The following is a 57,041-nucleotide window of genomic DNA, read 5'->3' on the forward strand; positions in this document are numbered from 1 at the left end:
CCCGTCGAAGGCCACGGCCATCGTGCGGTCGTCCGTCTTCGACTTCTCCTACGGGGGAGGATTGCTGACCATCGTCACCGATGCCGGACAGACGTCGGTGGCTCTGCGCGCGGCGGGAGGTGATGCGTGATGGCCGGAGGATCCGAGAGTCGTCGCTCCATGGCGTCCGCTTCTGTGGCCGCCCATAGGGCCGAGGCGAATGTCGCCGACGCGCGCCTGGCCCGTTACAACGACCGCATCGGACGCGTACGCAAGGAGCGGGCCGTGTGGCCCGGCGCCGCCTTCATCGTGGAGGCGCTGCTTCTGCTCGTGTTTCTGACGGGCTCGCTGGCGGTGCTCATGAACCTGAACGCCGAGGCCGACCGCATAGGTCGCGAGAGCGCCGATCTGATGGACGGGCTCGTGCTGGCCTCGAATGTGGCCGAGGAGTTCGCCGCCGATCCGATTGCCTTCAAGGAAGCCTACGAGGCCGACCCCATGGCCGATCGCTGGTTGTCGCAGCCGGCGCACGAGGTAGAGAACGGCTCCGACCTCTTGTCTGCCGAGTGCACGTTTCGCACCGAGGACACCGAAGCCGGGACGATGCACTACCTGACGCTTGAGGTGTGGAAGGTGCGGGTTCTTAATGACTCGGCCAAGGCAGCCGAGGAAGGCATTGGATTTGCCCCTGGCGGTCTTTGCTTCGAGAAGTGGGAAGAGAGCCCCGTGTACGCGCTGGAGACGTCGCGCTATGTGCCCGCCGACGGTGCCCGTACCGCCCGTTCGGCTACCGGTGCGGCCGACGATGCGACGCGGTCGGTCGTGCTGGATGATCCTGCGGCGCCGCCCGTGGTGGGCGCGACCGGCGGTCCGGCCGCCGATGGCGCGGACGCGGCTCCAACCGAAGGGGAGGTGTCCCATGGCTAAGCCCCACGGTTCGGTGCGCATCGGTCCTATCAGCCTGTTCACCCTCATCATCGTGCTGTGCCTGGCCGTGCTCACGGTGCTTTCCGTCACGACATCGCTGGCGGAGCTTTCCACCACCGAGCGCCAAGCGGCCACGACCACAGAGACCTATCAGCTAGAATCCGTCGGCCAGCAGTTCGTCGCCGACGTGGACGCCGCGTTGGCTGAAGGCACATTGGAGGACGTTCTGCAGCGCTACAGCGATTCGACTGTCCGCGACGGCGAGCTCATCTCGGCTACGTTCTCGATGGAAAGCGGTCGCACGCTGGCCATCGTGCTGCGGATTCAAAACAATACCTACACCATTGAGCAATGGAAAGTCACAACGGAATGGATCGACGACGGCACAGGCGAGAACCTGTGGCTCGGCTAGAAAGATAAGGAGAGCTTCTATGGAACTGAAGGCACTGCTGCAGGAAATGATCGACAAGAAGGCCTCGGATGTCTTCATCGTCGCGGGCCTGCCGCTGACCTACACCGCCGATGGCCGTCAGGTGCGCATGGACATGGCGCCGCTCATGCCCGCCGATACTAAGGAGCTGGTGGACGCCATCTACGAGCTGTCCGGCCGCGACGAGCAGATCTTCACGGACGGCCACAACCATGACGACGACTTCTCCTTCGCCGTGCCGGGCATGGGGCGCTTCCGTGTGAACGTGTTCCGCCAGCGCGGGTCTTTGGGCGCCGTCATTCGCGTCATCCCCTTCACGCTGCCCAACCCCGCCGACTACCACATCCCCGACGACGTCATGGCCTGCGCCGACTTCCAGAAGGGCCTCGTGCTGGTCACCGGTCCTGCAGGCGCCGGCAAGTCCACGACGCTTGCCTGCATCATCGACAAGCTGAACAAGGCGCGCACGGGGCACATCATCACCATGGAAGACCCCATCGAGTACGTGCATCGTCACGAGGGCTGCATCGTCACCCAGCGCGAGATTCCCTCCGATGTCGCCACCTACGCCGAGGCGCTGCGTAGCGCGATGCGCGAGGCGCCGGATGTCATCCTGCTCGGCGAGATGCGCGATCAGGAGACCATCGGTACGGCCATGACCGCCGCCGAGATGGCCCAGCTTCTGTTCTCCACGCTGCACACCACCGGGGCCTCTTCCACGGTGGATCGCATCATCGACGCCTTCCCGGCCAACCAGCAGCGTCAGATTCGCATGCAGCTGTCGCTCGTGCTGCAGGCCGTGGTGAGCCAGCAGCTCGTGCCCACAGTGGATGGCGGTATCGTGCCGGTCTTCGAGATCATGACCGCCACGCCGGCTATCCGCAACCTCATTCGCGAGGAGAAGACCCACCAGATCGACTCGGTTATCGCCTCGTCGTCCGGCGCCGGCATGCGCACCATGGACCAGAGCCTGCATCGCCTGGTGAAGGAGGGCACGATCTCCAAGGAAGTGGCGTTGCAGCACGCCATCCACCAGGAAGCCCTGAAGAAGCGCTTCGAAACCGAGGGAATGTAGCACAAAAGAGACAGGCGAACGTTCCAAAGGGGCAAGGGGCGCCGTGTAAGGCGCCTCTTTCGCTATCATATATTGGCTGAAGGGAAGGAGGCGCCTGTGTTGCGTATCGCCGTGGTGGACGACGAGGCAGAGCAGCGCGAGCTCATCGAAAGCTTCCTTGCGCGCTTTGCCTGCGAGCAGAGACGAGAGATTATCGTCGATACGTACTGCAATGGTTTCGATTTCCTGTCGGTATTTGACCAGCGCTACGATGCGGTGTTTCTCGACATCCAAATGCCCGATGCAAACGGCATTCAGGTGGCGGAAGAGATTCGAGCCATTGACCAGCGGGTGAAGATCATCTTTATTACGAACCTCGGTCAATATGCGGTGCAGGGCTATGCGGTACGGGCCATGGATTTCATCGTGAAGCCGCTCGAGTGGGAAAGCTTCAGCGAGAAGATGCGACTCTTTTGCCGCGATTACGATGACGAGCAACCGCGATTTATAACGATTCACAACGCCGATGGACTGGTGCGGCTGCGTACCGATCGTATTCTTTTCGCCGAGCTGATAAACAGGAAACTTCACGTCCATACCCTTGATGGCGATTACTCGGTCTATGAGTCACTGACGGATTTCGAGAACAAGCTCAACGACGATAGGCGCTTCTTTCGCTGCCATGCCTCGGCGGTCGTGAGCCTCATGTACGTTGAGCGCGTGACGGGCAACAGCGCCATTGTACCCGGCGGTGAGGTGCCCATAAGCAAGCAGAAGAGGACAGCCTTCATGCAGGCGCTTGCCGGTCAGCTTGCGGGCGGAAAACTTCGATGATCGTCCTGTACGATTACCTGCTGTTCGCCCTCGAGCTCGCGGGCATTCTCTACTTTATGCGGGGTCTTCCGTTGCGGGAGATGGGAGAATCGGAGGCGGTGCAGCGGCTTTTTCGCAGTGCTCTTTTGACGGTTATGCCGCTGCTGCTTGCTTTAAGAAGCGGTCTTGATGGCCTACAAGCCGATCAGTATGGGCCATTTCGGCTGACGGAGCTGTTTGGGCTGCTCTATGTCTTTGTCCGGCTTCGATATTGCATCAGCTCTCGAGAGACGCTCTACTACACTTTCATCCTCTTTCTGGTAGAAATTGCCGTCGAGAAAGCCGCAGCGGCTTTTGCCTTGTCGCGGGAGGGCATGAACCTGGCCAATCATGCGGTGCTGCTGGAATATCCCGTGGAGGCGACCGTGTATCTTCTGTTGCCTGCGGGGCTCACGTTTGGAGTTTTCTTTCTGCTAAAAAGGTTTTGCATACGGGTTCAACCAAAGCAAATCGGATGGAGGGAGCTCGTGCCCATGGCTCTTTCCATGGTGCCTGTGCTGACGGTGGGATACCTCATTGAGGCTTTGGAATCTGGCCATGGAACCGGAGTACCTGACACGCTCGGACTCTTCCTCTACGAACTTTGCAGTCTCACGAGCGTGCTGGTGATGATTGGCGTGGACAATGTCGCCTTTATGCGCGAAGAGGCTCAGAGCGCGCGCATGCTGGAAGCGGTGATGAGGATGCAGGCCAACCAATACGACCAGCGACGTCGCGCCATGGACGAGATTCAGCGCAAGCACCATGATTTGAAGCATCATCTTCTGTATATAGCCCGTCTTGAATCGGAAGGGGAGCGTATCGCCTATGCCAACGAGGCGCTTGAGACGTCTTTTGGAGAAGAGCAGTTTCTGCAAACGGGCAACGAGGTGCTTGATACCGTGCTGTCGCTGAGCGCCCAGCGTTGCCGCGATTTGGACATACGACTCGTCCTGTTCGTGGATGCGCAGTGCATGGACTTCATGCGCCCCGGCGATATTGTGGCCATCGCCAGCAACGCCCTCGACAATGCCGTGGAAGCTCAGATGCGTCTGCCGGAACAGGTCGCTCGCGAGATCATGGTGCGCATCCATGGGGACGAGCATTGGCTCTACCTCCACTTCGAGAATACGTTTGCGGGAGAAATCAAGTGGCGCGACGGGCTGCCTGCCACTAACAAAGAGAATGCGCAGGGGCACGGTTTGGGATTGAAGAGTATTCGAGCGGCTATCGAACGTTACGAGGGAACGTTGCAGATCGAGGCAAGAGACGGACGCTTTGCCCTCAATATTCTTATTCCGCGCGAGATGGCTGGATCGTCCAATTAGACAGATGACTGCTCCCAAATCGACAGAGGTATTTTCGCGCATTCCGATTCCCTTCTACACTGCCGTCATTGTGAATCCCGCAGAAAAAGGAGGAAGGGAAATGGCACAGATCAGCAGAAGGGATTTTCTCAAAGGCTCAGTGGCCACGGGTATGCTGGGAGCGGTCGCGGCGACGGGTTTGGGATGCGCTCCGGCGCAGCAAACTTCCAGCGAGGCCTTGTCGGAGACGGGGACGGTGGCCGATGCGGCCGAGACGAGTTCGTGGCGCGTAGCGCCGGAATCTGTGGCGGAGGACGCCATCGTTGATGAGACCGTGGCCGACATCGTTGTTATTGGTGCGGGCCATGCCGGTACGGCAACGGCCCGTAGCGCCGCCGAGAAGAGCGGCAAAAGCGTTGTTTTGCTGGAGGCGCTCGAGGAGCAGTATTACACCATCATCGGCAACGACATCGGGCACCTGAATTCCCAGTATCTGAAGGATCACGGTGTGCCCGAGGTTGATCCCGTGGAGTTCTTCAACGACTGGATGATGCGCAGCCAGAATGCCGCCAACCCCTCGCTTATCATGCAGTACGCGACGCGGAGCGGCGAGGCCGTGGACTGGTTCCTCGAGAAGGTGCCTGCGGAGCTTCTGGAGACCATGACCATCTCTTACTGGCCACGTCACGAGAACATGCTCGATGAGATTGCCGGTCAGAAGTTCTGGACGGGCACGGTGCAGTGGGGCATGGGCAACGAGCACAATATGACCGAGGTTTACCAGGCGATTTTTGCCTCGCTCGCTGAGCTGCCCAATCTGCAGCTCATCTTCGATCGGAAGGGTGTTTATCTGGAGAAGGACGGCGATGCCGTGACGGGTGTGGTGTGCGTAGATGCCGCCGGAACCTACCATCGCTATCGCGCCAACGAGGCCGTTGTGCTTGCGGCGGGCGATTTCAGCGCCGACAAGGAAATGATGACCGACCTTTGCGTGACCGCCAACGACTGTCTGCAGGAAGGCATTACGGAGTGGCATGACGCCATGGGCGGCAAGGACGGCTCGGGCATCAAGATGGGCGTTTGGGCTGGCGGTCGCCTAGAGCCTCGTCCTCTTGGGTCGATGAACGGCGATTTCGCCATTCCCTCCATGAATCCTGGCGTGGGCATTTACCTGGACGAGAAGGGCAACCGCTATTGCAACGAGTTCTTCGGCGATCCCACGTGGACGGGCAAGCCTGCCGCCCGCATCAAGCAGAATGTCTATTACACGCTCTTCGATTCCAAGCTTAAGGAAACGTGCACCTACTCGGTGTCTGGCCACACGTGCTTCGATCCCCAAGAGCAAAACATTGCCAACATTGCCGCTCAGTTCGACCAGGGTCTTGCCAATGGGGCCGAAGGCGATGGCCGAGGCACCTACGTGGCGGAGGACTGGGATACGTTGGCGCAGTACATGGGCATTGAAGGCGAGGCCAAGGAGAATATGATGGCCTCCATTGAGCGATATAACGAGCTGGCGAAAGCGGGCGTGGACGAGGATTTTGGAAAGGATTCGCGGGTGCTGTTCACGCTGGACACGCCGCCCTTTATGGGCGTCGTGGCGGGACCTGACCATGTGGGTGGTGTTATGGTCACGGTCGGTGGCCTCATGACCGACAAGTACTGCAATGTGCTCGGTGAGTCTCTCGATCCCATTCCCGGTCTGTACGCGGCCGGCAACTGTTTAGGTCAACGATTCGGTGCAGCCTACTTCTCCCCGATTCCGGGGGTGAGCATCGGCAGCGCTATTACTTTGGGCTATACCTTGGGTGAGCACTTGGCCGAATCCTAAGCCCTAAGATACCATCCCTGTAGCCCCTCCCTCGCAAGTGGTCGCTCCTTTTCGGATGCGGCCACTTCGTGCGTTGTCCTTCCTTGTATTGTGCGATTCTATTGCGGTTGGCGCAAGGAATCAATCGGGACATTCTTGCGTCATTTTTGCGGTCGTGCTCGGCTAGCATAGGTTCTCCCAATGAGAGAGGAGCCCGACGATGGACGAGCCAAGAGATTTGCTGTTCCATGAATGGCCTATGTTTAACCAGGTTATGACCAATGAACATGATATTTGCCGTCGCCTTTTAGAGGTGGTGCTGGGAGAACCGGTTGACCGCGTACGCAACGTGGAGGTGGAGCGAACCGTCGAACCGAGACTGGGGGCGAAAGGCGTGCGGCTTGATGCTTTCGCCAGTACCGCGAATGCTGTTTACGATGTGGAAATTCAGGCCTACACGATGAAGGAGCTTGGCCGGCGAATGCGCTATTATCAATCTGCGATGGACTCGTCGGCTCTTCGACGGGGCCAGCCTTACCGGAATCTTGCTGAGAGTTACGTCGTATTCATCTGCACTGAGGATCAGTTCGACGCGGCGCTTCCCGTGTATCATTTCGAAATGGTTTGCTGCGAGGATGAGGCGGTCGATCTTCGTCATGGGTTCCATTGGGTGGTGCTCAATGCTTCGGCTTGGGAGACCTTGGCAGAAGGGCCTCTACGCAGTCTGTTAAAATACGTGGCAGCCGGGGAAGAGGATGGCGATGCGCTTGTGGCTGATATTGCAGCGGCAGTGAGGCGCGCCAATGGCAATGCCGTGTGGAGACAGAAGGGCTTGGACATGCTGACTTATATTGAAGACGCTCGCATTCAGGCGGAGCTGATCGTTGAAGAAGGCCTCGGAAATGCTTACAACAGCGGCATGGAAGAAGGCCTGGCGAAAGGGATGGAGCAGGGCATCGAGCAGGGCGAAGATCGCTTCGGAGCTTTGGTTGCACAATTGCTGGAGGCGTCTCGCATTGACGATGTTGCTGAGGCTTCGTCCAACCCGCACCGCCGCAACGAGCTCTTTCAGGAATTCGGGATTTAGGGGCCGGCGGTATCCGTTGGTGGGGAAGTTGTTCTGAACGGCCTTCTTCGGAGGCATTTCTGCCTATCGATAGCGAGTTTCTACGGTATTATGCCAGTTGAGACAACATGCCTATCGGCGATGCTGGCGAGCTGAAGGAGAGAAGCTTGAGCAACTACGATTGGAAGTGCGGTAAGGAGTACCGCGAGATTCGCTATGAGTTGTGCGATGGGGTGGCGAAGATCTCCATCAATCGGCCCGAGCGGCGCAACGCGTTCACCCCGCTGACGGTGATGGAGATGTACGACGCTTTCTCCGAGGCGCGCGACGATGCGTCCGTAGGTGTCATTCTGCTGACCGGTGTGAACCACGGCGGCCGCCACGAGGACGAGGCGTTCTGCTCCGGCGGCGACCAGAAGAAGCGCGGCAACGGGGGGTACGTGGGCGAGGACAACATCCCGCGCCTGAACGTGCTCGATTTGCAGCGGCTCATCCGCGTCGTGCCCAAGCCCGTCATCGCCATGGTGAACGGCTATGCCATCGGCGGAGGGCATGTGCTCTCTATTCTGTGCGACCTCACCATTGCGGCCGACACGGCGAAGTTTGGCCAGACCGGGCCTAAGGTGGGCTCTTTCGACGCCGGCTATGGCGCGGGGTATCTGGCTGCCATCGTGGGCCAGAAGAAGGCCCGTGAGATCTGGTACCTCTGCCGCCAGTACACGGCCGACGAGGCGTTGGAAATGGGCCTCGTGAACAAGGTCGTGCCCTTCGACGATTTGGAAGACGAGTGCATGGCCTGGGCTGCCGAGATGATGCAGTTTTCCCCCACGGCTCTGCGCTTCATGAAGGCATCGTTCAACGCCGCCACCGACGGGCTTGCGGGCCTGCAGCAGCTGGCCGGCGACGCCACGCTTCTGTACTACACCACCGACGAGGCCAAGGAGGGCCGCGACGCTTTCAAAGAGAAGCGCGCCCCCGACTTCACCCAGTTCCCGAAGTTTCCGTAGGATGCTTCGCCCCCTGCCGCAGCCGGCGGGGGCTTCCTGTGCCCTGTTCAGCTTATCGCGCCCAAGGAGTTCCACGAGCCGTTCATGATCGATATTTTCGAAAGCACCGCGCAGCTGCGTCCGGAAGCCGTGTTCTTCACGGCGGTCGATCGGCGCGGTAACGAGACGGCCTACACCTATCGCCAGGCGAGGCTCATCGCCTCTCAGCTTGCGCGACGGCTGCGGGATAAGGGCGTCTTCCCAGGCGATGTGGTGGCGGTGGATTTGCCCAACGGCCCCATGTACGTGTTCCTTGCCTTGGCGGCGGCCTACGGGGGGTTCGCCCTGGTGGCGCTGAATCATCGGCTGACCGATGCCGAGAAGCTCACGCGCGTGCTGGAACTGGAGCGGGCCGGGCTGCGGGTAGCCTACACGGTGGACGCGGCCGGTGAGCCCAAGCTCTTCGAAGCGGTGTGCAACTCGCTTCTGCGCAACGAGCGGGCGGGACGGGTGGACGACTCCCTCGGCGGCTCAGTCGAGGACGCCATCCACTTCGCCGAACGAGCCGCCCATGTCTTCGATTCCAGCCATCGGGCCCTCATTATGTTCACCTCCGGCACGACGGGCAAGCCCAAGGCGGCCGAGCTCACCTGGGGCAACCTCGTGGAGGCGTCGAAGGCGTCGAACCGGGTGCTTTCCGGGCGCGTCCGGGGACGCGGTCTGTGGCAGGCGGTGCTGCCGTTTTTCCATGTGGGCGGCTTCCAAGTGCTCGTGCGCAGCGTCTGCAGCCGCTGGCCCTTGCGCATCTATGAGCGCTTCGACGCAGCGGCGGTGCTGCGCGATGCCGAGGTGATGCACGCCACCCACATCTCGGTGGTGGACAAGATGCTGCAGGATATGCTGAATGCGCGGCCAAACGCGCTTTCCCAGTACGAGTGCGTGCTGCTCGGAGGCGGCCCGCTGAACGCGAAGACTGTGGCCCGGGCCCTAGAGGCCGAGGCGCGCGTGTATGCCAGCTATGGCATGACCGAGACGTCGAGCCAAGTGGCGAACATGCTGATCACACCCCAGTTCACGGGAGGTATGCGGCTTCTGCCGGGTTATTCGGCCCGCATTGTGGAGCCGGATGCGGAGGGTTTCGGGCGCCTCGCCCTGCGCGGCCCAGGGGTGTTCGGCGGCTACGCCAACGCCCGGGCGGCCTTCACCGTGGACGGCTTCTTCCTCACGGGCGATACGGCGGCGCTTCACGACGGCTGTCTTTACGTGCGCGAGCGCACGGGCGACATGTTCATCTCCGGCGGTGAGAACGTGTACCCAGCGGAAATCGTCGACGCTCTCGTGCGCGTTCCCGGCGTGGCCGACGCCTATGTGTTCGGGCTGCCCGACGCGCGCTGGGGACGGCGGCCCGCAGCGGTAGTGGAGCTGACGCCGGATGCGCCGCTCATCAGCACGCGCGCGCTGCGGGAGGCGCTTTCCCAGCGGCTGTCGAAGCTTTACGTTCCCGAGCAAATATCCATTGTGGACGAGTTGCCGCGGTCAGGCATCGGCAAGATCGACCGCGCTGCTTGCGAGGCGCTGTTCAGCGAGAACATCGACATCCGGCGCGTGGTGCTTCACCACGGGCGCCTGCCGTTTTCCAAGCCTTTCAAAACGCCGAAGGAGACGCTGACCTACCGCGATACGGTCATTGTCGAGGTGATCGACCGCAAGGGCCGCGTAGGGCTAGGGGAGTGCACGGCCTTCGACACCGATTGGTATCTGCCCGAGACCCTCGGTGACGATCTGCACGTGCTGCGCGAGACGCTGGCGCCCCGGGTCATCGCCGGCACCTATCTGCATCCGCGCGAAGTGGCGGCCGACCTGTTCTCGCTGGAAGGCGCGGAGGCGTTCCCCATGGCGGTGAGCGCTTTGGAGATGGCTTGCTGGGACTTGTACGGCAAGGTCACGGAAAAGCCCCTCTGGAAGCTGCTTGGCGAGGAGTTCGACCGCATGACCCGCGTCGCGACAGCTTTCGAGGGGGAGGATGTCGCGGTGGGTTCGGCGTGTCCCGGCGACCGGCGCGGGGCGACGCGCAAGGTGTACAGCGGCGCGGTGGTGGGCCTGGGCACGCCCGCCCAAACGGTGGCCGAAGTGCGCGAGTGCGTGAACGCGGGCTACCAGCGCATTAAGTTGAAGGTGGCTCCCGGTCGGGGGCTTCCGGCGGTACGCGCGGTGCGCCGGGCGTTCCCGCATCTGCTTATCACCCTGGACGCGAACCAGAGCTTCGGCCTGCACAACCTGGCCGAGCTGCGCTCCTACGACGAGCTGGATATCGGCTGGATCGAAGAGCCACTGAACCTGGCCGCCGCCGGGGGCGAGCGGGCGCTGCGCGATCCGTTCACGCGGCTCGCGTCGTTCCAGCATACGCTGGCCATGCCCATCTGCGTGGACGAATCCTTCGTGAACGCCGAAGAGGCCGCCGGCTTGTTCGAGCATCCCGAGTTGCGCTGCGCCATGGTGAAGATCGGGAAGTTCGGCGGCATCGAGCGGTCGCTCGCCTTCGTGCACCGAGCGCTGGCCGAAGGCCGCGAGGTGTGCATGAGCGGTATGTACGATACCGGCGTGTCGCGGTTTGCCCACGCGGCCTTCCAAACGCTGCCCGGAGTGGTCATCCCCGGCGATCTGGGCGCCACGGCGCGCTACTTCGACGCCGACCTCACGGTGCCTGCCTATACCGCCCCCGACGGCATCATCACGCTGAACGCCCCGGGCCACGAGACGGGCATCGGCTGCTCGCTGAATGCCGCAGCGGTGGCCGCCGTTCGGCAGCATCGCTATGTCATCGAGTAGGCGCGGACGCACCTGGCTCATCTGGCAGGCCTTGTCCCTAAAATCGTGGATTTTGAGCCAATTAACCGCAAGGCAACAATCGTTCAGGTGCACCATTTATACTTTGACCTATCGTTGAAACACTAAGACGGAGGATTTCATGGGCGGCTTTTTCGGAGCGGTTTCCAAGCGCGACGTGGTGATGGATGTTTTCTTCGGCGTCGATTACCACTCGCATCTCGGCACGCGTCGAGCGGGTATGATCGTGCTTGACCACGAGGATGGCTACCAGCGTCAGATTCACTCTATCGAGAACACGCCGTTCCGCACGAAATTCGAGGACGACATCGTGCGCTTCCACGGCACGAGCGCCATCGGATGCATCTCGGACGCCGACCCGCAGCCGCTGCTCGTACGCTCGCATTTGGGCACCTTCGCTATCACGACCATCGGTGCCATCAACAATGCCGAGGCCTTGGTGGAAGAGTATTTCGAGGATCACGATGCGCAGTTTATGGCGCTCAGCTCTGGCGCGGTGAACTCAACCGAGCTGGTGGCGGCGCTCATCAACCAGAAGGATGACCTGGTCGCCGGCATCCAGTATGCCCAATCGAAGATTGACGGTTCGCTCACGCTGCTCATTATGACCGAGGACGGCGACATCATTGCGGCCCGCGACTTCATGGGTCGCTTGCCGGTGCTCGTGGGCGCCGACGATGACGGCCACTGCGTTGCCTTCGAGAGCTTTGCCTATCACAAGCTGGGCTATCACGACGAGTACGAGCTGGGCCCGGCGGAGATCGTGCGGCTTACGCCCGATGCCATTGAGGTGCTCTCGCCGGCACGCGACGAGATGAAAATGTGCGCGTTCATGTGGGTGTACTACGGCTACCCGAACTCCAACTACGAGGGTATGAACGTGGAAGTGATGCGCTACCGCAACGGTGCCATCATGGCTCGCGACGAGGCAGCGCGTGGCGCGTGCCCCGAGGTGGACTTTGTGGCCGGCGTGCCCGATTCCGGCATTCCCCATGCCATCGGCTACTCGACCGAGAGCAAGATGCCCTTCGGCCGTCCGTTCATTAAGTACACGCCCACCTGGCCGCGCTCGTTCATGCCGGCGAACCAGGATCTGCGCAACAAGATCGCCAACATGAAGCAGGTGCCGGTGCCCGAGCTTATCCGCGACAAGAAGCTCTTGTTCGTGGATGACTCCATTGTGCGCGGCACCCAGCTGCGCGAGACGGTGAACTTCCTGTACGATTCCGGTGCCGCCGAGGTGCACATGCGCAGCGCGTGCCCGCCCATCATGTACAGCTGCAAGTATCTGAGCTTCTCGTCCAGCAAGTCGGACATGGATCTCATTGCGCGGCGCGTAGTGGATCAGCTGGAAGGTGAGGAGGGCGTGGCCCATCTGGACGAGTACGCCGACGCCCGCACCGAGCGCGGCCAGTGCCTGCTGAAGACCATCTGCGAGGATATGGGCTTCGATTCGCTGAGCTACCAGAGCCTCCAGGGCATGATAGAGGCCATCGGCATCGATCCGGAGAAAATCTGCACCTACTGCTGGGACGGCCGCGAGTAACTAGCGCATGAACGCGTCGGCCTCTTCGAGGTCGGTTGCTTGGGTTTCGGCCCGCTTGCAATCGAGGACGGCCGTTTCGGCGGCCGTTTTTGCCTTCTGGGCCGCGATCTTTTCGGCTCGCAGGGGTAAGTACTCGCTGACGACGATGCCGACGAAGATAAGGGCAAATCCCAGGTAGGTGGAAATCGCCGGCGCCTCGCCCAAAAGCAGGATGGAGAACGTCACGCCGAACACCGATTCGGTGGCAAGGAACAGCGCCGCCTGGGCCGGATCAACGCGGGCCACGGCGGCGTTTTGCAATCCTAGGGCCACACAAGAGGCAAACACGGTGATGTAGATGAGGCTCATCCAAGTGTCGGCGCCCAACTGGCTGAAGTTGGGTACGGGCTCGGTGATAAGCCCGGTGATGAGTCCCAGCAGGCCCGCCACGATGAACTGAATGACCGTGAGCAGCATCATAGAGCGTCCCGGCGCGTACTTCGCCGTGTACAGCACGTGGAAGCTCAGCCAGAGAGCCGAGGCCAGCGTGATGAAGTCGCCGAAGCGCAGCGAGAACTCGCCGATGCCGGCGTAGGCCACGCAGCCCACGCCGGTGACGCACAGGATAGCCGCCGCAATGTTGTAGCGGGTCGGTCGCTTCCGAATGATGATCCATCCGAGGAAGGGGATGATCACGCAGTAGAGCGTGGTGAGAAACGAGCTGTTGGAGGCGGTGGTGTCGGTGAGTCCCGTGGAGTTGAACCAGTAGGAGAGGAATAGAAAGACGCCCAGCACCGCGCCGTCGCGCAGATGTCCGCGCTTGTTGCGGGCGAAGGCGCGGGAGATGCGCGGCGCCGTGGCAATGCCGAGGATGATGCCGGCAAAGGTGAAGCGCACGCCCACGATCCAAGCGGGCGGGAATTCGTCGACGGTGGACTTGATGACCACCGTGCCCATGCCCCAAATGGCGGCCGCCAAAAGCAGCGCCGCCTTGTAGGCCCATGAGGGCAGTCCGTTTTGTCTGATCTGGGAAAGCATAGGCGGCATCATAGCACGGGGCACGGTGATCGTCCGTGTGCGATGCGACAAATCGTGCTGGAGGCTATTGGGACGGCAAACATGTGCAGGAATTGTGCCGAATGAGGTGAAGTGTGATCGAAGACTTGCAATTCGCGCTCAGGAGAGTAGTATATCTCTTTGCCCTTTGAGGCAACCCATTGCGGGGTGGAGCAGTCTGGTCAGCTCGTCGGGCTCATAACCCGAAGGTCGGTGGTTCAAATCCGCCCCCCGCGACCAAGAAACACCAGGTCAGTCGCTTGCAAGCGGCTGACCTTTTTCGTTTCTTCCCGCAGGTGTGCGGGAAGTGTGCGAGCCCACCAGTAGCAACTTACAAGAAATCCTTTAGAGATCAATCTGGGTGGAATGCGGCAAGTCTTTCTGACTTGCCGCATTCCACAGTTTCCTAGCGTCGGCAGCAACCGTGGCGGTGATGGTGGCCGGGCTTGCGGTCGCGGCAGCCCTTGACGGCGATGGTGCGATAGTCGACGCCCATGGCCTTGCAGTTCTCAATCACCTTGCCGGTCAGCTTCAGCAGGCACTCGCGCTCCTTGTCGGTGAGGCCCTCCAGCACCTCGTCGGCCGCGCGATCCTCGGCGGCCAGGCGCTTCTCGACGACCATGGTGCCCTTGTCGGTCAGCGCTACGGACAGCTTGCCCTTCTTGCTGGTGGCAAAGCGCACGTAGCCGTTCTCCTGGGCTTTCTCGGCCACGCGAATGACCTCGTGGCCGTCCCAACCGAGACGCTCCTCCAGCTTCTTCAGCGACAGTTTCCCGTCGCCGAACTTGTAGAGCACCTTCACCATGGCGCCCTGTCCGCTTTTGAAGCTGCGCGGGCCGCACTTGTGCATGGCCAGCTTGCTGTAATTGGTCGCCACTTTCAGTTGATGCAGAACCTGAGTCGATTCAGTCATGATGAGCCTTCTTTCGTCGATGGACGCCCGCAGGCGCAGCCGCGACCTCCATCTTAGAAGCCTCAGGCGTCGCCGCGCCAGAAGCAGCCGTCAACCATTACCAACCCGTTGCTGCTTCACCATGGCGCTATTGCGCGAGAAGGTGTCGCTACTTCACCACGGACAGGTTTACGCTGGCCAGAAGGCTGGGAATGCTGCACACGGCCGAGCGGTTCCACTCCTTGGCGCGGTCGGGAAGCTCCTCCCACGGCACCAGGTAGGGGCTGCGCTTGCGCTCCACGTCCTTAGTGGTGCTGTAGCGCCAGCCGGCCTTCTGTCGTTCGCGCAGCCAGCGGCGGTGCTCCAGAATGGCCAGGCATTCCACCTCGCTTGCGGTAAAGGCGGCCACGCAGCGCTCAGGGTAGCAGCTGCCTGCGGGCAGCACCTCGTAGCCGAGTGTCTCCAGCTTGCTGTGAATGCTGCTGATGTAGGCGATGGAGGAGTCGCGCAAATCGGGCGGCAGGCTCGCGAAGGAAGCGTACTCCTGATCGGTCTGCGACGCGATGCGATCGGTGGTGTAGCGCAGAAACGACGTCTGGGCCAGCTCGGTGATGACGTCGGTCTTTCCGGCGTACCCCTGGCTGGCCAGCAAGTCGGGCGAATCGACCAGCAGCGGCCGCGCGCTCGCCGGGCCGTAAAGGGCGCAGACCCAGATGTTCCAGATGAGCTGCTCTTTGCTGATGAGCCATGTGGGCAGGTTGCTGGTGTACCCGTCGGTTTCGAAGCTGGGCTGGCGCTCCCGCTCTTCGCGGATGACGGCGATCAGCTCTGGAACGGAGAACTCGCTCCAAGGGCACGGCTCGCTGGAAAGGTCGCGGTGGTAGGCGTCTAGCGCCTCGTAGCACGACTCGAGGAAGTACTGGCAGACCGCCACTCCGAAGTCGAGCTCGACGAAACGGGCGTGCAGCGCGTCGATGATGGCGCTCATGACGGCGCAGTCGTCCCACCACGCGCCGCTGACCAGCTCGATGCGATTCTGCAGGCACCAGGCGGGCAGAATATCGAACAGGGCGGTGAGGGAGCTTTCTGTCCCCAGGGTCTCGTAGGCGACAGCTTCCGCCTCCATGGTGTCCAGCAGAACGCGAAGCGCCTCGAGGGAGGAGTCGGGCTCACTGCCGGCCGCGGCAATCTGGCCGATGGCGCGCTTGAAGTCGGGCAGGGGGCCTTTTCCCGCGCGATCCCTATTATGGGATCCCCGTCGCCGGTTCAGGGCGAAGGGCGGGCAGAAGCGTTCGAAGGTGGCCACGGCTTCGTCGGGCGACAGCGTGTTCAGCTTGAGGGTGTGCGCCGTCCAAACCGAAAGGGCCTGCAGGCACAGCTGGGCATTTTCTGGCTGGGTACAGGCGTCGAAAACGCGCGATTCATAGGCGGCGCGCCAATAGTTCGCGTTGAAGAGCAGCCGGTCGACCGCTGCCTGGGTTCCTCGGCGAAGGGCGGCGCTGTCGGTTGACTCGCGGGGCGTCTTGCCTCCCGTCGCGCTCGCGTCGTCCTCGTTGAACGTGAACGCAAGGTAGGCGGACAGGGCCACTTTCAGAAGCTCGATGGGCTTGATGTCCTCACGCTTTTGGTGCTCCCGTTCAAGTGCAAGCTTGACGGCGTCAACGGGAAGGGACGCGCGTTGTCTGACTTTCGTCATCGGTTGGCCAATCCCTCCCTTCTTTCCGCGTGTGCCATGGCGCATTCCACATGATAACGTGCCTATCATACCTGCTGTCGCTTTTAGCATTGGGCAATGAAGGGGTTTTCTAGAGCTAAGGAATTGCAAGTCCCTCATGAATATCGCAATGCGCTGCGGGCGTAGGCGAGTAGTTCTTCGAGGGAGAACTCTTCGATATCGTCTTCTCCATAATAGGGATTAAAGAGATAGCAAAGAAGGCGATTTGACCGGTTCGTGGGATGCACGAAAGCAACGGGATTGCCCGTATCGTAAATATCGAAAGAAGCGCTATCGATGTGGTAGGGAATTTGGGTGGCGCTATAGTCTGTGTTTAGGGTAATTTCCATGAGTGGATTTACGATGTCAAGTGTTCCATCGCCCAGGGCAACGGCAAACTCGCATGAATCATCGCTGTCAAAGCATAGCGAGACTTCCACGATAGAAGCATTGAATTCATGCGAAAAGAGGAGTTCTCCCGTCTTTAAGTTGAACACGAGAAGTTTTTTGCCGGCTGTAATTGCAACCATGCTTTCTTTTTTGTGAAGAATGCAGCGTACTTGAGGAATGCCGTTGAATGGGAGGAGCGTTCCAGATTGGGTGCCGACAGTGACGCTGTAGGTGTCATTGAAAGTCCACAAGGGCTCTTCCGAATCTGTGCTTGTATCAAGGGCGCGAACGGTGAAAGGAACTTGGTTGGTATTGATGTCGTCGCCGATACAATCCGCTGCGGTGAAGACAACGATTTCCCTGCCTGCTTGAATGGAATGGATCATCGCGTCTGAGACGTTACGCTGCTCGCAGGTCATTTCTTCTAAATCAAAAATGACCAGTGACGTATCTAAAGCATAATAGGCGGTAGAGGGGTTTTTCTGGGCGGAGAACGCTTCGAAGTTTGTAAACTGGGGGAATTGTTCAACGGGCGTTTCGACCAAGCCCTTTTCGAGAGACCCCTTGGTGCAGTTGACAAATGCAGCTCCTAGAGAGTGCATGCCGTAAGCGAGGATGGCGAAATCGCTTGAATCGTCTAGAGGAGCTGCGGCTAAGGCGTAAGTGCGGCTGCTATTCCATGCTTCTTTGCCTGTTAGGGGGAGGAGGCAAGAAACTCCTCCCCCTTCTGTGCGATTTGCTAGAAGTAGATGCGAAGGGGAGATGGCCTCAATGAACCAATCACTCTGCGGTACGGTGTCTTCATCGACGGCGAATAGCGTGGGGCTTTCGGTTGTGATTGGCTGGCTTGTGTATATGTCATAGATTGAAAGAGCGCCGGTGTCATCCAAAACGGCAAGCCAACCGCCTTCAAAACTGTAAGCGATATCGACAATGCTCCCCTTTGCGTCGATGCAAAAGAGGGAAACCCAGTGCCGATCTGGATCGGGATTGAGGGCGAGTACTTCTTCAAGAGCTGCTTGCGCTTCGGGCACAATGGGACGATTGGGGTTATCTGCAGAGGAGGGAAGGGCCGCAAGGGCGGTTTCAATTGCCTGAAGGTGCTCGCCGCGATCGTACTGGTCGAGCGCCTGGGCAGCGAGGCTTTTAGATTCCGCGATGAGTGCCGCCTCGCTGGTTTGGTGAAATTGGAAGGCGAAGACGCCGACGGCGGCGATGGTGAGGGCTGCTGCCGCGGACGCGAGGGCCATGCGCCTGCACTGACGGGCTCGCTCGCGTTGGCGGAGATCGTCGTAGCTGCAGCCGGCGACGGCGGCGATGATGCGCAGCAGCTCGGCTTTGCGCTTGGTCTTAGCCTCCGGACGTAGATCGGCAGCGAGGGGTTCGGCTGGCATTTCCCGCAAAACGCCGTTGGCGTCGGGCACCATGCGAGTTTTCAGAATGGGCGGAATGCTTTCCTCGGGGCTGCCTGCGGCCAGCACGCAAATGATGCGCTCGCGCCCGTGGATCTGCTCGAACATCTCGATTTCTCGCCGCACCCAAGAGCTTTCTTGCGTCTCCGGCGAGCAGATGACAATAAGCGTTCGCGAAGCCGCCAACGCCTCTCGAATGCTGTCGGGAAGCGAATGCGAAGCCGCAAGCTCGTCCTCGTCCCGAAAGCATTTGCCCAGTTTGGTGGGGCGGCGGACTTTGTGTTCCTGTGCGTTGAATGTGTCTTTGTTATGTGTGGTGGTCCCGATAGACGCGTTTTCGGTATGCAGGATTGCTTCCTTATGCGCGATTTCAGCATACGCGTCTGCTTCTGGAAATGCACATGCGGTGTTCGAAGTTGTTTCCGCAGGCGCATTTGCTCGCGCAACAAGCCGTGGTAGTCGGTACTCCTCAATGGCCCGCTGCACCTCACAAGCCACCTCCGCATCCCTAGGCAAATGCCGATAACTAATAAAGGCCGCGTAGCTGGAGGAGTTGGTATGTGTCGGAGCGTTTTCCATGAGGGGAATTATAAGGGAAAAGGATAGGCAAGCGTCTTCCATCGCTTCTGCTCTCATTGCCCAATGAGACATTTTTAGATGTTTCATGATGTACATGTTTTGACAGCGTTTGAGATGACGAAAGAGGGAATGCGCCGTGGGAAAGCTTAGCCTGCATTCAGTTGATGACCTGCTTGCCGCTAGAATTAGACGACTCAGAATGTCGACCATCACGCGGGATGACTTTCTGTCAACGTGCTCTCTCACGCCTCGAGAGCAAGCGATGCTTATGAAATATCGCGACTTGAACACACGAGCTACGGAGTGCAAGCGGCAGGGTGATTTGGTACGAGCCAATGAGCTTTACTGCGAATCCTTCAAAATTGAGCCCAAATACTCGAGTGAAGTTATTTGGGGATGGGTTAAAGTTCTTCTTTTGGCTAAAGATTGGGAGGGAGCCAAAAAGGTTCTTGAATATCATGAAATGATGATGGTTGCTTGGATGCGCCTGATGCGCGATGAGGGGAACGAGCAGTATTTCCGAGAAATACGAATGTGGGGAAGAGAGCCCCAGTTTGAGTTTGCGTTCAATCCTGGGAAAGCCATCAGAGAGAACTGCGGATGCGACTTAGCAAGCCGTGCGCAGACTGAAGGGAAAATAGCTTCTTATGGAGGAAGCGGCTTCTGGAAGTGTTCTTATAACTTGTCAGAAGCGGAATTCCGAGATTTTCTAACAGTGTTCCCCCGGCCTATTGTTGTATAGGGGGTTTGTGCAAAACGATATAGATGGCTCTAGTTAAGATTTGTTGCTTTAGTTAGATATAGCAATGCCTAATGATTCAAGTACAAGAAAACTACCCGAGGAAAGGGGCAGAAAATGATCATCGTTACGGCTGAAGACTTGCGGGATATGTATGGCGCGATTGGCCAGGATGCCGCAGGTGCTCACCTATGCTCATGCGCATGCAACTGCTCGTGCCATTGCCGCTGCGGTCGTCTCTACCCAGAAGAGCCTGAAGATCAAAACTGGATTGAGTAATTGCTAATTGCAAATGGAAGGTTTTTCTGCGCATGGAGAAGATCTCAAGGTTTACCCACACGTTCGACCTGGGCGGGCATGTTGCGCTGTGGCACTCCCTGAGAATGCAGCCCGTGTTTCTTAACAAAGCAGTTTATGAGCAGTTTCAGCAAGGAGAATACTCGGATGCTCTGAGGGACGAGCTAGTGCGCAAAAAAATACTCACCGCGAAAGAGGGCGAGGACGAAGAGGACTTGGCACGAATCAGGGGGAATGCGCCCGAACCTGATGTTAGGCTTGGGTATTTTATTCTGAGCGAAAATTGCAATCTTGCCTGCAAGTATTGTTTTGTTGGTAGTGATGCTTGCGGAAGCGGCAACTCTTATACGAAAAACATGACGAAAGGTGTTGCTGAAAAGGCCATCGACGTTTTTGCGCGGCAGCTTGAACTTTCCTCCACTAACTATGAAGAAGAGCAATCAGACATTATCTTCTTTGGTGGTGAACCACTGCTTCAGTTTGATGTTCTCGTTCACGTTGTAGAGCGGGTTAGGGAGCTTGTGAGGAAGAGACCGATTCTCGCTCATACGCAGTTTGCCGTTATTACCAACGGGACGCTTCTTGACGAGCGGCGAATTTTGAAGCTTCATGATTTAGGTGTTGCTGTTAGCATTTCCATCGACGGCTTTACCGAAGAAGCTAATGAAATGAGGGTTGATAAGGCGGGACGACCAGCCTATGCCCGTGTCATCGAAGTTTTAGAGATGTACGCCAAGCTGGATGTTCCTGCGCCTTCGCTTTCGGTTACGCTTTCTGAAAAGACGATCGACGACTTGCCTCATATGATCGAGCTGGTGCGGAAATATCGGGTGAGGGGCTTCGGCTACAACGTTTTACTTTCCAAAGGCGATGAAGAAAAGTCCGATTCTTATTATCGGAAAGCTTCGCAGTTCATAATCGATTCGTTCGTGGCTTTGCGAGGTGATGGGGTTTATGAAGACAGAATCATGCGTAAGCTCAATGCTTTCGCATCGGCCCGGATTCACTTTTCAGATTGTGGGGCGACCTCTGGAGGCCAGATTCTTTTTGCGCCAGATGGAAGAATTGGCATTTGCCAGGGATTGATGGCAGAAGGCGAGAACTACGTGGCCGATATCTGGGATGAAGCTTTTGATGCCAACAGGCATCCCTTCTGGAGAAAGTGGGCATCGCTGGTGCCGCTCAACGAAGAGAGCTGTCTGGATTGCGTAGCGCTCGGAATATGCGGAGGAGGCTGTCCGGTGAACGCAAGGGCCGCTAATCCTGGCAAGGGGCTTCATTGCATAGATCGCCGATCTTGCATTCACGCTAAGAAAACGCTGGAGTTTCTCATTAACGACCTCTACGAGATCGCTATTCGAAAAGAATCTGTCAGATAGTTGGCTTTTATGGCAGTGCCGATGCTCACCTTTCAAGATTCACAATACCCCTGCACTTGGGGTAGTTGCTGCAGCCGTAGAAGGGCTTGCCGGCGCGCGCTCCTTTCCGGGCGGTGCGTTTCACCATGGGAGCGCCGCACTTCGGGCAGAGGATGGAGACTTCGTTGGCGGCTGATTGTTCGGAGACGCTTGTGACCAAGGGTTCCGAATCGGAGTTGTTCGAGGCTGAGGGTTCTGGGCGCGAGGGCTTCTGCTCGGTCTTCGGCTTTTCCCGATATTTAGCGAGGTAATCAATCTCCCTTGGCTTGTGCTGGGCCAGGAACCATTCAGCGCAATCTTGGGTAACGGAGCGGAACGTCTTGTCGCGGCCCGGTCCTTTCTCGTTGTTGATTCGCTTGATCGTTTCGATGAGCTGGTCGGCACGAATGACCTGGGCCTTGACGTCGCGTTTGGCGTACCGATCGTTGAGGATGGTTTTGGGGTTGGCGAGCACGACCAAGCTACGATAAGCATCGTCGGTGGAGCTACCGGCGACAAGATTCGCCACGGTGCTCCGGCCGGCTTTGCGCAGGGCCTTGATGAGCTCAAGGTGCCGGTGGTTCTGGGTGACGGGAGAGTAGATACCCTCCTTCTTTCCGCCTTCGAAGGTGCGGATGAAGTCTCCTCGGCTGTTGATCTCGATATTGCCGACGAGGTTCTTGCACTCGATGACGAAATTGCGCTGTGGCGTTATGACGAGGAAGTCGATCTGAGCGGTGAGGCCTTCGTGCTCCAGGAAAAGATCCTGCAAGATGAACATATCCATGTGGGAATTCTTGAGTTCGTACAGGATGTGCCGTTCACCGTCGATGCCGGCGCGCACGAGGCGCAGGTCTTTCTCCAGTCGCGCCTCGGCCCGAGGACTGAGCGTTCCTTTGGCGTCTTCCATTTGGCGTAGCTGCTCTTCGGCTGCGCTTCCTTCTTTGAGAACGACGGGTTTCGGGCTTCCGAAGAGTGCCATAGGGGTGTCCTTTGGATCGGTCTTCTATCAGAGACAAAACGAAAGCCCCCGGAAGGGGTGATTCCTCACCGTTCGGGGGCTTCGTAGCTAAAGATAGTACTGCTGGCGTTTGGTGTCAATTGCTTCTAGCGGCTGCATTTGCGAAGGTGCAGGTCTTCCGGTACTTTCGGTGCTCTTCCGCGGGATGAGCTCAAGGTTCCAATACTGTCGAATTTCAAGTTTGTAGAAGGATAGCCAGAACCCTTCAACTCTTTAGCTTCGCGAGGATACCTTCCGTGATGGAAACGTCCTCGATGCGCGAGATCGCGAAGCATTTCTTGCCTGCGTCCTTGAGCGACGCGCCCACGAAATAACCCTGCGTGTCGTCAAGGACGAGAAGACGGTCGTGAAAGGCTGTCGTGTGCCTCAAGGTGAGTTGCGGGTACTGAGCATTGAACGCGTCAATGTCGTATTGTGTGAGTTTGGTCTTCGGGTGCGTCCATACGGTAGCCACGACTCCTTCGGCCTTCTTGGCCAACACGTTGAGTGTGGCCGCGTCTACGTATCCGTCAACGAGGACGATGCTGCGCTGCGCTCGACGCACGAGCGAGGTCAGCAGCTCGAATGCATCGTAGATCTGGCCCTCAAAAAAGACCCTCTGCTTTGGAGCTTCGTGAGCCTCCATGTGCTCGAATACGCGCTCGAAGCGCTCATCGGTGATGTGCTGGTATTCCATCAGCTTCAGCTCAACGCTTCGCACCTGCTCGAACATGGCAGCATTACTCGCGATGAAGTGACGCATCTCGACGAAGCTGTCCATGATGCGGACACTCACCTCTACTGCGGTCTTGCTTCTAAGTGCTGCCGAGAGCATGGCGACGCCTTGCTCAGTGAACACTCGATGTGGCTTTCTTCGGCCGCCCCATTCCTCATCACTTGAAATCACAGATTGTGATTTCAAGATTTTGTCTTCTTCCTTGGTTAACTGGAAGCAAAAGCGCTCGGGAAAACGATCCGGGTTTCTCGCGACGGCCTGATTGAGTGTTCTCGTCTCAACTCCATAGAGTGCTGCCAGGTCGCTGTCGAGCATCACCTGTTTGCCGCGCACCGTGTGTATGAGGTCGCGTATCTCAACCGTGTTGGCGATGGCGATCGCCGTTGTTGTGTCCTGAACCCTATTCTGGATTGTTGTTCTGGCGATATCGGTTCTCTTGTCTTCGGCCATTCCGCCCGTCCTTTCGTCCAAATTGGGCTAAGACCGGAGGGCCAACTCCTCCTCAGGTTTGACTGTCCGCGAAGCTTGCTACCGTCGCGACGATATCTAGCGAGGTTTGCAAAGTTGCCATGACGATTCCCAAGTTAATCTCTGTTTATCATGCTATATTGTACAACGTACAACATTGAAAAGCTAGGAGCGAGTTATGGGTAATGCGGAGGTTATGGTTACGGCTCGGATGGGGGTTGGGAAGAAGGAGGAGGGCAATCGGGTTTTGGCCTCTTTGGGGACCAATGCGTCGAAGGCGGTTAACCAGCTTTACGATTACGTGATCGAGAGGGGAGTGCTTCCCTTCGACGATCGAGTGGAAGAGAGGCGGCCGCACAGTCGGGCCGAGGTTGAAGCTGCGGTGGGCTTGGTGGACAGCTTGGTGGCTCCGGTGGCCGAGCCCTATCGGAGCATGTCGACGAAAGACGCGCGGTTGGCTCGGCTGGGCATTGCTGGCGCTGCGGGGGAGGGTCGCCGATGAAGCTGCTGCTCGACACCAACATCTTGCTGGACTGCATGATGGACCGGCAGCCCTTCGCCGCCGATGCCCGCAAGCTGCTCATCTTGGGCGCGCTCGGCGAGGTCGATCTGTGGATGAGCCCGTCGCAGTTCACCGATGCGTTCTACTTGCTGACGGAGGGAGGCAAGCCGCGCCTTGCGGAGTCGGTGAAGCTTCGCTTGCTGAAAGTGAAGCGGCTGGCGCGTATCTGCACGCTGGGGGAGTACGACATCGAGAACGCGCTGGAATCGTCGTGGCCCGACTTCGAGGACGCCTGCCTCTACCAGTGCGCCAAGAAGCTGCATGCCGAGGCCATCATCACGCGCAATCAAGCCGATTTCGATCGCTCGACCATCCCCGTCTACGACTGCGCCGAGTTCTTCGCCCATCTCAAGAACGTCCACGGCCTCGTGTACGAGGAGATTGACTGGTAGGATGCTGTGGCTTGCAGTTCAAACACTCCGTTGCACTTTTTGGCATCTTCACATCGCCGATTTCTACACTTCTTCGATTCTTCGCCCTGCATTTTTGTAAAGATCCGAAGGCCTTGGACAGCAGCGCTCCTATAACGCGCCTGCGCGGTAGGCCGTGATGGCGGCGAGGGTGATGTCGGCGAAGTGCTGGATGGCGCCGACCTGAACCCAGCGGCCGTCCTCGCGGTAGCGCAGGGAGAGGTTGGCATCGCGGCCGCGGCGCAAGTGTCCGATGGAGAGCGTCACGTTGCCGGGGATCTCCCGCGTGTCGATGTGGGTTTCAATGCTCGGACCGCCCAAAGCCCAGGCAGCGAGGCCGGCGTCGGCAAGGCTTCCGGTCTCTTGGTAGACGGCAAGCGCCGCCCACAGCCCGAAGCCGTCGTCTTCCTCAGTTTGATAGACGTGTTTCTCGGTGCGCCCCGGCAGGCCGGCGCACACGATATGGGACTGCTTCGTGAAGTGGTAGCGCTGGCCGTTGGCGATAATGCCCCAGGTGAAAACCTCCCACCGGCCCGTGCCGTCCTTCGCTTCAAAGCTCGCGAGTGCGTGGTCTGTCATGGTGGCTCTCCTGGTTTCTCGTGCTTGCGTAGTTAAATCGGCTGTTGCGGTCGTGACGTTTCGGCTTCCCGAATCGTTTTATCTGCGATTCGGGCGATAAATGCGACTCGGGCCGTTGCCCTGCGGAGTGAGCCGATCCCGTTCGACAAGCTCGCTTAGGGTGCGCTGGGCTGTACGGCGGGAAATTCCCGCATCAACCAGGTCAGCAGTTCGTACCCCACCATTGCTCTCGGCCAGCTTTAAGGCGAGAGAGGCAACCTCGTCAATGCCGTCCTTTTGGGCGCTCTGTTTGTCGGGCGAATTGCTCACCGCCTGGATTGCGGGAATGGTTGGTACGAATGCTCTGAAAATCAGACCCTCTTCCAACTCGGGGTCGCGGCCCGTGTAGAGACGAGAATTCTTGAACAGCTCGCGCGTGCCGCTGCCGAGTTCTTCGGCCAGACCGATGTGCACGAAGAACGAAGCGATGAGAGGGTTCTTCGGGAGGGGGCTGAAGGTGTCAGGCTCCAAGGGCCCTTCGAAAGAAGCCCGGCTGGCGTTCTCGGTTCGAATGCCCTCGTTGTCGATGATGACTTTTGCCGGGAAGGGGCTGGTGAACTCGCGATGAATGAGACAGTTGACGACCAGCTCGCGCACGATGGTATCGCGGGGGCTGAGGGCGAAGTCGCCTTCCATAAGAAAGCGGTCTGGAAGATGTTTCCTGCAGAACCCGGCGATCTGGGCATAGGCGTCTATGAGGTTGGTGGTAGCCACGAGCCGATCGTCGTGGCGGTCCGTGTCGTGCTGGCGCACAAGTGCATCGGTTTTGTAAGCAGGGCACAGCGATCGAATAACCTCGTCCTTGCCGAGAAGAACGACGGCCGCCAAGTTATAGCCCTGCTTTCCCGTTGAGTAGTCTTTGCCGAAGAGCCCGGCCGATTCAACGAGCTGCGCGTTCGTCATGGCTCCCCACGGATGGTCTTTTCTCTTCGCGAGAGCGAGTCGCCGGGCCTCGTCAATGAGATCTTCTCGCAGGTCGCTCAGGGATACATGCTCGAAAATGCGTTGTTCGGTATAGATTCCCTGCTTGCGAATGCAGAGCCCGGCGAGAGGAGCGCTTCCACGCACAACGACATCGGCATCCCCGCGCCGTTCGTATACTTTGCCCTTGTAGCTGTGCATCTGCGGGCTGTTGGGAACGTCGATCTTGATGATTTGGCGGTCACCGATCTCGATATGCTCGAATTCCATGGAGACGGGCACGTCGAAGGCGTTGGAGTTGTTGACGACATTGAGGACGTTTCTTGTGACGGGAAGCACCTGGGCTGGATCGATGCCCGTGAGAGAGCCGTCGTCCTCTACGCCGAGCAGGATAGTGCCGCCGAACGTGTTGGCGAACGCGCAGATGGTTTCGAAGAGATCCTTTTCAGGTTGGTTGCCGCAACGCTTGAATTCGATGCGGTCGTTCTCGCCCTCTTCGATAATGTCTCGCAGTTGATGCGCGTTCACGGTGACCACCCTTTCGGAATCGTGCCATGGCGCGATTATGGCGCGATTATGGCGCGATTGGCGCGATTATGGCGCGATTGGCGCGATTATGGCGCGATTGGCGCGATTATGGCGCGATTGGCGCGATTATGGCGCGATTTCTGGAACATGCTGGAGCGGATGCGACCGCAGCTGACCTACCCGCGGTCGAAGAACGGGCTTTTGGAGCTGATGCTTACCGGGATAGCGTACACCTGCCCCACGCCTTCGCCGAGCAGGTCCAGCTGTTGAGCGGCTAGGCCGGCGGAGAACATGATGCGGGTGTCGACGCCGAAGGCCTGGGCGCGCGACACGGCGGCGCCGAGGGCGATGCCCACGTCTACGGAGTTCACCTCGCAGGGAACGCCTGGCGTGCGCTCGCCGCAGGTGGCGAAACCGCAGTGGCCGCAGTTGAGCCCCTGGGCTTTTTCGCGCGTGCCCACGAGCGCCACGCAGAGGCTTTTGCGCACACAGTTGGCGTCGCGCAGGAAGAATGCGAACCCGCGCTCCTCGCCGACGGCCTCCATGGTGCAGGCGAGCGCTTCCAAATCGTCGCCGTCCACCACGGCGCATTCCACGACATCGACGCCCTTGCCCTTGGGAGCCGTCCGCGCTGCCACCAGCATCTTCTGGGCGATGTCCAGCGCCTGCGCCTTCCGAATGTCCCTCTCGTCGTAAACCATGCCGCCTCGCTTTCGTCGCTTTCGCGCTTGTCGTGCGTTTCTGGTTCCATCTTACTACGGCAATCGCCTCGTATGGTCGAGCGCGTGCAGGCGCTCGCATAGCGGCTGGGTCACAAACGGTGGGCACTTGTTGCGGAGATCGCGGGGTCGGGTATCATGCTTGCATGGCGTTATTCGAGGCAGGACATATCGGGGTGCAGTTTCGTCGCGACGGGCAGCCGTTCGCGCCCTTTGCGGATGTGGGTTTCTCGCTGGAGGCGGGCTGCTTGTACAACCTCACGGGCCCTTCCGGATCGGGAAAGTCCACTCTGTTGAACGCGTGCGCGCTCATGCTGCCGCGCTCGGGCGGCACGCTGGCGCTCGAGGGTATTCCCGTTGATCGGTTCAAGCCGATGGAATGGCGCCGGCGCGTGTGCCTGGTGCCTCAGGCTGCGTCGTTGGTGCCCGGCACGGTGCGGGACAACCTGCTGTTTCCCTGGACGCTGAAGGTGAATGCCGGCTCGCCGAAGCCCGATGACGACGTGCTGAACGAGATACTTTCCCTGGCGATGCTTGATGGCGTGACGCTCGATCACGCGGCGGCTCAGCTCTCGGGCGGCCAGCTTGCTCGGGTGGCGTTGCTGCGGGCCTTCGCCACACGACCGACCGTGCTGCTGCTCGATGAGGTGGAAGCGGCGCTTGATGAGGAGTCGGCCGTGGCCGTCAGTCGGCTTACGCGGGCGATGCTCGCGGGCGGGGCCGCCTGCTTGCGCATCCGCCATCGGGCCGAGGATGGCTACGCGTACGGGGTGTTCACGCTGGCCGATGGGAAGATGACCTACCATCAAAACGAGATCACGGCCGACAACGCACCCGCTACAAGCGCTGGAAAAGGATGCGACTCGCGAGCCGATGAAGTGCTTGCGAAGCTGAAAGCGGTGCCCAGCGCGCCTTCCGGTGTTTCCCCTCTTGTTGGTTCCGCATTCGACCCAGTCGCATCGCCAAGGAGCGGCTCGCCATCCTTGCAGTCTTCGTCGGCCGACCGAAAGCCGGTCGAGCCCTCTGCGAAGGGGGGCTCCCGATGACCGGCGGCGTGGTGAACATCGGGTATGTGGAACTGGTGGGCGCAAGCTTGCTCATGTTGGTGGCGGGTATTGTGTCGTGGCGCATGGGGCTCGGGCAGAGCCGCCGCATCGCCGTCTCTACCGTGCGGGCGTTTCTGCAGCTGCTCGCCATGGGTCTGCTTCTGGGCTATCTTTTCAAGTATCAGACGTGGTGGCTCGTGTGTTTGGTGCTGCTGGGCATGTGCATCGCGGCGACGCAGATCGCCACGGGCCGCACGAACAAGGTCGTGCGGGGGCTTTGGGCCGACGTTTTTCTTTCCATCACCGTGTCATCCATGGTCATCGCATTCATCGTGGTGGAAGGCATCATCCACGCAGATCCGTGGTACAACGCCATGCAGCTCGTGCCCATCTCGGGCATGATTCTCGGCAACACACTGGCCGCGGCAGCGGTGGCCACCGACCGCCTGTTTGCTAGCATGGATTCCCGTGCGAACGAGATATACATGATGGTTGCTTTGGGCGCCATTCCGCGTGAGGCGGCGTTTCCTTCCATCAAGGCGGCGGTGGGCGCCGGCATGACGCCGCTTTTGGCCCAGCTGTCGGCGGCGGGCATCGTGCAGATTCCCGGCATGATGTCCGGCCAGATTCTGGCGGGTGCCGATCCTGTTATCGCGGCGAAGTACCAGATCGTCGTGCTGCTCATGATTTCGGCGGCCACGACGCTCTCCGTTGTGATCATCTGCTTTCTCGCTTACAAGAAGCGCTTCTCCGTCGAAGGCTACTACTTGTCGCCGGCCCTGCGCGACGATGCCGGCGGGGCGGCCTAGCCTGGTGACGTGGGCTCGCTGGTGGCGTGGCCCCGCTGGCGAGACCGCCTAGCTGGCAAGCCTACGGTATGCCAACGGGTTGGCGTGAGGTGGTCGGGCGGCGGGGGCGTTCCCGTACCATGGAGGCGACGTTTGCCCCGACCGGTTAGGAGGTTCCCATGCTCGAAGGCGATAAGATCAAGGTGGCGCAGGGGGAGAATCCCTGCTATCTGCTGCTGGACCAGGCGAACCGCCATGGGCTCATTGCAGGAGCCTCGGGCACGGGCAAGACGGTCACCATGAAGGTGCTGGCCGAAGGGTTCGCCCAGGCCGGCGTGCCTGTGTTCATGGCTGACGTGAAGGGCGACGTCACTGGCATGGCCCAGCCTGGCGACGGTACCGAGAAAGTACGCGAGCGCGCGGCTGCCCTGGGCGCTGACGGCTGGGAGCCTCGGGGTTGCGACGTGCGCCTGTGGGATATGCTTGGCGGCGACGGCGTGCCCGTTCGCATCACCATTTCCGACATGGGGCCCGACTTGTTGGCGCGGCTGCTGGGGCTGACCGACGTGCAGCGCGGCGTGCTGGCCATCGCCTTCCGCATGGCCGACGATAACGGCATGCTGCTCATCGATCTGAAGGATCTGCGCGCCATGCTCGGCTATCTCTCCGAGCACGCCAGCGAGGTGGAAACGCTTTACGGCCGCGTGTCGTCACAGTCGGTTGGCGCCATTCAACGTGCGCTGCTCACCCTGGAAGATGCGGGCGGCGACATCTTCTTCGGCGAACCGGCGCTGGATATCACGGATTGGCTCGTGACCGACGATGCGGGTCAGGGCACCGTGAACATCCTGAACGCCGCGAAACTCATGGCATCGCCCCAGGTGTACGCCATGTTTCTGCTGTGGATGCTCAGCGAAATCTACGAGCTTCTGCCCGAGGCCGGCGACCTTCCCAAACCTAAGCTCGTGTTCTTCTTCGACGAGGCGCATCTGTTGTTCGACGACATGCCCAAGGAGCTGACCGACAAAATCGTGCAGACCGTGAAGCTCATCCGCTCCAAGGGCGTCGGCGTCTACTTCGTCAGCCAGTCGCCCGCCGACATTCCCGACGAAGTGCTCGCGCAGCTTTCCAACCGCATCCAGCACGGGCTGCGCGCCTACACGCCCGCCGAGCAGAAGGCGGTGCGCGCGGCAGCGGCGGCCTTCCGCGAGAATCCGGCCTTCGATTCCGCCGAGGCATTGCTGGAACTGGGCACCGGCGAGGCGCTCGTGTCGCTGCTGAATGAGGATGGCCAGCCGAGCATTGTGGAACGGGCGCGCGTGCTGCCGCCGGAGTGCCGCATGGCCGCTGCCGATGCGGCGACGCTGGAGGCGATCGGCGTGGCCCAGGCGCATCTGGTGGAGAAGTACGGCGAGGCCATCGACCGCGAGAGCGCCTACGAGAAGCTTGCCGCCGAGAAGAGCGCCGCTGCCGAGGCCGACGCGCTGGCTGCCGAGCGCGCCCAGCTGGAAAAGGAGCGCGCCGAATTCGAGAAGCAGAAGGCCGCCGAGGCCGATCGGGCCGCGAAAGCCGCGGCCAAGGAAGAAGAGCGTGCTGCCAAGGCTGCCGAAAGAGAGGCTGAGCGTGCCCAGAAAGCGGCCGAGAAAGAAGCCGAGCGCGCCGCTCGAGCTGCCGAGAAACAACGCGAGCAGGCCATGAAAACGGTCAGCTCCGTCATCGGCCAGATCGGGCGCGAGACGAGCCGGCAACTTTTGCGGGGGTTGTTTGGGAACTTGCGGAAGTAGGTTCTCGCTGCCGTACAATACTGCCCATGATATTGAATGGCCGCAACATAGATGGGCTGCGGGCGCCCCGGATCGCGACGCTGACGCGGCGACGCTTCGTGGCCGGTGCGGCGTGCGCAGTGGCGTGTGCGGCGGCGGGGCTGCTCGTCGGTTGCGGGTCGGCCTCTAGGTCGGCGGAGGTGGCCGCCATCGAGCCCTACGTGAGTCCCTACGATTGGTCCGGCCTCGTGCGCGACGGCGAGAAGCTGTCGTACTACGAAAACGATGCGCTCTGTTCGCGCTGGGGCATCGATGTGTCGGAGCACCAGGGCAACGACATCGATTGGGCCGCCGTTGCCGACGCCGGCGTGCAGTTCGCTTTCGCCCGCATCGGCAACCGAGGCGCCACGGAAGGTGCGCTTTCCGCCGACGAGTTCTTCTTCCAGAATGCCGTTCGCGCCGGGGAGGTGGGCATCCAGGTGAGCGCCTATTTCTTCTCCCAGGCGCTGACCGAAGACGAGGCTCGCGAGGAGGCCCAGTTCGCTCTGGATAACCTGCGCGAAACCGAGGCCTCCGGCGCCACCTTTGCCTACGTCGCCTACGACCACGAGCCCGTGGAGATCGAGGGCGCCCGGGCCAACAACCTCTCCAGCGAGCAGCTGACCGCCAACGCCCGCGCGTTCTGCGAGGTCATCGCCGCGGCCGGCTACGCGCCCATGCTCTACGGAAACCAGCGCGACCTGCTGCGTCTCGCGCCCGAGCTGCGCGCTGCCTATCCAGTGTGGTTGGCCGAGTACGATGTGGAAGCTCCCACCGCGCCGCTCGACTTCGCCATTTGGCAGTACACCAACGCCGGCACGGTTCCCGGCATCCCCACCGACGTCGATTTGAATGTGTGGCTTGAGCCGCAGAAGTAAAGGAGTCCTGTGAACATCAACAACGCCATTCTGCATGTGTTCGATTTCGTGTCCTGCGTGAACGTGTTCGCGCAGGTGCCCATGGATCTCGGAAACAAGGCCGCCAAGCGCTACGTCGCGTCTCAGGCCAAGCGCACCTTAAGCAACCTGGACAGCAAGCGCGGAACGTTCGCGGAGAACAGCCTGTTCGCCGAGGAGCTCCGCTCCTATTTTCGGGGCGAGCGCGATTTCGTGGGGCTGTCCCAGCAGATCGGCGAGTTTGTCGTCGGCGAGCTGTCGCGCATGGAAAAGACGCCCTCCACTGACCTGCTCGTCATCGATTTCGAAGGCGACGCCGATCAGACGGTGCGCGAGATGACCGACGAGGAGGCCGAGGCCGCCTACAAGGCTCGCGGCCCGCGCTACTTCGCCATCATTTTGCTGGAGAGCCGCCAGGCCTACATGCACGAGGTGGGCAGCAACGATTTCGGCGACACCGCCACCACCATCGCGCGCCATCACGCCATTCTGCCGAACCCGTCTCAGAAGGTGGCATCCTTCGCGCTCATCTCCGCCGACGACATGGCCGTGTGGTTCGTGGATAAGGAACGAGAGATTGCTGGCGAGAAACGCTGGATCATCCCCGATGGTCTGCTGCAGTGCTCCATGGAAGCTTCCAGCCGCGAAGTGCTGCAGGCGGTAACCACCGTGGTGGAAGAGGTGGCCGAGGAGTTCGGCGCCAACACGGCCGTGGCGCTTTCGCGGGCAAAGGCCTACGTGGCCGAGAATGCCGAGGAATCCGACGAGGTGGACGCCCGCGAGCTGGGCCGCGAGGTGTTCGCCGACCAGCCCCGCGTCGCCGAGCGCTTCGAGGCCGCTGTGGAAAAGGGCGCCCTGCCCGAGCGCGTCGTGGTGGAAAAAGCCGTGGCCAAGCGGGTCACCAAGAGCCACAAGATTCGCACCGACACGGGCATCGAGCTCACCTTCCCGGCCGAGTACGGCGAGAACTCCGACTTCATCGAGTTCTTCAGCACCCCGGATGGGCGCATCGAGATCGCCCTGAAGAACATCGGCGCCATCGAGAACCGCTAGGATGTCTATCGGAAAAACCGAGGGCCGTGCGCCTGCAAGAGGGCTAGAATGGGGAACGATTCAACGAACGCCCCTTGCCGGCCCGCGCGGTCGGCCGATTTCGAAGGGAACCTTATGACGAACCTCTACGAACGCGAAGACGCCTACATCCCCCGCGTGGCCGCTATCCACGATTTGTGCGGCTACGGCAAGTGCTCGCTGGGCGTGGCCATTCCGGTGCTGTCCGCCGCCGGCTGCGACGTGTGTCCCGTGCCCACGGGCCTGTTCTCCAGCCACACGGCCTTCCCCGGATGGTACATGCACGATACCACCGACATTCTGGGCGATTATCTGGCTGCCTGGGCGGGTATTGGCGTGGAATTGGACGCGGTGTATTCCGGGTTCCTCGGCGCCCCCGAGCAGGTAGACATCATCAAGCAGGTGTGGGAGACCTACCCGAAGGCCCTGCGCGTGGTGGATCCGGTCATGGCCGATCACGGCAAGGTGTATCCCACCTACACGCCGGAGCTGGTGGAAGCCATGGGTACGCTGGCCAACGGTGCCGACATCCTGACGCCCAACCTCACCGAGGCGGCCATCATCTTGGGTCGCGAGTGGCAGGGTGCCGACGTGGACGAGCCCACGGTGCGTGAGATGATCCTGGAGCTGCGCGAGCGCGGCGCGAAGAACGTGGTGCTGAAGGGCATCGAGCACGGCGACGGCCTCATCCACAACTACGTGTGGGGCGACGCCATCGACTTCACGGAAACCACCAACGCCAAGCTGCCCTACATGCTGCACGGCACGGGCGACGTGTTCGCGAGCACCCTGCTCGCTGCGGTGATGGCCGGCTCGAACCTGGCCGAGGCCACGGCCTTCGCCGCCGACTTCACGGCCGACGCCATGCTCATCTCCGCCAAGCAGCCCAATTTCGAAGACCGCGGCGTCTCCTTCGAGCCTTTGCTCGGGAAGGTGACAGCCCTGCTGGGGTAAAGGTTCGTGCTTTCGCGCGGCTCGCACCGGGAAGAGTGTGGGCCGCGTTGCAGAGCAGCACATCTACCGCAAGGGTTCGCTATTTTGCGAAATGATGCCGTAGGGCTGATTGAGGCTTCTCTGTATTTCCCCTATTTTTTCCCTTATTTCCCTATTTCTTCCCTTATTCACTTATTCCTTCTCTTATTTTGGGTTCTGAAGGGAAGAGAGGCACGGAAGGGGCTATCTCGTCGCCCATTCGGCCCGTCGCAGCGAAGCCCAGTTCTTCATAACGTGTGGCAAGAAGCTGGTGGAGCGCTGCCCAGTTAAGGCTCTGACCGTCGCCGAGCGGCCCTTCTCTTTCGAATGCTAGTCTTGTGTGAGGACTTCGGCGGCGGCAATGAGAGCCGCTCCATCTACGTGCGTCCGATATGAGTTGTTAATCTCAGCTTCCCAAGTTGCATCCGTCGGAACAACGCGGGCTACTTCATCGCCCTCTTCGTTTAAAGCAACGTAGGCATCGTCCTTGCGACGCACTATGAGCACCTCGCCGGTGTCGCAGCGCACCGAGCTCCGATGCTCGTGCAGCCGCGCGTACTGAGAGCCCCATTCCACCATTGAAAGCAGCACGGGCCTCAGGCTTTGGCCCAAGGCGGTAAGCGTGTACTCTACGCGAGGGGGCACTTCGGCGAAGGTCTCGCGGGTAAGCAGGCCGTTCTCCTCCATGGTACGCAAGTTCTGCGTGAGTACCTTGGTCGACACGCCGCCGAGGGCCTTGCGAATCTGCCCGAAACGTCGCGTTCCGTAGATAAGCTCTCGCAAAATAAGCACCACCCAGCGGCTACTGATGAGCGAAAGGGTAACTTCAACGGGGCAACGAGGAAGAGAATGAGCAGAAGGCGTGGTCATTTTACAGCTCCTACCTTAATAGATTCAAAATGAAACTATATAACAAAATAGTTCCTACTTTCCATAATACTGTACAGCATTATATACTCTCTCCGGCAAATCGCAACCGAGAGAAAGAGAGCGAACCATGCAGGAAGTCGTTGAGTTCCTTACCGCAAATCCCGTCCAGTATCTGGCTACGGTCGGTGCCGATGGGAAGGCGAAGTGCCGCCCCTTCATGTTCCTGATGGAGCACGAAGGAAAGCTGTGGTTCGGCACCAACAATCAGAAGACCGTGTTTGCCGAGATGCAGGAAAATCCGTACGTGGAGGTTTGCGCGTCCACCCCTGATTTCCGGTGGATCCGCTTGGGAGGGAAGGCGGTGTTCGAGGACAATCGCGCCGTGAAAGAAGCCTGCATGAACATCCCCATGCTGAAAGACCAGTACCAGACGGCGGATAACCCCATTTTCGAGGTGTTCTACCTGACTGATGGAGAGGCGACCATTGCCGATATGACTGGCAATGCGCCCACGGTGGTGAAGCTGTAGGCTGCTTTATCGAGAAAAGGAAGCGGATCGGGCTTTCACCTAGCCTCCCCTGTGAGAGCCCATTCGACGCATGAACGATGTGAGAGAAGCCGGTGCTGTTGGGGCGCCGGCTCGTATGAGAAAGTGTCGCTATGGATATCACTCCTTTCGCCGTGAATCAGTTTATTCCGCATCCTATGATGGTGTTTGCTGCGAGCACCTACAACAAGGACGAGTCGCCCCATCTTGCCCTTGTCAGCTGGGTGAACTTCTATTGGGACGACGGACTTGGGGTTACGCTGTGCATGGATGGTGATAAGGCGGTGAAACGGAACTTCGAGCGTGAGGGGGCGCTAGTTCTCAACGCGCTGTCGCGCGATATGTTCGATGCGGTAGAGGCCCTTGGTCGCGCCTCGGGGGCGGAAAAGGACAAGGCCATCGCACGCTTCGCCCTAGAGGCTGCCGAGCACGTGCATGCGCCCCGGCTGTGCGAGAGCCCTCTGCGCTATGAACTCAGCTTGCGGGAGAATTTTTCCTATAAGGGCAGCAACCTCTACCTGTGCGCTATAGACAGCGTCTCGGCAGCCGATGACGCTGTGAGCGACGATGGCTCCTCTTACGATATCGTCGCGGCAAATCCGCTTTTGGCGTCCCAAAAGAACTACTGCTGCTTGGGCGCGCAAGATGTGCTCGGCGCATGGTGCTAGGTGCTGCCCCTTCGCAACGTATTTCGACGTTCATGTTCGACTATTGCGATTTTGCAACAGCTGTCAGATCGCAGCGCGAAGGCCGAATCGCTACAATGGAACAGTCGTCAGTCCATGAGAAGGGGTTTGGTTGGAGCGGCGTCGCCTTGCAAAAAAGTTCTTTCTGCTTGCCGGTGTGGTAAGCGTGCTTGTGCTGTGCGTGTATCTCGCCTGGTTTTACCACGCCCAAAGTGTCGAGAATGAGCGGCGCGCTCTCGCTGAAGCCCGTGTGCTGTCTGCGGAGATCGGGGCGGCTTGGGACTATATCGATGCCGTCCAGCCGCAGATCAACCGCGAGACGGGTGAAACCTCGGGAGTCTATTGCGCAGTGGCGGCCAAAGACATCGCCAAGCGCTTCTCTGCTGGATCTGCCTATTCGATTCGCTATATTCGTGAAAATCCCCGTAACGCCGAAGATGTCCCCGACGGTTTTGAGCGCAAAGCGCTTGCCGTCTTCGAGGAGGGCGTCGTTGAAGAGTGCTACGGGCTCGAGCATCAAGGAGACAGTTCGGTCTTCCGCTATGTGGGCCTGCTTGAAGTAGAAGAGGGATGCCTGCCGTGTCATGGTGACCCGGCAGGCGAGAAGGATATCACTGGCTATGCGAAAGAGGGCATGACCGAGGGGGATGTGGCCGGCGCGGTATCCATTGTCATGCCCATGGACTCCATTATTGCCGACGCAAAGGCCGACCTGGCCGGTACAGTGGTATTTTTCTGCGTGCTCATGGGGTCGGTCACGCTGATTCTCGCATTGGGCCTGCGCACCTGGATTACCGCTCCCATTGTTGACGAGAACAAGAAGCTGCGCCACGAAGCCGAGGACCAGTCGAACTTCCTTACCATCATTACCCATGAGCTGAAAACGCCGCTGTCGTCTATTCTCGCCTTTACGGAGTTATGGAAAGAGCGCGTGCCCGATGACTCGCCAGAAAGCCGTGCGCTGGTAAATGAAGTGGAAACGAACGCACGCGTGCTGCTGGCGATGATCAACAACGTGCTCGATGCGGCAAAGTTGGAGGCAGGCACGCTCAGTCTCGCCCAAGACGAGTTCGACGTATACGATTTAGCTGGTCAAGTGAAGGCTACTATGGGGCCGCTGGCCAAGAAGAAGAATGTATCTCTTAAGGTGAAGGTGAGTCCCGATACCCCCTTGCTTTTGGGCGATGAGGAAGTGCTGCGCCGTATCGTCGTGAATTTAGTGAACAACGCGCTGCGATTCACCGATTCAGGAGGTTGGGTTGAATTGCAGCTCGCCTATCGAGAAGGACGGTTCGTCATTTGCGTGTGCGACAACGGCTGCGGTATTCCTGCCGAACAGCTCGATCATGTCTTCGATCGTTTCGTGAGCGCTCCCCATTCGGAAACAACGAGCGAGGGGGGCACGGGCCTCGGTCTCTCCATTGTGCGCAATTTCTCTGCCATGATGGGCGGCAATGTTTCAGTGAAAAGTGTGGACGGGGAGGGTAGTTGCTTCACGGTGGAGCTGCCTCTGCCGGCCATTCCTGACGAAATCGAGGAGATCGAGGACATCGGTGGCGCGGGGAGTCTGCAGGGGGAATCGTCCGTTGATCCGTTGCCTTTCCGTGAAGGAGGAGACAGTGAGCCGTCGTGATGCGTTGATCCTCATTGCCGACGACGATAGTAGCTCGAGCAGTGCTATCGAGAAGATGCTTGCCAAGGATGGCCATCGCTGCTTGCGCGCGACGAACGGTCAGGAGGCGCTTCGTTTGTTTCGGGATGGCCAGCCCGATTTGATCATCCTCGATGTGATGATGCCGGTGCTCGATGGCTTTCAGGTATGCGAGCGCATTCGCGAACATGATCGCGTTACGCCGGTGCTGTTCCTCACGGCCAAGGGCGACATCGTAGACAAACGCATCGGGTACGGCATCGGTGGCGACGATTATCTGGTCAAACCATTTAGCGGAGAGGAACTGCGGTTGCGGGTGGGAGCGCTTTTGCGTCGTGCTCGGATCGCGAGGGAGGCTACGGCACGCGTGCCCCAGCGCGAAGTGTACCGGGCGGGCGATTTGGAAGTAGACGTGCGCACCGGGAACGTGCGTTTGGCAGGCAAGCGAATCGAACTTACTCCCAAGGAATCACGGATCATGGCGGTGCTGGCATCGCATCCGGGGGAGGTGTACAGCAAGCGCGATCTTATCGAGGAGATTTGGGGAGAGGAGTATCTGGACTCGTCTATCGCCATTTCCGTGTACATACGACGCATTCGAGCCAAGTTGGAGCCGGATCCGAGCGAGCCGCGCTACGTGCAGACGGTATGGCACTGCGGTTACCGGCTGGCAGATGAGGAAGACGAGAAGCGGGACAGTTCTGGGGAATAATCTCGCCTATAGCTTGCGCAAAAATTGCAATAGGGCGAGGACGCCCATTGCGAAAGCGCAATAGTATCGGTTTACGGCTGAGCTTCTTCTAAGATGATTCGTAGAAGGTTGGAAGGTTGCATCGTTCGAACGACCGATGAGAGGAGGAAGCGATGAAAACCATAAAACCGAGAAAAATCGCCCTTGCCGGTACGGTGGTGGCGGCTGTGGCGCTGGTCGGCTGCCTTGGCTGCGCAGCCCAGACTCAAACGGCGGACACAGGTGCCGCGCAGGAGCCGGTTCAGCAAGAGCAGACGGAGCAACAGGCCGCTGCTCCGGAGAAGGTGGCCAAAAAGACGCTCGCTGAGTGGGTAACCACTTATTCCAACCAAGGCAACAGCTATATGGAAGCGAAGATGGCCCACACCTATGACGCCTTTGCGGGGGCGAGCCAGCAGGCTTTTGGCGGGGAGGATGCAGCGGTGGCTTGCGCCGCCTGCCACGCCCGAGAGGACTTCCAAACGGTTTATAACGAGCAAGGCGAGACGATTCTTGACAAAAACGCCTCTGACTACGAGATGGAATGGTCCAATTGTACCAATTGCCACGTAGGCGATCCTGGTGACGGTAAAGTAGAGGGTGGCAACGCCTATGGTGATGCTACTTCCGCGAGCGCCAAGGCATTGTTCCCCGAGGAGGACTATGTATGCGGTCAGTGCCACGCCATGTTCCCCGGCGCGGCCTATCTTGAGGATGCGAACAAGGGTATCGATCAATACAAGTATGGCTTCGAGCCTGAAGAGATGCTTCGTGCCATGAAAGAGTATTACGAGGCGAATCCAGTTACTGAAACAACGATTTGCGCCGGCATGGTAGGGGTTCCCATGCTTGATCCCGAAATTGATACGATGCTGTACCTCACGGACGCTTGCACCGAATTGGAGCTCTTCCAGGACGGCAACCATCAGAAGATGGGCCTCACCTGCACGGACTGCCATATGCCCCAGACCGAGGCCGCCGATGGCGCCACCTACACGCACCACAACATGACGCAATCGCCGCTTGAGAACCCGGCCGCGCTGGAAAAGTGCCTCACGTGCCACAAGAGCCAGGGCGTTGAAGATGCTGACGCCATGGTTACGTTCGTCAAGGGCAAGATGGACGAACTCGCGCAGATTCAGCAGGCTACCAAGACCAAGCTGGACGAGTTCCATGCTAAGCTGGCCGAGGTTGTGGCCGCTGGCAACGCCGATGAGACAAAGCTGCAGGCCGCCAAGGATGCTTACAATCTCGCTAACGTGTACTTCCTGTACCAGGGCACCGCGATGCGTCCCACCGACGGTTCCATGGCCGCCATGAACTTTAGCAAGAGCGTTGAACAACTACAGAAGGCCGACGATGCCATTGCCGAGGGCATGGCTCAGATCGCCTAGCTTTTGCTAGGGGCGCGTGAAGCACGTAGCTGAAAGACAAACTGCTCCTTTCCCGAAGGGCCGCCGCAATGGCGGTCCTTCGGCGTCTTTCGCATTCGGATTGGGTGTGAGGCTGGTTCTTAAGCCTTGCCGGTGGCGTCCTTCAAAAGGTCGGCGAGCTCGGCGTCGGTGAGGTCGTAGTGGTACATGGTGTGGAAGTACGCGCGGGTCACGTCCTCGATGGAGTCGTCGAAGGCATCGGGATACAGAAGGCGCGGCAGCCACTGCAGGCCCATGAGCTGGTTGACGGTGGGCGGGTTGTTCAGCCAACAGTAGGGCACGTTGGGTACCTGGTAGTAGTTGCCGGAGTCGATGGCGGCAATGCCGGCCCATGCCGGGTCGTCGTCCACAGTGTCGTAAATGCTGTCCGCCTGGAAGACGATGAGATCAGGGTTCCACAGCGCGATCTGCTCGAGGCTGATCTCATTGCCGTTGCCCTTGCCGGACACGTCGTCTACCACGACCACGTTGTCGGCCACCATGTCCACCACAGCCGCCTGGAACGAAGTCTTGGCGATGGCGTTCAGGCCGTTGTCGCCCAGCAGGTAGGCCATGCGCACGCGCTCGTTTTCGGGAATGTTCTCCATGGTGGTGACCGTCTTGTTGTACACGTCGGTGCAGTAGGTGGACAGCTCGCTCCCGCGCTCTTCCATGCCCAGAAGCTCGCCCAAGCGCTCGTAGGCCGCACCGTAATCGGACAGCTTCGCCTCGATGAAGATGACCGGAATGCCCAGCTGCTCCTGCAGCGCGTCCAAGTCCTCCTTGGCGCCCTTCTTCGCCTCGCCGGTGTCGATGATGACCTGGGGCGCGGCGGCGGCCACGGCCTCGCGGTTCAGGTCGTCCTTGGCGCCGAGCACCGCGCCGAACACCGGGTAGTTGGCGAACTTCTCACCGAAGATCTTCAGCTGGTCGTCGTTGAGCTCCTGGGCCAGGCCCACCATCTTGTCCGGGGCCATGGTGAGCAGCACCTGCTGGGCCGTGAAGCCCGACGGGCAGATCTTGTCGATCTGGGCCGGCAGCTCCACGGTGCGCCCGAGGTCGTCGGTGAAGGTGATGGCGCCGCTTTCGGCCTCGGTAGCGGCCTGGGCGTCGGCGTTCGCCTCCTGCTCGGTGGCCGGTGCAGTGGGCTCGGCCGCTCCATTACCCTCACTGTTGGCGCATCCGGCGAGCCCCAGGGCCAAGCAAGTGGACAGGGCGAGCGCTCCAGCCAGAGCCGCGATGCGCCGTTTGTTCCTCGTCGGTTTCAGCATTCGTTTTCCTTTCCTTCCAAGGGGTGCCAGGTTCTACTGGCGTTCTATCTCGCGTACGGGCACGCAGACGCGCACCTTGTCGCCATAAAGAGAGTTGACCTCCACCTCGAGGTCGTACAGCTCGCTGATGAGCTCGGAGGTGATGACTTCGCGGGGATCGCCGAATGCCTTAAGGCCGCCTTCGGAAAGCACCATGGTGGCATCGGAATAGAGAAAGGCGTGGTCGGGGTTGTGGGTCGATTGCACGATGGAGAGCCCCTCGCGGGCCAGCTGCCGCACGCAGGACAGCACGCGCATGGTGTTGCCGTAATCAAGCGCGCTCGTGGGCTCGTCCATGATGATGGTCTGGGCGTTTTGCGCGAGCGCCCGAGCGATGAGCACGAGCTGCTGCTCGCCGCCGGATATCTGCGTGTAGGTGCGATGGGCCAAGTGCTCGATGCCGATGCGGGCCAGCGCCTCGTGGGCTCGCTGCAGCTGGGCCTCGCCGGGCGTGGCGAGCATCTTCAGGTCGTTGCCCGTGGCCATGAGTACCACGTCGACCACTTCGTAGTCGTACACCGGCGCGTGCGACTGGGGAATGTAGGAGATCTCGCGAGCGCGCTCCCGCACCGAAAGCGCGCGCAGATCCTTCCCGTTCACCAGAATCGTGCCGCTATAGTGCGGGGAAAGCCCCAGGATACAGCGGAACAAGGTGGACTTGCCCACGCCGTTGGGCCCGAGCACGTTCACGAGGCACCCGTCGGGAATGGAAAACGAAAGGTCGTGCAAGATCTCGCGGCTTCCGTAGGAGAAGCTCAAGTTGGTCACATCGATGCTCATAGCTTCTTCTTCCGCGTTATGAGGTACAGGAAGAACGGCGCGCCCACGAAAGCGGTGAGGATGCCGATGGGGATTTCGGCGGTGGTGGCCAAGCGGGCGACGTCGTCCACGATGAGCAGGAAGCTGGCGCCCATGAGCATGGATGCGGGAATGAGGCGGCGATAGTCGGCGCCGACGAGCATGCGGCACAGATGCGGAATGACGAGGCCCACCCAACCGATCATGCCGGTGACGCAGACGCTCGCGGCGGTGACGAGCGTGGCGGCGATGATGACGACGATGCGGGTGCGTCGGGCGTTCACGCCCATGGTGGCGGCCTCGTCGTCGCCCATGGTGAGGATGTTGATGCGCCAGCGCAGGGCGAACAGCGTAGCGCAGCCGATAAGCATGATGGGGAACACCATGCCGATGTCGCGCATGTTCGCGCCGGTGAGTGAGCCCATGAGCCAGTAGGTGATGTCGGCCAGCTCGTCAGTGGGGTCGGCCACCAGTTTGGCGTAGGAGACGCCGGCTTGGAACAGTGACGACACCATGACACCGGCGAGCACGACCACCATCATGTGGTTGCCGCGGGCTCGCGTGCTGATAAGCAGCACCAATAACACGGTGATCAGGGAGAATCCGAAGGCGAAGAGGGATGTTGTGAAAGAGCTCACGCCGAGAAGAATAGCCACGGCCGCGCCGAACGCGGCGCCCTGGCTTGCGCCCAAAATGTCGGGGGAGACGAGCGGGTTTTGGAAGGTGCCCTGGTAGGCGGCGCCGGCGCAGGCCAGGCAGCATCCCACCATGAGGGCCAGCAAAATGCGCGGCAGCCGCACGTTGAAGAAGAGCGTCACCTGCTGTTCGGTCCAGATGGGGTCAAGCGGGACGATCTGGTTGACGAGCATGGCCACAGCTTGAGCCGGATCGATGGGGTAGCGGCCCAGCAAAAGGGAGATCGCGGTCGCGCCAATGAGGATGAGGGCAAGGGCCAGCACGACAAATCGAGCCCTCCGAGAGGCGGCCGAATGAAGCATGGGTTTTACAGTGCTCGTTTGCATGGCATCTATTATATTCTCAGTCATGAATGATTTACAAGAGAGAATTATTCATGAAGTAAAATGATTTACAAGAGAGAACAATTCGGTAGGATGAGTACTGAGCAAAAGCGCCCGGAATGTCGGGTCGCTATCATCTGAGAAAGGACGAAAGCCATGGGTTGCGCCGAGAAAGACTGCTGCACGAAGGGGGTTGCGACGGGGGCCATTGCGTTTCCCGGCACAAACGAGCCGAATACGCCCTGGAAGCTGTACAACCACCTGATCGCCGGCATTCCCGAGGACGTCGTGGTGCGCGACTATTGTCTGGGTACCCACTGGTCCTACGTGGAAGCCGACAGTGGCATGGGGGTGAGCTTCACCACCACCGGCGGCGCGCGTCGTGGCTACACGGGCGACCTGAGAGGGATGTCCCTGCGCGAGGTGGCGGAGCTTTCTAAGTCCTGGTGCTTCGAGGAGGCGAGCCTGGGCGTGGCGGCGCTGAACGCCTGGTACTCCCAGCGGTCGCTGCTGGATCCGTTGGGGTGCACCTACGATGCGGCGGTGGAGGTACCCGACGGCACCATCCGGAAGATGGACGCTTTCGAAATGTACCGTCCGCAGATCAGCGCTGCCGGCGGGGATGCGCGTGTGGTCGTGGTGGGGCACTTTCCCCATGTGGAGCGCATCGAGGAGTACGCGCGTCTGACGGTGCTGGAGCGCAAGTGCTCTCAGGCCGGCGACGTGCCCGACCCGGCTTGCGAGTACGTGATCCCCGGCGCCGACTATCTGTTCATGACCGGCGTGACCCTCATCAACAAGACGGCCCCGCGCCTGCTGGATTTAGCGGCGAACGCCACGACGGTGTTCGTGGGGCCCAGTGTGGTCATGGCGCCGTTTCTTTTCCGCTGGGGCGTGGACATGCTGGCCGGCAGCGTGGTGGCCGACCCCGACAAGGCTCGCTTCGCCGTCAAGAACGGCGCCGGCCAGTTCTTCGGCGAGGCGCTGACCATGGCCGCCCTGCGCAATCCGGAGGCATAGGTGCTGTTTCTTCTCACGGGCGAGGTGCAAATAGGAAAGACGCGCTGGCTGGAATCGCTGGTGGCGGAGCTGGGCGCTTTCGGGGTGCCCTGCGCCGGCGTGCTTGCTCCCGGGCAGTGGGTGCCCTCGACGGGGCCGCACGCCGATGCGAACGGCTTCGAGAAGCTGGGCATCGACAACGTTCTTCTGCCCGGGGGCGAGCGCGTTCCCTTCGCCCGGCGCGGCGACTTGGCCCGGGCCGACGGCACCTTCGACGAAGAGAGCCAAGCGGCGAAGGCGGAGCTGGCCTGGCACATCGACGACGCTGCTATCGACCGCGTGAACGCCCACTTCGACGAGATCACCGCGCACGCCAGCGCGGCTGCGCCCGTCGGTGCCAAACCGCATTCCGAGCGGAGTGCCGAAGGTGCAGAGTCGAAGGATCCCTCCCGCGCTCCCGGCCTCCTCATCGTGGACGAGCTGGGCCGCTTGGAAATCTGGCGTGGTGGCGGCCTTACCTCGGCCATGGCCCTGCTTGCCCAGGGCCCAACGCCGGTCTTCCCCCATGCGTTGGCCGTCGTGCGCGATTATCTGCTCGACGACACCGAGGCCCTCCTTGCCGAAGCGTGGCCTGACCGCTGCCGCATTTCTCCCGATGATACAGGTCGAGCCGTTATCCTGTCCGCCTGTGAGTTTGGGGCGTAAGGGACAGCGGCTCGACAAGACGGGTTTTGGTCGAGATGGCTACTGGGCAGCCAGATTCTGAGCAATCATTCGTGCGAAAGTTACTGTCCTGCCGCAAGCGTTGCCGGTCGACAGGTTCGGATAAGTCATGGAATAGTATCCTCCAGAATCGTTGCCTGTGACATACAGGCCTTCAATGGCGCTTCCATCTTCGCGCAGTGCTTGACCTTGGGTGTTTATCACGATACCGTCCATGGTGCATAGCAAAGCGCCTGTGGTACGTACGCCGAAGAAGGGAGGTTTGCGTACAGGGGAAAGCCGGAATGGTTCCTTGCCGAAGTCGTCATCGCGCTGGTTGTCGTAATTCTGGTTGTTTCGTTCCACCGTTTTCGCGAGGGCTTCTGCAGGAAGACCAAGCTTTTCGGCGAGCTCCTCGATGGTGTCGGCTTGCTGAATGTGTCCGGCTTTAAGTGCCTCCTCGTTCATGGCCGTCACCACTTCGATGGGCAGGTTCGGAGCCGCTCCATTATCAAAGGGGAACATGCGCGAGCAGCCATGCATGTCGAACTGTTGAGCGTAGGTCTGCCAGTCTGCATCCCAGAGGCACACGTGGATATTTCCTGGTTGCGATGCATCGGCGTGCAGGATGAAGTCATAGGTGCCGGACTCGTTGCAGAAGCGCTCGCCATTGAGATTGACTTTCAACCAGGGTTGGCTTCCCATCCAGAATACCATGGCAGTACCACAGTCGGCGCCTCCCAGGGAGTCGGCGGGAACGCTTGCTCGGTCGAAAAGCATGCTAGAGTGTGTTTCGTCCATTTTTGCCCCAACGCGAAGGCACGCCTTTATGCCGTCTCCCTCACAGCCCGGCTGCGCTGAGTTGTAAGCGTAAATGCTGGTCGTGTGAGGCTGGAGCTGCTTAAGAAGGTCGAGATTCGCGGCGTAACCGCCTGTGCATACAAGAACGCCCTTGCTTGCGTTGACGCGAATGTAGCCGTCAGCGCCCTGCCCTATGGCACCGGTCACGCGATCGTTTTCGACGGTGAGGCTCACCATGGGCGTTTGGTAGCGGAACGTTACATGGCCCGTCTTCTCTGCGTAGTCAGTCAGCACAGTGAACCCGTCGAGCGATCCATCGACTGGCCAGGCGGGAGAATGCCCTGTAGCCCAATGTCGGTAGTTGACTTCATGCTTTTCCTCGGCAGCCTCATGCCAAAGCGCGATACCGTAAGAGGAGAGAACGCTTTCGTACCAGTCGATGGTCTCGCCCGATCGCTCAAGCCAGACCTTGTGTAACGCGAGATTGCATTGGCCCGCAGCGTAATGATCCATATCTCGCAAATAACCAATTGCGTCGATTTCATAGCCACTCTCCTGCTGCAAGCGAGAGTTAACGCCTGCAAGATCGTCACGCACGACGCCGCCGTTGAACTTCTCCATGACGAAGGTTTCCATGCCGGCATCTCCAGCGGCGCAGGCCGCAAAAAGACCGCCCGTGCCAGCGCCGATCACCAAAAACTCCGTGTCAATGGTTTCGACAATTTCATCATCGGAGATGTTCGGGGCATCCCCGACCCAGTCTGAGGGATCGTGCGATCCCGCCTCAGGCGAAGTGTTTGCTAGGGGATCCGCAGTCTTCGGGGTGCATCCTGCAAGGCCGAACAAGGCGCCGGCTCCCGCGAAGGCGCTACCTGCCAAAAACCCTCTGCGGCTTACAAGTCCCTTATTGTCCATTTCAGTTCCTTCCTTTTTTCCATGAAAGCGTGGGATTGCGTGGAGAAAAGCCTTTGGAGCTCAAGTCCGCACTGAGCCTGTTGCTGTTTAAAAACGGTCGGGCGGTTTTACCCGCCCGACCAGGGAGGGGAGGGCTTGATCTATCGTAACGCGTGTTCTTAGGCGTTGTAGATTGATTGGGCTACCGCATAGCCTGCGCCGAGTGATCCGACACCGCGCCCACCGCAGGCTGCCTCGCCTACGACGTAGAGCCCCGGTACAACATTTCCGGTCGCATCGAGCGCGCGGTGGGCTGAGTCGGTTGAGATTCCGTCCATCGTGATGTGCATCGCCCAGGTGCGTGGTGATGCATAGAATGGAGGATTATCCAGGGGGGCATTGGGCCCGAAGCTGGATCGGCCGAATTCTGGGTCGTTGAAAGTATGAGTCATCTCGTTGTAATCGGCGACGGTTTTCAGGAATGTTGTCTCGTCGACGCCCATGAGGGTCGCAAGTTCTTCAAGTGTGTCGGCGCGGTAGAGGATGCCCCGCTCGATGGCGTACTCGACGTCCATGCCCGTGTGGGTCTTACCGTCCGTGATCATGGAGCTGTCGTGGTCGACCACCTGGAAACCCACACCCCCGTCCTGCTCCATCAGGGCGATCGTCATGTCAGTTCGACTGCCACCCTCGTCGCAGAAGCGTTTGCCGGCCTTGTTCACGTAGATGCTCTCATTGGTGGTTCCGACGGTTGTTTCGGTGGCGTAGAGCACGGTGTCCACGAAGGGGAAGACCATCTGGTTGAAGGGCAATTCGGCGAAGGCGGCGCCTACTTCTGTGGCCATGCGGATGCCGTCTCCAGTGTGTCCGTAGTTGTTGTCGCAGTGGAAGGTGTCGAGATCCTTCCAGTTCCACATCTTGTCGTGCTCTTTCAGCATATCCTGGTTGTCGGCATAGCCTCCAGAGGCGATAACGACACCGTCTTTTGCGCGCACGGTGTACGTGTTGCCGTTTGCACTGCTGCCAATGACGCCAGTTACGCGATCGCTTTCGGTGATGAGCTCGGTTGCCGGCGTGGCGAACAGGATGCGAAGATCGAGTCCTTCCATCTCTCGTTCGAACACGTTGAAATAGCCTTCTCCATTCACGTCTTCTGAGGAACCCGAGAAATGCGCCCAAGAATAACCGGGAATTGCGACGAGCGGCATCCAGGGAAACTGCATGGTGTCGAGCCATGCCGTGCCCCCCTCCACATCCGTTGCATAAGTGTGTTGGAAGTCGTAGGTGTTGCCCTCAAGCATGCAGAGTTGCAGCGCAAGGAATTCGGGCGAGCTAAAGAGTTTGGTGTTCCCGTTTGCGTAGTAGTCGTCCCATTGTTGCTGCACCTCATCTACCAGAGAGGCGTCAAGCCCGGCGTCTCGATTGAACTGAAGAACTTCTTGGAAGATCTTCAGGTAGCCGTCGTTCACTTCGACGCGTAATTCTTCGGGTGCGTTGGCATACTCGATGAAACCGCCACTCACGAGGGCGTTGCCGCCCATGCTCGAGGACTTCTCGAACACGACGACCTTCGCTCCCTGCTGAGCAGCTGCTAGTGCAGATGCCATTCCAGAAATGCCGGCGCCTATGACGGCGAGGTCGCATTCGATCTCCTCGTCGGCTGGCTGCTCTTTGGGAACCTCCGCACGCTTCAACGCGCTCACGTCGCCATCGGCTTGACGCGCGCAGTCTTCTACGGCCGAGAGCAGCGCGAGGGATGAAAGCGTCGCTCCCGTCACCGCGTCGACAGCGAGTGATTGTGACGCTACAATGATCTCAGGGATCTTTTCAAACGCCGGCGCGGCGATGCGCTCGGTTTCTCCGTGATCGATGACGCGGACGCTGTCGATGGCAGTGTCGGAGAAGACGACCTCGACGGTGATGTCGCTCTTCTTGCCGAGTGCCGTGGCCTGGTAGGTTCCTGCGACAAATTGAGTTGTCGTGCCGCCCGTCTCTGCGACGGGGTGTGACGAAGCGCATCCCGTCGCGCCTAAGGCCAGAGCTGCCGCTGCGACCGAGCTTGCCTGCACAAACTGTCTGCGATCGATGGCGCGGCTCTTTCCGTGTCCCATGTTCCCTCCTATGTTCGAATCTTGTCGGCGAGACGCCCTCGCCCCTGCTGCCGTTCATTATGAGATCGGTTCGCCCGAGGGTCTTTTGCAAGTTGTTGCGTGATTTGTGCACAAACCGTACAATTCGCTACAACAACAAAGGGGATCAGGGGGTTGTGGTGCTCAACATGGAATATGTGCCTGAGTTGCTCGTGCTGGCGGAAACGCTCAGCTACACGGAGACGGCGCGAAGGCTGCACGTGTCTCATTCGGTTGTGAGCCGTCACATCGATGCTGTGGAACGGACGTTGGGGGTTCGGCTATTTGATAGGACGACTCGTAAAGTGGAGCTAACCGATGCGGGACGGGCGGTTATCGCCGACTTCTCTGCCATGCAGGCTCATTACACTCATGTGCTTGATGAGCTTGGTCGGCTTGCGGGGGATGCGTCAGTCATACGGCTGAGCTGTCCGGATTTTTGGATACCGTGTTATCTTGAGCCGTTGTTGGCGTTTCTCTCTCTCGAGCAGCCTGCTCTTCGTGTCAAGTTGGAATCGAATCCTCCTGTTGTGGGTTTAAGCGCGGTGGAGGAGGGCCGGTGTGATCTTGCCTTTGGTGTCGGGCTTCCCGCGGAACTGAAGCCCCCGATGAACATGAGGTTGTTTCTTCGCGAGAGAATCGTGGCAACGATTCATGAAGACAATGCGTTGGCGGGATGCGAGACGCTAACGTTGGGGCAGCTTGCTGGTGAGCCTTTGGTGGTTCTCGATGATCGGGCCGAAGGATTCAGCCGCATGAATGAAGAGGTATTGAGGTTTTTTACGCAGCGCGGTTGTGCTCCCTGCGACATACGACGTACTGAGCAGATTGAGACGCTTGGGCTTAAGCTGAGCGAATGCAAAGGATATGCCCTTACGCCTGCGTCGCTGCAGTTTCCTCATAGGGATTACCTGCGGGCGATCCCCCTTGAGGGAGGGGACATCTCTTTCCCGCTGTGCTTCTTTTTTCGCACAGATCGCTTGAGTCCTGCACTGACCAGATTTTTCGAATATGCCGAGCGATTTGTCTCGCTGTCGGGAGATCGTGGCTGGGGGCGTCTTTAAAGGCTCCCTTGCTACTGCTCCGTCATCAGCAAGTCGAGCAGTTCCTGGCGGGTGTTGATGCCGAGCTTCTCGTAGATGTGCCGCGTGTGGGCCTTCGCAGTGCCCTCGGCGATGATGAGCTCGTGGGCCACGCCGGAAAGCGACTTGCCCTGGGCGAGCAGCTCCATCACCTCCCGCTCGCGCGGGGTGAGGCGGCGCTCCTCGGCCACGGCGGCGCAGCGACGGGCCAGACGCGTGCGCTCGTTCTCCTCAGGCGGCCGCTTGCCCATAAACGCGATACCCCAGCGCTCGCCGATCTCGCGTTCGTTGAGCACCAGGGCCGCAACCGTCACAATGGCTGCAATGGCGACTATGGCACCGATGGCCGGTCCCGTGCCTCCGAAAAGGCCGGACCCATCGAAGAGGAGCGCTCCCTCGCGACCGACCCAACCCACGAGCAGCAACGATTCCTCGATGCCGAACAGCAGAAGCGCACTTACGCCGAAGCGCTTGGAGATGTCGCAGAGGAACAGAAACACGATGGCGTTGAAGAGCATCACGCCCAGGGCCGTGCAGAAACTGCCGGCCAAATTGCCGCCAAGGCCGAATAGCGGCACGATGAGGAGCCCGCAGCAAAGGAGGATGACCGGCGCCCGGTACAAGGCGGACAAGGGCAGTCGGTTAGAGAACCACCACACCCACGCGAACAGCACAAGACCGCCGACCAGGGTGGTCACGGTGGAGTGGGAGCCGACCAGCAGGGGATAGGCGCTGCGAATATGAGCCGAGCTGTAGCTGGCCACCAGCTCGAAGAGGGCGAGGATAAGGAAGAACTTCCAGGGAATGAGCCGGCGGTTGGCGGCGACGGGCCGATCTTCTGCCGGGACGTAGAGCCGGTAGGAGCGATGGGCCAGCGCTGCCGACAGCATCGGCAGGGCGAGAAGTGCCCCGTAGAGGTATTCGTCTCGAATGCCCTGAAGCACGAAGGTGAGTGCCACACCACCGATGATGGCGAGGGCATAGTACAGCGCTACGCGCGTGGGGCTGAGGCAGCTGTAAATCTCGCACCACAGCAGAATGAGAAGCGCCGAGCCGATGCCGCCGGCCAGGGTCGCCGGCACGATGAGGGCGTCGGTGGTTGCGGGCAATCCCAGAGCCGCCACGTTCGCCGCTACGGAGAATCCAAGCAGGAGAGCGATGACCCCATAGACCCAGCGTCGTCCGGCCAAAGGCGCGATGCGGCTGGAGAGCAGGGCGATGACGATAGCGCTGCCGGCGAGCACCACATCGTAGGCGAACTGGCCGGCGGTGCCGCTGACGGGCATGGGCGCGGCCGGGTTTGCATAGGCGAGCGACACCCAGGCGCGCCACAGGGCGAAGCCGAGAAAGGCGAGCGGCATATCGAGAAGATCGGTGAGTGAGTGTTTGTCCGTGCCATCATGGGCCATGGCGTTATCCCCTTCTCGCTTCCGCCCTGCCAGATGAACCGCACCGGCGACGGCCACAAGATGGGCGTGTGGGCCGGTGGCGAGATTGAGCTGACGACCCATACGAAGATGATCCACGACGCCCGTGTGGGCCGTGTGGACACGCCGCATCTGCCGGTGAACGCCAAGGGCGAGCGCTTCATGTGCGAGGGTCCCATGCAGGGCTACCTGAACAATTACGTGCGCGAGTACATCCACGAGGCCGGCGGCGACGCCAAGGCGGGAAACCTGTACACCATTGTGGACGCGAAGTGGCAGGACCAGATCGCGGAGTGGAAGGCCATCGACCCGGAGATCGACGCCTCGAACTGCAAGTGGTTCTACGAGGGCAACACCATCGAGGAGGCCTGCGCCGCCATGGCCGCCGACACGGAATCGGGCGCCTACGAGTTGGATGCCGCCGCGGTTCAGGCGACCGTGGACTGCTACAACGAGCTGTGCGCCAAGGGCTCCGATGACGACTTCGGCAAGAACCCCACGTTCATGCGCGCCATCGACACCCCGCCGTTCATCGTGGTGCCCCACGAGTTCGGCATGGGACTTTCGGCCATCATCGGTGGCCTGCTCATCAACGCCGACAATCAGGTGCTGAAGGCCGACGAGCACACGCCCATCGACGGCCTGTTCGCTGTGGGCAACGTGTCCGGCTGCTTCTACGGCGGCGTCGACTACCCCATGGACGTGCTGGGACTCTCCATCGGCCGCGCCATCACTGGCGGCTACCTCGCCGGCAAGCACGTAGCGGCCCTGTAGCACGCGAGCGGCTCTGCCACCGACCGCCACCGCCGCTCCGCTTCCCCGAACCCTCCCCACGAGAGCCCGCCACCCCGCGGGCTCTCGCTCTCTTACGACAATGAAAGCCGATTCGTAAGGCGCGGCGGTGGAGAAGGGGCTATACTGGCAGCATGACTTTTCGATACAGGAGGTATCTTTCATGACTGACCAGCAGAACCCCTTCAGCAACATGCCCGAGCCGCCCGCCGCGCCCGATCCGGCCCAGGCGTTCGACAACGCTCAGTGCCAGGGGCAGGCCGCGCAATCTTACGACGTCGACCAAACCGCGCAGGAGGCCTGCGACCCCTACCAGGCTCAGGCGCAGCGGCCCTATGGTGCCGGCCAGGCCTACGACCCCTATCAGGCTCAGGCGCAACAGCAACCCTACCAGCAGCCCTACCAGGCCACCTACGAGCAGCCGCAGCCGGCCTATCAGCAGGTGTACGCCCAACCGGTGGCCCCGGCGGCGCCTACGACCCTCTATCCCATGACCGACACCGATCGCAACCTGCGTCTGGTGGCGTTCATCTTCTGCATCCTGTCGCTGGTGGGCTCGTGTTGGCTCATCATTCCGCTGGCGTGGATGATCCCCATGTCGGTCATCTCCTGGGGCATCTACAAGGGCACCAAGGCCAACACCGTCGCCTTCGGCGTGTGCACTCTCATCTTCTGCTCGCTGGTGGCCGGCATCTTGCTGCTGTGCTCGAATAAGGATCGATAGAAGGCAGAGCTCGCGAGCTAGCGAGCTCTGCGAATCCGCGTGCTCGTGAGCCTGCCGCTTTCATGGTCCTGCGAACGGCATGGACTCGTGATCTCCCAAGCGCGTGTCGCCAGACGCGCAACTCAAAGTCGCGACACCACGAGTTGGTTGAGCGAGACATGCTGCTCGGCAGCTTCGATGGCGAGCTCGCGATGCTTCTCGGGCGGGATGCGCAACGCGAACTTACCCGAATAGGTGCGACTGGCCAGAGGGGTGGGCGCTTCTTCGCCGCTCTCGGCCATGTCCTCTAGAACGGTGCCCACGACCGCAACTATGGCGCAGGAAATTCTCGGTTCATTCCTCGCGCAGACCGCAGTTGCGTCGCGTTTGAGGTAATGGGGCCATGCGAAAATGAAAAGCCGCAAGCGCTGGGATGGAACATTCGCGGATTGGGAACCCATCGCGCGTCGTATCGCCGCTGGCCAAAACCGCGCGCGAGCTGTACGGACGGGTCATCGCTGGCCAAAAAAGCGCGCGAGCTGTATGCGGGGAGGCACGTTTGGCGCTTTCTGGCCAAAAACCCCGCGCCAGCTGTGCCGTGGGGTCGCAATCTCGGGATCGGCGTCATCCTCGAGCTGAGTTTCCCCAGTTCAGAATGCCGCTGCAAAGGGGTGTACGAGCCCGGGACAGCGGACCCCGAGGAGGATCCCTCGAAAATAGCAGTCCGCGCGCGATTTTTGGCCAATTGGCGAGGGCGACGCGAGGCGTGCACGAGCGGCGACTCAATTTTGGAAGCCGTGCGGAGTTCTCGGGGATGCAACGAAGGAGATGACGGGGTCGTGCGCGGGTGGGGAGGCCCAATCGCGAGAGGCGCGGGCCGCTCCGGTTCCCCTCCCGGGCCTCTAGGCGGCCCTATTGTTCTTCGGAGGCTTGATGAACAGCGAAACGATAAGGGCCGCGATGGCCACGGCGAAGAAGACCCAGAAGGCGCCGAGGTAGCTGCCCGATCCCATTTGCGAGAGGGCGAGAATCTGCGGACCTACGATGGCGGCCGGGATCATCTGGCAAGTGGCGATGGCGTAGTTGATGCCGTAGTACTTCGGCCCGAAAAACGTGCCCACCATGGCCGACATCGAGCACATATTCCCACCGTACATAAGGCCGAGCAGCATGAAGCCGGCTACGAGTAGCAGGAAATTGCCGCCCATCATGGCGAAGGCGCAGCAGAGCATGCCTGCGGCGAAGGCCACGGCGATCCAAGTGAGGCATACGCGATAGCCGAACTTATCCCAGATGAATCCGTTGATGAGGCGCCCCAGTCCGTTCATGGCCGATACGCTGCCCATGGCTGCGGTAGCCAGCATAAGCGCCTCGGTCTCGGGCAGCGCGGCGCTGACGCCCGCGCCAGCCGCCGCTGCCCCGCTCGCTCCCGCCCCCGCGCTCGCTGCCCCGCTCGCTGCTGCTCCAGCGCCCATGAGCAATTCCATGGCCGCCGGCACTGCTTGGCTGATGAGCGCCAGACCGCCGCAGGTGACGAGCATCAGATACACCATGAACACCCAGAACGTGGGCGTACGCACCATTTGGCCTCCCGTCATGTCGACGGCCGCCACGGTGGCGTTCTGCCGCGCCTTTTCCAGAAGAGGGCGAACATATTCCGGCGTCGGCAGCTTCATGATGAAGGCGCCGGCCCCCACCAGCACGACGAAAATGACTCCCAGCGCTCCGAAGGTCAGACGCCATCCGAGCGTGCCCAACATCGTAGTGACGACGGGGGACAACAGCATGGTGCCGCCGCCGAAGCCCATGAGCATGGCGCCGGAGGCCAGGCCCTGCTTGTCAGGGAACCATTTCAGCGTGACGGACATAACCACATCGGTGCCAAGGCCCACGCCGGCTCCCACCAGCACGCCGTAGGTGGTGTAAATGAAAGGCAGCGATTCGGTGAAGGCCGAGGCGATAAGCCCCAGCCCCAGGCAGGCGGCGGTGATGAGCATGACCGTGCGCGGGGATGTGCGCTCTTCCAGCGCGCCCGCTACGAGCATGCCGGCGCAGAAGGTGATGATAGAGAGCGTGAATACCACCGAGGTGGCCGAGCGATCCCAGCCAAATTCCGCCTCCAGTGGGTCGACGAACAGCGACCAGGCATAGATGGGCCCGAAGAACATGAGCAGCACGAAGGCGACGAAGAAGTACAGCAGACGGTGCGGCGTTGCGTGGGACATGGCTCTCCCCTCGAGATCGCGTTCCTTATGAGCTGCCAGCCACCTTCAGTTTAGCGGGCGCAGAAAAAAGGGCAAGAAGAAAGGGAAAGGGCGACCCAAAGGGACGCCCTTGCAGTTCGAGTGGGCTATAGGTTTTGCCGTAGGCTAACCCTCGTACAGTGAGAAGTCGTCCTTGCCGACGCCGCAGACGGGGCATACCCAGTCGTCGGGAATATCCTCGAAGGCCGTGCCCGGCGCGATGCCGCCGTCCGGGTCGCCCACCTCGGGGTCGTAGATGTAGCCGCATACGTCGCAAATGTACTTGTCCATGGGAACCTCCCAGTCGTCGAATGGTTGCAACATGCGTATCCTCCCACAGGCAGCGTTTCCGCGCAGGCGGGCATCCGATCTGAAACCATTCGGTGAATCGACGATCCTGTGTTGCGCTCGCGAAAGGACGCGATGAGGCTCGGGAAAACACCCAGCTAGAACTTAGAAAATCAGCGGAAAACTAATCTATAACGGCGCAGCAACGAAAACCGCCCCCGTCGCCAAAACGCCGGGGAAGAGCGCAGGATATGAAACGAATCCGCGAGTTCGTGCGTTGAAGCTCGCCCGCAGGACGGCTCAAGGGAGCTGTCCGCAAGCCCGCCCGCCCCGGCGCACCCTGGAAAGGAAGACGACAATGGTCACTCAAGAGCAGCAATCGATCATCGATCATGCCCAGCTGCAGAAGATCAACGGCTGGCAGCATATCAAGGTGAAGGGCACCCCCTACGAGTGCGGTTTCCAGGAGGGCTACCTTCTGGCCGACGAGTACCAAGACGCCCTGCGCGTGTACAAGTTCATGACCCTGGAAACCTTCGGTATGACCTACGAGTGGTTCGCCGAGCAGGCGCTGAAGTTGCACCGCGACAAGATTCCCACCCGCTGGCTCGAAGAGCTGCGCGGCATGGCCGAGGGCCTGACGGCTGCCGGCATCCCCACCACCACCGACGACATGATCGCGTGGAACGATTGGATGGAGATCACCGGCTACTGGTGGCCCCAGAACGCCGGCAAGATCATGAGCCGTCCGCTCATGAAGACCCACCGCAAGGAGCATTGCTCTGCCATCGTGGCCACCGGCTCGGCCACGGTGGACGGCAAGCCCTACCTGGGCCATGAGAGCTTCGACGAGTTCTGGAGCGGCCAGTACTTCAATATCTGCAAGCGCGTGGAACCCGACGACGGCTATGCCTTCATCATGCAGGCCTCGGCGCCGTGCATGCTGTCGTCCATGACCGACTTCTACGTGACCGCCGCGGGCCTGAACATCACTGAGACCACTCTGGCCGGCTTCGACCGCTACGACGACGCGGGCATGCCCGAGTGGGTGCGCATCCGCGATGCCGTGCAGTACGCGGCCACCATCGACGAGTTCGTCGAGCGCCTGAACAAAGGCAACAACGGCGGCTACGCCAACGCCTGGCTCATCGCCGACCACAACACCGGCGAGATCGCCCGCTTCGAGCAGGGCCTGGAATTCACGAGCCTCGAGCGCACCTTCGACGGCGCGTACTTCGGCTGCAACGCCGTGTTCGACCCGCGCATCCGCAACCTGGAATGCAAGGACAACGGCTTCAACGATCCGCGCCAGCAGACCGGCGCCCGTCGCCAGCGCTGGATGGAGCTCATCGATCAGTACTACGGCAAGATCGACCTGGAAGTCGTGAAGAAGATGCTCGCCGACACCTACGACGTGTACCTCGGCTACAACTGCCCGTCGAGCCGCGACATCTGCGCCCACTACGATGTGGATCCTCAGTACTACGCCGACGACCCGGACGCCGTGTGGAACATCCCGTTCTATCCGGCTGGCTCCTGCGACGCCAAGGCCGCCGGCCCCGACGACGTGAAGCACCTGAAGATGTGGGGCCGCTACGGCCGCGCCGACGGCGTGGAGTTCAACGCCCGCGACTTCATGGACCAGCACCCGCTGTGGAAGTGGATGGACGGCTACCTGGAAGATCGTCCGACTCAGCCTTGGACGCTCTTCGACTAAAGGGAATTCGAACCGGCGCTTTTCCACGGTGCCGCGTTCCTTCCATAGAAATCAACGCTAACCAATCGAGGATAAGGAGCATAGATTATGGAAATCTCAAAGGAGCAAATCGCGAAGATGGCCGAATCCTACAAGAAGGCCGAAACCCAGCACGTGGCCCAGCGCGCGGTGACCAAGAACGGCATTCTGGAGTCGGCGGAAAGCGTGGAGGTGCTCAAGCGCATGAGCCCCAAGAACTTCGCGTTTTCCATCGACGTTGACGACCAGGCCGTGGCCAACCAGAAGATGTCGGGCCGCTGCTGGATGTTCGCCTGCTTAAACGTGCTGCGCTTCCACATTGAGAAGGAACTTGATTTGCCGAAGGGCACCTTCGAGTTGTCCCAGGCCTACCTGGCGTTCTTCAACAAGCTGGAGCGCGCCGCCTGGTTCCTCGAGCACGTGGTGG

The 57,041-nt window shown here is 60.2% G+C and carries 52 protein-coding genes and 1 tRNA gene (2 of these 53 running past the window's edge); 34 read left to right on the plus strand and 19 right to left on the minus strand.

The genetic code is table 11. The features are described from left to right. The 11 genes from ACW4LP_RS05480 to ACW4LP_RS05530 all read left to right on the plus strand — a co-directional run. A protein-coding gene (locus ACW4LP_RS05480; RefSeq protein ID WP_022741577.1) for a DUF4860 domain-containing protein crosses the window boundary here: on the plus strand, positions 1-130 show its end. 497 nt of this gene lie to the left of the window's left edge; only the last 130 of its 627 coding nucleotides appear in the window; its start codon lies beyond the left edge, outside the window; it ends in the stop codon at positions 128-130. Continuing rightward, positions 130-906: a hypothetical protein gene (locus ACW4LP_RS05485; RefSeq protein ID WP_114538947.1), complete on the plus strand. Its 777-nt coding sequence runs from the start codon at positions 130-132 to the stop codon at positions 904-906. The genes ACW4LP_RS05480 and ACW4LP_RS05485 overlap by 1 nt, the downstream gene beginning before the upstream one ends. Next, a complete protein-coding gene (locus tag ACW4LP_RS05490) occupies positions 899-1,318 on the plus strand; it encodes a S4A5 electrogenic sodium bicarbonate cotransporter 4 (RefSeq protein WP_114549373.1) in 420 nt (139 codons plus the stop codon). Before ACW4LP_RS05485 ends, ACW4LP_RS05490 begins: the two co-directional genes overlap by 8 nt. A gap of 19 nt (positions 1,319-1,337) precedes the next feature. After that, positions 1,338-2,411 (plus strand): type IV pilus twitching motility protein PilT, encoded by a 1,074-nt coding sequence (locus tag ACW4LP_RS05495; RefSeq protein WP_114549372.1) that lies wholly within the window; start codon positions 1,338-1,340, stop codon positions 2,409-2,411. A 96-nt stretch (positions 2,412-2,507) separates the two neighbouring features. Then, positions 2,508-3,224 carry a LytR/AlgR family response regulator transcription factor gene (locus ACW4LP_RS05500; RefSeq protein ID WP_147270675.1) on the plus strand — a complete coding sequence of 239 codons (717 nt, stop codon included), beginning with the start codon at positions 2,508-2,510 and terminating at the stop codon, positions 3,222-3,224. Beyond that, on the plus strand, positions 3,221-4,570 hold the full coding sequence (locus ACW4LP_RS05505; protein WP_114549370.1) for an ATP-binding protein: 1,350 nt from the start codon (positions 3,221-3,223) through the stop codon (positions 4,568-4,570). Before ACW4LP_RS05500 ends, ACW4LP_RS05505 begins: the two co-directional genes overlap by 4 nt. 100 nt (positions 4,571-4,670) lie before the next feature. Beyond that, positions 4,671-6,380: an FAD-binding protein gene (locus tag ACW4LP_RS05510; protein ID WP_306506466.1), complete on the plus strand. Its 1,710-nt coding sequence runs from the start codon at positions 4,671-4,673 to the stop codon at positions 6,378-6,380. Between the two features lie 199 nt (positions 6,381-6,579). Next, positions 6,580-7,446: an Rpn family recombination-promoting nuclease/putative transposase gene (locus ACW4LP_RS05515; RefSeq protein WP_114549368.1), complete on the plus strand. Its 867-nt coding sequence runs from the start codon at positions 6,580-6,582 to the stop codon at positions 7,444-7,446. A gap of 146 nt (positions 7,447-7,592) precedes the next feature. After that, a complete protein-coding gene (menB, locus tag ACW4LP_RS05520; RefSeq protein ID WP_114538950.1) occupies positions 7,593-8,432 on the plus strand; it encodes a 1,4-dihydroxy-2-naphthoyl-CoA synthase in 840 nt (279 codons plus the stop codon). Between the two features lie 84 nt (positions 8,433-8,516). Continuing rightward, positions 8,517-11,240 (plus strand): AMP-binding protein, encoded by a 2,724-nt coding sequence (locus tag ACW4LP_RS05525; RefSeq protein ID WP_418686152.1) that lies wholly within the window; start codon positions 8,517-8,519, stop codon positions 11,238-11,240. Between the two features lie 139 nt (positions 11,241-11,379). Further along, on the plus strand, positions 11,380-12,804 hold the full coding sequence (locus ACW4LP_RS05530) for an amidophosphoribosyltransferase (RefSeq protein WP_114549365.1): 1,425 nt from the start codon (positions 11,380-11,382) through the stop codon (positions 12,802-12,804). On the opposite strand, the gene ACW4LP_RS05535 is transcribed toward ACW4LP_RS05530, so the two are convergent. Beyond that, a complete protein-coding gene (locus ACW4LP_RS05535; RefSeq protein ID WP_114549364.1) occupies positions 12,805-13,821 on the minus strand; it encodes a DMT family transporter in 1,017 nt (338 codons plus the stop codon). Positions 13,822-14,001: 180 nt separating this feature from the next. Between ACW4LP_RS05535 and ACW4LP_RS05540 the strand changes: the two genes are divergently transcribed. Next, a tRNA-Met gene (locus ACW4LP_RS05540) sits at positions 14,002-14,079 on the plus strand. Between the two features lie 166 nt (positions 14,080-14,245). Here the strand turns inward: ACW4LP_RS05540 and ACW4LP_RS05545 are convergent. From ACW4LP_RS05545 to ACW4LP_RS05555, 3 genes are all read right to left on the minus strand, one after another. Further along, complete coding sequence (locus tag ACW4LP_RS05545; protein ID WP_114549363.1) at positions 14,246-14,752, minus strand: MarR family winged helix-turn-helix transcriptional regulator; 507 nt, start codon at positions 14,750-14,752, stop codon at positions 14,246-14,248. 148 nt (positions 14,753-14,900) lie between these two features. Further along, the gene (locus ACW4LP_RS05550; RefSeq protein WP_181815584.1) at positions 14,901-16,427 is read right to left on the minus strand and encodes a RyR domain-containing protein; all 1,527 of its coding nucleotides are present in this window, start codon (positions 16,425-16,427) and stop codon (positions 14,901-14,903) included. Between the two features lie 134 nt (positions 16,428-16,561). Continuing rightward, a complete protein-coding gene (locus ACW4LP_RS05555; RefSeq protein WP_181815583.1) occupies positions 16,562-18,922 on the minus strand; it encodes a toll/interleukin-1 receptor domain-containing protein in 2,361 nt (786 codons plus the stop codon). A 40-nt stretch (positions 18,923-18,962) separates the two neighbouring features. Here ACW4LP_RS05555 and ACW4LP_RS05560 point away from each other — a divergent pair, with 40 nt between their 5' ends. Further along, positions 18,963-19,568 (plus strand): hypothetical protein, encoded by a 606-nt coding sequence (locus tag ACW4LP_RS05560; RefSeq protein ID WP_181815582.1) that lies wholly within the window; start codon positions 18,963-18,965, stop codon positions 19,566-19,568. Positions 19,569-19,876: 308 nt separating this feature from the next. Continuing rightward, positions 19,877-21,241, plus strand: coding sequence for a FibroRumin system radical SAM peptide maturase (locus ACW4LP_RS05565; RefSeq protein ID WP_455803554.1), 1,365 nt, complete (start codon positions 19,877-19,879; stop codon positions 21,239-21,241). Positions 21,242-21,266: 25 nt separating this feature from the next. Here ACW4LP_RS05565 and ACW4LP_RS05570 read toward each other — a convergent pair whose 3' ends face one another. Both ACW4LP_RS05570 and ACW4LP_RS05575 read right to left on the minus strand, forming a co-directional pair. Beyond that, on the minus strand, positions 21,267-22,241 hold the full coding sequence (locus ACW4LP_RS05570) for an NERD domain-containing protein (RefSeq protein WP_114549359.1): 975 nt from the start codon (positions 22,239-22,241) through the stop codon (positions 21,267-21,269). Between the two features lie 244 nt (positions 22,242-22,485). After that, entirely contained in the window at positions 22,486-23,445 is a 960-nt protein-coding gene (locus tag ACW4LP_RS05575; RefSeq protein ID WP_114549358.1) for an ORF6N domain-containing protein, read from the minus strand. A 196-nt stretch (positions 23,446-23,641) separates the two neighbouring features. On the opposite strand from ACW4LP_RS05575, the gene ACW4LP_RS05580 reads away from it, so the two are divergent. Both ACW4LP_RS05580 and ACW4LP_RS05585 read left to right on the plus strand, forming a co-directional pair. Continuing rightward, positions 23,642-23,965: a type II toxin-antitoxin system RelB/DinJ family antitoxin gene (locus tag ACW4LP_RS05580; protein WP_114549357.1), complete on the plus strand. Its 324-nt coding sequence runs from the start codon at positions 23,642-23,644 to the stop codon at positions 23,963-23,965. After that, on the plus strand, positions 23,962-24,417 hold the full coding sequence (locus tag ACW4LP_RS05585; RefSeq protein WP_114549356.1) for a PIN domain-containing protein: 456 nt from the start codon (positions 23,962-23,964) through the stop codon (positions 24,415-24,417). Before ACW4LP_RS05580 ends, ACW4LP_RS05585 begins: the two co-directional genes overlap by 4 nt. Positions 24,418-24,546: 129 nt before the next feature. Here the strand turns inward: ACW4LP_RS05585 and ACW4LP_RS05590 are convergent, their stop codons facing one another. From ACW4LP_RS05590 to ACW4LP_RS05600, 3 genes are all read right to left on the minus strand, one after another. Beyond that, a complete protein-coding gene (locus ACW4LP_RS05590) occupies positions 24,547-25,014 on the minus strand; it encodes a hypothetical protein (protein ID WP_114538964.1) in 468 nt (155 codons plus the stop codon). A gap of 78 nt (positions 25,015-25,092) precedes the next feature. After that, positions 25,093-26,511, minus strand: coding sequence for an RNA-binding domain-containing protein (locus ACW4LP_RS05595; protein ID WP_418380125.1), 1,419 nt, complete (start codon positions 26,509-26,511; stop codon positions 25,093-25,095). A 167-nt stretch (positions 26,512-26,678) separates the two neighbouring features. Continuing rightward, positions 26,679-27,203: a ferredoxin domain-containing protein gene (locus tag ACW4LP_RS05600; RefSeq protein WP_114549354.1), complete on the minus strand. Its 525-nt coding sequence runs from the start codon at positions 27,201-27,203 to the stop codon at positions 26,679-26,681. Positions 27,204-27,397: 194 nt separating this feature from the next. Here ACW4LP_RS05600 and ACW4LP_RS05605 point away from each other — a divergent pair, with 194 nt between their 5' ends. The 6 genes from ACW4LP_RS05605 to ACW4LP_RS05630 all read left to right on the plus strand — a co-directional run bounded on the left by ACW4LP_RS05605 (position 27,398) and on the right by ACW4LP_RS05630 (position 33,778). Further along, positions 27,398-28,267, plus strand: coding sequence for an ABC transporter ATP-binding protein (locus tag ACW4LP_RS05605; RefSeq protein ID WP_173114902.1), 870 nt, complete (start codon positions 27,398-27,400; stop codon positions 28,265-28,267). Then, complete coding sequence (locus ACW4LP_RS05610) at positions 28,264-29,076, plus strand: ABC transporter permease (protein ID WP_114549352.1); 813 nt, start codon at positions 28,264-28,266, stop codon at positions 29,074-29,076. Before ACW4LP_RS05605 ends, ACW4LP_RS05610 begins: the two co-directional genes overlap by 4 nt. A gap of 158 nt (positions 29,077-29,234) precedes the next feature. Then, positions 29,235-30,839 carry a helicase HerA-like domain-containing protein gene (locus ACW4LP_RS05615; RefSeq protein ID WP_455803555.1) on the plus strand — a complete coding sequence of 535 codons (1,605 nt, stop codon included), beginning with the start codon at positions 29,235-29,237 and terminating at the stop codon, positions 30,837-30,839. Positions 30,840-30,865: 26 nt separating this feature from the next. Further along, the gene (locus ACW4LP_RS05620) at positions 30,866-31,735 is read left to right on the plus strand and encodes a GH25 family lysozyme (RefSeq protein WP_114549350.1); all 870 of its coding nucleotides are present in this window, start codon (positions 30,866-30,868) and stop codon (positions 31,733-31,735) included. 9 nt (positions 31,736-31,744) lie between these two features. Further along, complete coding sequence (locus ACW4LP_RS05625) at positions 31,745-32,806, plus strand: nucleoid-associated protein (RefSeq protein ID WP_114549349.1); 1,062 nt, start codon at positions 31,745-31,747, stop codon at positions 32,804-32,806. A gap of 114 nt (positions 32,807-32,920) precedes the next feature. Further along, positions 32,921-33,778, plus strand: a complete 858-nt coding sequence (locus tag ACW4LP_RS05630; RefSeq protein ID WP_114549348.1) for a pyridoxamine kinase — start codon at positions 32,921-32,923, stop codon at positions 33,776-33,778. A 348-nt stretch (positions 33,779-34,126) separates the two neighbouring features. Here the strand turns inward: ACW4LP_RS05630 and ACW4LP_RS05635 are convergent, their stop codons facing one another. Then, entirely contained in the window at positions 34,127-34,666 is a 540-nt protein-coding gene (locus ACW4LP_RS05635) for a winged helix-turn-helix transcriptional regulator (RefSeq protein WP_114538972.1), read from the minus strand. A gap of 127 nt (positions 34,667-34,793) precedes the next feature. Between ACW4LP_RS05635 and ACW4LP_RS05640 the strand changes: the two genes are divergently transcribed. From ACW4LP_RS05640 to ACW4LP_RS05660, 5 genes are all read left to right on the plus strand, one after another. Next, complete coding sequence (locus tag ACW4LP_RS05640; RefSeq protein WP_114538973.1) at positions 34,794-35,195, plus strand: pyridoxamine 5'-phosphate oxidase family protein; 402 nt, start codon at positions 34,794-34,796, stop codon at positions 35,193-35,195. A gap of 131 nt (positions 35,196-35,326) precedes the next feature. Further along, entirely contained in the window at positions 35,327-35,881 is a 555-nt protein-coding gene (locus tag ACW4LP_RS05645; protein ID WP_114549347.1) for a flavin reductase family protein, read from the plus strand. Positions 35,882-36,011: 130 nt separating this feature from the next. After that, positions 36,012-37,532, plus strand: coding sequence for an ATP-binding protein (locus ACW4LP_RS05650; protein ID WP_302222725.1), 1,521 nt, complete (start codon positions 36,012-36,014; stop codon positions 37,530-37,532). Continuing rightward, positions 37,519-38,262, plus strand: coding sequence for a response regulator transcription factor (locus ACW4LP_RS05655; RefSeq protein WP_302222726.1), 744 nt, complete (start codon positions 37,519-37,521; stop codon positions 38,260-38,262). The genes ACW4LP_RS05650 and ACW4LP_RS05655 overlap by 14 nt, the downstream gene beginning before the upstream one ends. Positions 38,263-38,414: 152 nt before the next feature. Beyond that, positions 38,415-39,674, plus strand: coding sequence for an ammonia-forming cytochrome c nitrite reductase subunit c552 (locus ACW4LP_RS05660; RefSeq protein ID WP_302222727.1), 1,260 nt, complete (start codon positions 38,415-38,417; stop codon positions 39,672-39,674). Positions 39,675-39,793: 119 nt separating this feature from the next. Here the strand turns inward: ACW4LP_RS05660 and ACW4LP_RS05665 are convergent, their stop codons facing one another. Genes ACW4LP_RS05665 through ACW4LP_RS05675 form a run of 3 tightly spaced genes read right to left on the minus strand, consistent with a single transcriptional unit; the run spans position 39,794 to position 42,759 of the window. Then, positions 39,794-40,963: an ABC transporter substrate-binding protein gene (locus ACW4LP_RS05665; protein ID WP_173114895.1), complete on the minus strand. Its 1,170-nt coding sequence runs from the start codon at positions 40,961-40,963 to the stop codon at positions 39,794-39,796. A 33-nt stretch (positions 40,964-40,996) separates the two neighbouring features. After that, on the minus strand, positions 40,997-41,782 hold the full coding sequence (locus tag ACW4LP_RS05670) for an ABC transporter ATP-binding protein (protein ID WP_302222729.1): 786 nt from the start codon (positions 41,780-41,782) through the stop codon (positions 40,997-40,999). After that, positions 41,779-42,759, minus strand: coding sequence for a FecCD family ABC transporter permease (locus ACW4LP_RS05675; protein ID WP_302222730.1), 981 nt, complete (start codon positions 42,757-42,759; stop codon positions 41,779-41,781). The genes ACW4LP_RS05670 and ACW4LP_RS05675 overlap by 4 nt, the downstream gene beginning before the upstream one ends. Positions 42,760-42,975: 216 nt before the next feature. Here ACW4LP_RS05675 and ACW4LP_RS05680 point away from each other — a divergent pair, with 216 nt between their 5' ends. Both ACW4LP_RS05680 and ACW4LP_RS05685 read left to right on the plus strand, forming a co-directional pair. Continuing rightward, positions 42,976-43,839 (plus strand): DUF364 domain-containing protein, encoded by an 864-nt coding sequence (locus ACW4LP_RS05680; protein WP_302222732.1) that lies wholly within the window; start codon positions 42,976-42,978, stop codon positions 43,837-43,839. Beyond that, entirely contained in the window at positions 43,840-44,523 is a 684-nt protein-coding gene (locus ACW4LP_RS05685) for a P-loop NTPase family protein (protein ID WP_302222733.1), read from the plus strand. A 39-nt stretch (positions 44,524-44,562) separates the two neighbouring features. On the opposite strand, the gene ACW4LP_RS05690 is transcribed toward ACW4LP_RS05685, so the two are convergent. Both ACW4LP_RS05690 and ACW4LP_RS05695 read right to left on the minus strand, forming a co-directional pair. Beyond that, entirely contained in the window at positions 44,563-46,236 is a 1,674-nt protein-coding gene (locus ACW4LP_RS05690; protein WP_173114886.1) for an FAD-dependent oxidoreductase, read from the minus strand. A 158-nt stretch (positions 46,237-46,394) separates the two neighbouring features. Beyond that, positions 46,395-48,326 (minus strand): FAD-dependent oxidoreductase, encoded by a 1,932-nt coding sequence (locus ACW4LP_RS05695; RefSeq protein ID WP_173114882.1) that lies wholly within the window; start codon positions 48,324-48,326, stop codon positions 46,395-46,397. A gap of 155 nt (positions 48,327-48,481) precedes the next feature. Between ACW4LP_RS05695 and ACW4LP_RS05700 the strand changes: the two genes are divergently transcribed. Next, positions 48,482-49,408, plus strand: a complete 927-nt coding sequence (locus tag ACW4LP_RS05700; RefSeq protein ID WP_452039438.1) for a LysR family transcriptional regulator — start codon at positions 48,482-48,484, stop codon at positions 49,406-49,408. A gap of 11 nt (positions 49,409-49,419) precedes the next feature. Here ACW4LP_RS05700 and ACW4LP_RS05705 read toward each other — a convergent pair whose 3' ends face one another. After that, positions 49,420-50,835 carry a LuxR C-terminal-related transcriptional regulator gene (locus ACW4LP_RS05705; RefSeq protein WP_173114876.1) on the minus strand — a complete coding sequence of 472 codons (1,416 nt, stop codon included), beginning with the start codon at positions 50,833-50,835 and terminating at the stop codon, positions 49,420-49,422. Between ACW4LP_RS05705 and ACW4LP_RS05710 the strand changes: the two genes are divergently transcribed. Continuing rightward, positions 50,809-51,627 carry an FAD-binding protein gene (locus tag ACW4LP_RS05710; RefSeq protein ID WP_114549419.1) on the plus strand — a complete coding sequence of 273 codons (819 nt, stop codon included), beginning with the start codon at positions 50,809-50,811 and terminating at the stop codon, positions 51,625-51,627. The genes ACW4LP_RS05705 and ACW4LP_RS05710 overlap by 27 nt on opposite strands. 181 nt (positions 51,628-51,808) lie before the next feature. Next, positions 51,809-52,369, plus strand: a complete 561-nt coding sequence (locus ACW4LP_RS05715; protein WP_181815597.1) for a hypothetical protein — start codon at positions 51,809-51,811, stop codon at positions 52,367-52,369. A gap of 122 nt (positions 52,370-52,491) precedes the next feature. On the opposite strand, the gene ACW4LP_RS05720 is transcribed toward ACW4LP_RS05715, so the two are convergent. From ACW4LP_RS05720 to rd, 3 genes are all read right to left on the minus strand, one after another. Further along, positions 52,492-52,650 carry a toxin-antitoxin system HicB family antitoxin gene (locus ACW4LP_RS05720; RefSeq protein ID WP_227069422.1) on the minus strand — a complete coding sequence of 53 codons (159 nt, stop codon included), beginning with the start codon at positions 52,648-52,650 and terminating at the stop codon, positions 52,492-52,494. Positions 52,651-53,250: 600 nt separating this feature from the next. Then, positions 53,251-54,573, minus strand: a complete 1,323-nt coding sequence (locus ACW4LP_RS05725) for an MFS transporter (protein WP_455803556.1) — start codon at positions 54,571-54,573, stop codon at positions 53,251-53,253. A gap of 144 nt (positions 54,574-54,717) precedes the next feature. After that, positions 54,718-54,915, minus strand: coding sequence for a rubredoxin (gene rd, locus ACW4LP_RS05730; protein WP_442538808.1), 198 nt, complete (start codon positions 54,913-54,915; stop codon positions 54,718-54,720). A gap of 322 nt (positions 54,916-55,237) precedes the next feature. On the opposite strand from rd, the gene ACW4LP_RS05735 reads away from it, so the two are divergent. Both ACW4LP_RS05735 and ACW4LP_RS05740 read left to right on the plus strand, forming a co-directional pair. Then, positions 55,238-56,596: a C45 family autoproteolytic acyltransferase/hydolase gene (locus tag ACW4LP_RS05735; RefSeq protein ID WP_412668098.1), complete on the plus strand. Its 1,359-nt coding sequence runs from the start codon at positions 55,238-55,240 to the stop codon at positions 56,594-56,596. An 87-nt stretch (positions 56,597-56,683) separates the two neighbouring features. After that, positions 56,684-57,041, plus strand: the beginning of a protein-coding gene (locus tag ACW4LP_RS05740) for a C1 family peptidase (protein WP_302012483.1). Its footprint extends 989 nt past the window's final position; 358 of the gene's 1,347 nt are visible here — the first part of the coding sequence; it begins with the start codon at positions 56,684-56,686; its stop codon lies off the right edge, out of view.

The sequence above is a fragment of the Adlercreutzia sp. CNCM I-6215 genome, from assembly GCF_977072315.1.

What these genes read in the sequence shown, in the direction of transcription:
- ACW4LP_RS05485 (WP_114538947.1), top strand. Translation starts at nt 130, where the DNA reads ATGGCCGGAGGATCCGAGAGTCGTCGCTCCATGGCGTCCGCTTCTGTG.
- ACW4LP_RS05490 (WP_114549373.1), top strand. Translation starts at nt 899, where the DNA reads ATGGCTAAGCCCCACGGTTCGGTGCGCATCGGTCCTATCAGCCTGTTC.
- ACW4LP_RS05495 (WP_114549372.1), top strand. Translation starts at nt 1,338, where the DNA reads ATGGAACTGAAGGCACTGCTGCAGGAAATGATCGACAAGAAGGCCTCG.
- ACW4LP_RS05505 (WP_114549370.1), top strand. Translation starts at nt 3,221, where the DNA reads ATGATCGTCCTGTACGATTACCTGCTGTTCGCCCTCGAGCTCGCGGGC.
- ACW4LP_RS05510 (WP_306506466.1), top strand. Translation starts at nt 4,671, where the DNA reads ATGGCACAGATCAGCAGAAGGGATTTTCTCAAAGGCTCAGTGGCCACG.
- ACW4LP_RS05515 (WP_114549368.1), top strand. Translation starts at nt 6,580, where the DNA reads ATGGACGAGCCAAGAGATTTGCTGTTCCATGAATGGCCTATGTTTAAC.
- ACW4LP_RS05525 (WP_418686152.1), top strand. Translation starts at nt 8,517, where the DNA reads ATGATCGATATTTTCGAAAGCACCGCGCAGCTGCGTCCGGAAGCCGTG.
- ACW4LP_RS05530 (WP_114549365.1), top strand. Translation starts at nt 11,380, where the DNA reads ATGGGCGGCTTTTTCGGAGCGGTTTCCAAGCGCGACGTGGTGATGGAT.
- ACW4LP_RS05535 (WP_114549364.1), bottom strand. Translation starts at nt 13,821, where the DNA reads ATGCTTTCCCAGATCAGACAAAACGGACTGCCCTCATGGGCCTACAAG.
- ACW4LP_RS05545 (WP_114549363.1), bottom strand. Translation starts at nt 14,752, where the DNA reads ATGACTGAATCGACTCAGGTTCTGCATCAACTGAAAGTGGCGACCAAT.
- ACW4LP_RS05550 (WP_181815584.1), bottom strand. Translation starts at nt 16,427, where the DNA reads ATGACGAAAGTCAGACAACGCGCGTCCCTTCCCGTTGACGCCGTCAAG.
- ACW4LP_RS05555 (WP_181815583.1), bottom strand. Translation starts at nt 18,922, where the DNA reads ATGTACATCATGAAACATCTAAAAATGTCTCATTGGGCAATGAGAGCA.
- ACW4LP_RS05565 (WP_455803554.1), top strand. Translation starts at nt 19,877, where the DNA reads ATGGAGAAGATCTCAAGGTTTACCCACACGTTCGACCTGGGCGGGCAT.
- ACW4LP_RS05570 (WP_114549359.1), bottom strand. Translation starts at nt 22,241, where the DNA reads ATGGCACTCTTCGGAAGCCCGAAACCCGTCGTTCTCAAAGAAGGAAGC.
- ACW4LP_RS05575 (WP_114549358.1), bottom strand. Translation starts at nt 23,445, where the DNA reads ATGGCCGAAGACAAGAGAACCGATATCGCCAGAACAACAATCCAGAAT.
- ACW4LP_RS05580 (WP_114549357.1), top strand. Translation starts at nt 23,642, where the DNA reads ATGGGTAATGCGGAGGTTATGGTTACGGCTCGGATGGGGGTTGGGAAG.
- ACW4LP_RS05585 (WP_114549356.1), top strand. Translation starts at nt 23,962, where the DNA reads ATGAAGCTGCTGCTCGACACCAACATCTTGCTGGACTGCATGATGGAC.
- ACW4LP_RS05590 (WP_114538964.1), bottom strand. Translation starts at nt 25,014, where the DNA reads ATGACAGACCACGCACTCGCGAGCTTTGAAGCGAAGGACGGCACGGGC.
- ACW4LP_RS05600 (WP_114549354.1), bottom strand. Translation starts at nt 27,203, where the DNA reads ATGGTTTACGACGAGAGGGACATTCGGAAGGCGCAGGCGCTGGACATC.
- ACW4LP_RS05610 (WP_114549352.1), top strand. Translation starts at nt 28,264, where the DNA reads ATGACCGGCGGCGTGGTGAACATCGGGTATGTGGAACTGGTGGGCGCA.
- ACW4LP_RS05615 (WP_455803555.1), top strand. Translation starts at nt 29,235, where the DNA reads ATGCTCGAAGGCGATAAGATCAAGGTGGCGCAGGGGGAGAATCCCTGC.
- ACW4LP_RS05620 (WP_114549350.1), top strand. Translation starts at nt 30,866, where the DNA reads ATGATATTGAATGGCCGCAACATAGATGGGCTGCGGGCGCCCCGGATC.
- ACW4LP_RS05630 (WP_114549348.1), top strand. Translation starts at nt 32,921, where the DNA reads ATGACGAACCTCTACGAACGCGAAGACGCCTACATCCCCCGCGTGGCC.
- ACW4LP_RS05635 (WP_114538972.1), bottom strand. Translation starts at nt 34,666, where the DNA reads ATGACCACGCCTTCTGCTCATTCTCTTCCTCGTTGCCCCGTTGAAGTT.
- ACW4LP_RS05640 (WP_114538973.1), top strand. Translation starts at nt 34,794, where the DNA reads ATGCAGGAAGTCGTTGAGTTCCTTACCGCAAATCCCGTCCAGTATCTG.
- ACW4LP_RS05645 (WP_114549347.1), top strand. Translation starts at nt 35,327, where the DNA reads ATGGATATCACTCCTTTCGCCGTGAATCAGTTTATTCCGCATCCTATG.
- ACW4LP_RS05660 (WP_302222727.1), top strand. Translation starts at nt 38,415, where the DNA reads ATGAAAACCATAAAACCGAGAAAAATCGCCCTTGCCGGTACGGTGGTG.
- ACW4LP_RS05665 (WP_173114895.1), bottom strand. Translation starts at nt 40,963, where the DNA reads ATGCTGAAACCGACGAGGAACAAACGGCGCATCGCGGCTCTGGCTGGA.
- ACW4LP_RS05670 (WP_302222729.1), bottom strand. Translation starts at nt 41,782, where the DNA reads ATGAGCATCGATGTGACCAACTTGAGCTTCTCCTACGGAAGCCGCGAG.
- ACW4LP_RS05680 (WP_302222732.1), top strand. Translation starts at nt 42,976, where the DNA reads ATGGGTTGCGCCGAGAAAGACTGCTGCACGAAGGGGGTTGCGACGGGG.
- ACW4LP_RS05690 (WP_173114886.1), bottom strand. Translation starts at nt 46,236, where the DNA reads ATGGACAATAAGGGACTTGTAAGCCGCAGAGGGTTTTTGGCAGGTAGC.
- ACW4LP_RS05695 (WP_173114882.1), bottom strand. Translation starts at nt 48,326, where the DNA reads ATGGGACACGGAAAGAGCCGCGCCATCGATCGCAGACAGTTTGTGCAG.
- ACW4LP_RS05705 (WP_173114876.1), bottom strand. Translation starts at nt 50,835, where the DNA reads ATGGCCCATGATGGCACGGACAAACACTCACTCACCGATCTTCTCGAT.
- ACW4LP_RS05715 (WP_181815597.1), top strand. Translation starts at nt 51,809, where the DNA reads ATGACTGACCAGCAGAACCCCTTCAGCAACATGCCCGAGCCGCCCGCC.
- ACW4LP_RS05720 (WP_227069422.1), bottom strand. Translation starts at nt 52,650, where the DNA reads ATGGCCGAGAGCGGCGAAGAAGCGCCCACCCCTCTGGCCAGTCGCACC.
- ACW4LP_RS05725 (WP_455803556.1), bottom strand. Translation starts at nt 54,573, where the DNA reads ATGTCCCACGCAACGCCGCACCGTCTGCTGTACTTCTTCGTCGCCTTC.
- rd (WP_442538808.1), bottom strand. Translation starts at nt 54,915, where the DNA reads ATGTTGCAACCATTCGACGACTGGGAGGTTCCCATGGACAAGTACATT.
- ACW4LP_RS05735 (WP_412668098.1), top strand. Translation starts at nt 55,238, where the DNA reads ATGGTCACTCAAGAGCAGCAATCGATCATCGATCATGCCCAGCTGCAG.